The 55956-nt window shown below is 65.2% G+C and carries 57 protein-coding genes, 2 pseudogenes and 1 riboswitch (2 of these 60 only partly in view); of the genes and pseudogenes, 25 read left to right on the plus strand and 34 right to left on the minus strand.

Annotated features, from left to right (window positions below; genetic code table 11):
- Positions 1 to 176: the final stretch of a dihydropyrimidinase gene (hydA, locus tag B5D62_RS13185; protein ID WP_085934305.1), read on the plus strand. 1270 nt of this gene lie to the left of the window's left edge; the window shows 176 of its 1446 coding nt (coding positions 1271–1446); its start codon lies beyond the left edge, outside the window; it ends in the stop codon at positions 174 to 176.
- A 9-nt stretch (positions 177 to 185) separates the two neighbouring features.
- Here the strand turns inward: hydA and B5D62_RS13190 are convergent, their stop codons facing one another.
- Together B5D62_RS13190 and B5D62_RS13195 are read right to left on the minus strand one after the other, a co-directional pair.
- Positions 186 to 860 carry an isochorismatase family protein gene (locus B5D62_RS13190; protein WP_085934306.1) on the minus strand — a complete coding sequence of 225 codons (675 nt, stop codon included), beginning with the start codon at positions 858 to 860 and terminating at the stop codon, positions 186 to 188.
- Between the two features lie 10 nt (positions 861 to 870).
- Positions 871 to 3723 (minus strand): FAD-dependent oxidoreductase, encoded by a 2853-nt coding sequence (locus B5D62_RS13195; protein WP_170920918.1) that lies wholly within the window; start codon positions 3721 to 3723, stop codon positions 871 to 873.
- A gap of 56 nt (positions 3724 to 3779) precedes the next feature.
- Here B5D62_RS13195 and dapA point away from each other — a divergent pair, with 56 nt between their 5' ends.
- Positions 3780 to 4688 (plus strand): 4-hydroxy-tetrahydrodipicolinate synthase, encoded by a 909-nt coding sequence (gene dapA, locus B5D62_RS13200; RefSeq protein ID WP_085934308.1) that lies wholly within the window; start codon positions 3780 to 3782, stop codon positions 4686 to 4688.
- Positions 4689 to 4867: 179 nt separating this feature from the next.
- On the opposite strand, the gene B5D62_RS13205 is transcribed toward dapA, so the two are convergent.
- From B5D62_RS13205 to B5D62_RS13240, 8 genes are all read right to left on the minus strand, one after another.
- Positions 4868 to 5575: an amino acid ABC transporter permease gene (locus B5D62_RS13205; protein WP_085934309.1), complete on the minus strand. Its 708-nt coding sequence runs from the start codon at positions 5573 to 5575 to the stop codon at positions 4868 to 4870.
- An 85-nt stretch (positions 5576 to 5660) separates the two neighbouring features.
- Entirely contained in the window at positions 5661 to 6515 is an 855-nt protein-coding gene (locus tag B5D62_RS13210) for an ABC transporter substrate-binding protein (RefSeq protein WP_085934310.1), read from the minus strand.
- 115 nt (positions 6516 to 6630) lie between these two features.
- Positions 6631 to 7794: an LLM class flavin-dependent oxidoreductase gene (locus B5D62_RS13215; protein WP_170920919.1), complete on the minus strand. Its 1164-nt coding sequence runs from the start codon at positions 7792 to 7794 to the stop codon at positions 6631 to 6633.
- Between the two features lies 1 nt (position 7795).
- Complete coding sequence (locus tag B5D62_RS13220; protein ID WP_085934312.1) at positions 7796 to 8587, minus strand: SDR family NAD(P)-dependent oxidoreductase; 792 nt, start codon at positions 8585 to 8587, stop codon at positions 7796 to 7798.
- Between the two features lie 30 nt (positions 8588 to 8617).
- Positions 8618 to 10069: an amidase gene (locus B5D62_RS13225; RefSeq protein ID WP_085934313.1), complete on the minus strand. Its 1452-nt coding sequence runs from the start codon at positions 10067 to 10069 to the stop codon at positions 8618 to 8620.
- A gap of 352 nt (positions 10070 to 10421) precedes the next feature.
- Positions 10422 to 10886, minus strand: a complete 465-nt coding sequence (locus B5D62_RS13230) for a hypothetical protein (protein ID WP_085934314.1) — start codon at positions 10884 to 10886, stop codon at positions 10422 to 10424.
- Between the two features lie 69 nt (positions 10887 to 10955).
- Positions 10956 to 12992 (minus strand): response regulator, encoded by a 2037-nt coding sequence (locus tag B5D62_RS13235; protein ID WP_218191050.1) that lies wholly within the window; start codon positions 12990 to 12992, stop codon positions 10956 to 10958.
- 275 nt (positions 12993 to 13267) lie between these two features.
- Positions 13268 to 14233, minus strand: coding sequence for an OmpA family protein (locus tag B5D62_RS13240; RefSeq protein ID WP_085934316.1), 966 nt, complete (start codon positions 14231 to 14233; stop codon positions 13268 to 13270).
- Between the two features lie 458 nt (positions 14234 to 14691).
- Between B5D62_RS13240 and B5D62_RS13245 the strand changes: the two genes are divergently transcribed.
- From B5D62_RS13245 to B5D62_RS13265, 5 genes are all read left to right on the plus strand, one after another.
- The gene (locus tag B5D62_RS13245) at positions 14692 to 15417 is read left to right on the plus strand and encodes a PhoH family protein (RefSeq protein WP_085934317.1); all 726 of its coding nucleotides are present in this window, start codon (positions 14692 to 14694) and stop codon (positions 15415 to 15417) included.
- 235 nt (positions 15418 to 15652) lie between these two features.
- Entirely contained in the window at positions 15653 to 17539 is a 1887-nt protein-coding gene (gene uvrC / locus B5D62_RS13250; RefSeq protein WP_231714797.1) for an excinuclease ABC subunit UvrC, read from the plus strand.
- Positions 17540 to 17598: 59 nt separating this feature from the next.
- Positions 17599 to 18168 (plus strand): CDP-diacylglycerol--glycerol-3-phosphate 3-phosphatidyltransferase, encoded by a 570-nt coding sequence (gene pgsA, locus B5D62_RS13255; protein WP_085934318.1) that lies wholly within the window; start codon positions 17599 to 17601, stop codon positions 18166 to 18168.
- An 11-nt stretch (positions 18169 to 18179) separates the two neighbouring features.
- Entirely contained in the window at positions 18180 to 18431 is a 252-nt protein-coding gene (gene moaD, locus B5D62_RS13260; RefSeq protein WP_085934319.1) for a molybdopterin converting factor subunit 1, read from the plus strand.
- Positions 18432 to 18436: 5 nt separating this feature from the next.
- Complete coding sequence (locus B5D62_RS13265) at positions 18437 to 18910, plus strand: molybdenum cofactor biosynthesis protein MoaE (protein ID WP_085934764.1); 474 nt, start codon at positions 18437 to 18439, stop codon at positions 18908 to 18910.
- Positions 18911 to 18939: 29 nt separating this feature from the next.
- On the opposite strand, the gene B5D62_RS13270 is transcribed toward B5D62_RS13265, so the two are convergent.
- Positions 18940 to 19347: a hypothetical protein gene (locus B5D62_RS13270; protein ID WP_085934320.1), complete on the minus strand. Its 408-nt coding sequence runs from the start codon at positions 19345 to 19347 to the stop codon at positions 18940 to 18942.
- Between the two features lie 194 nt (positions 19348 to 19541).
- Between B5D62_RS13270 and B5D62_RS13275 the strand changes: the two genes are divergently transcribed.
- Entirely contained in the window at positions 19542 to 20285 is a 744-nt protein-coding gene (locus B5D62_RS13275) for a bestrophin-like domain (protein ID WP_085934321.1), read from the plus strand.
- A gap of 27 nt (positions 20286 to 20312) precedes the next feature.
- On the opposite strand, the gene B5D62_RS13280 is transcribed toward B5D62_RS13275, so the two are convergent.
- The 9 genes from B5D62_RS13280 to B5D62_RS13320 form a co-directional block, all read right to left on the minus strand.
- Positions 20313 to 20558 carry a DUF2630 family protein gene (locus tag B5D62_RS13280; RefSeq protein ID WP_085934322.1) on the minus strand — a complete coding sequence of 82 codons (246 nt, stop codon included), beginning with the start codon at positions 20556 to 20558 and terminating at the stop codon, positions 20313 to 20315.
- Between the two features lie 33 nt (positions 20559 to 20591).
- A complete protein-coding gene (locus B5D62_RS13285; protein WP_085934323.1) occupies positions 20592 to 21560 on the minus strand; it encodes a HesA/MoeB/ThiF family protein in 969 nt (322 codons plus the stop codon).
- Positions 21557 to 22159, minus strand: a complete 603-nt coding sequence (locus B5D62_RS13290) for a thiamine phosphate synthase (protein ID WP_085934324.1) — start codon at positions 22157 to 22159, stop codon at positions 21557 to 21559. The genes B5D62_RS13285 and B5D62_RS13290 overlap by 4 nt, the downstream gene beginning before the upstream one ends.
- Positions 22160 to 22161: 2 nt before the next feature.
- Positions 22162 to 22935, minus strand: coding sequence for a thiazole synthase (locus B5D62_RS13295; protein ID WP_085934325.1), 774 nt, complete (start codon positions 22933 to 22935; stop codon positions 22162 to 22164).
- Positions 22936 to 22938: 3 nt separating this feature from the next.
- On the minus strand, positions 22939 to 23136 hold the full coding sequence (gene thiS / locus B5D62_RS13300) for a sulfur carrier protein ThiS (RefSeq protein WP_085934326.1): 198 nt from the start codon (positions 23134 to 23136) through the stop codon (positions 22939 to 22941).
- Entirely contained in the window at positions 23105 to 24124 is a 1020-nt protein-coding gene (locus B5D62_RS13305) for an FAD-dependent oxidoreductase (protein ID WP_085934327.1), read from the minus strand. The genes thiS and B5D62_RS13305 overlap by 32 nt, the downstream gene beginning before the upstream one ends.
- Positions 24120 to 24238, minus strand: a riboswitch (TPP riboswitch). Its footprint overlaps the gene before it by 5 nt.
- Positions 24239 to 24336: 98 nt before the next feature.
- The gene (locus tag B5D62_RS13310; RefSeq protein WP_170920921.1) at positions 24337 to 25686 is read right to left on the minus strand and encodes an ATP-binding protein; all 1350 of its coding nucleotides are present in this window, start codon (positions 25684 to 25686) and stop codon (positions 24337 to 24339) included.
- 10 nt (positions 25687 to 25696) lie between these two features.
- Positions 25697 to 26359, minus strand: a complete 663-nt coding sequence (locus B5D62_RS13315; protein WP_269435099.1) for a response regulator — start codon at positions 26357 to 26359, stop codon at positions 25697 to 25699.
- Positions 26360 to 26403: 44 nt separating this feature from the next.
- Positions 26404 to 26904 (minus strand): MarR family winged helix-turn-helix transcriptional regulator, encoded by a 501-nt coding sequence (locus tag B5D62_RS13320; protein WP_085934329.1) that lies wholly within the window; start codon positions 26902 to 26904, stop codon positions 26404 to 26406.
- A 295-nt stretch (positions 26905 to 27199) separates the two neighbouring features.
- Between B5D62_RS13320 and B5D62_RS33750 the strand changes: the two are divergent.
- Positions 27200 to 28042: pseudogene (locus tag B5D62_RS33750) on the plus strand (branched-chain amino acid aminotransferase); the annotation flags it as partial.
- An 87-nt stretch (positions 28043 to 28129) separates the two neighbouring features.
- Entirely contained in the window at positions 28130 to 29224 is a 1095-nt protein-coding gene (locus tag B5D62_RS33755) for a branched-chain amino acid aminotransferase (RefSeq protein ID WP_170920957.1), read from the plus strand.
- Positions 29225 to 29245: 21 nt separating this feature from the next.
- Here the strand turns inward: B5D62_RS33755 and B5D62_RS13330 are convergent, their stop codons facing one another.
- The 5 genes from B5D62_RS13330 to B5D62_RS13350 all read right to left on the minus strand — a co-directional run bounded on the left by B5D62_RS13330 (position 29246) and on the right by B5D62_RS13350 (position 32399).
- Positions 29246 to 29584, minus strand: a complete 339-nt coding sequence (locus B5D62_RS13330) for a tRNA-binding protein (RefSeq protein ID WP_085934766.1) — start codon at positions 29582 to 29584, stop codon at positions 29246 to 29248.
- A gap of 85 nt (positions 29585 to 29669) precedes the next feature.
- Positions 29670 to 30104, minus strand: a complete 435-nt coding sequence (locus B5D62_RS13335) for a phasin family protein (RefSeq protein ID WP_085934331.1) — start codon at positions 30102 to 30104, stop codon at positions 29670 to 29672.
- 130 nt (positions 30105 to 30234) lie between these two features.
- On the minus strand, positions 30235 to 30846 hold the full coding sequence (locus B5D62_RS13340) for a helix-turn-helix domain-containing protein (RefSeq protein WP_085934332.1): 612 nt from the start codon (positions 30844 to 30846) through the stop codon (positions 30235 to 30237).
- Positions 30843 to 31640 (minus strand): pyrroline-5-carboxylate reductase, encoded by a 798-nt coding sequence (gene proC / locus B5D62_RS13345; protein WP_085934333.1) that lies wholly within the window; start codon positions 31638 to 31640, stop codon positions 30843 to 30845. The genes B5D62_RS13340 and proC overlap by 4 nt, the downstream gene beginning before the upstream one ends.
- Before the next feature lie 24 nt (positions 31641 to 31664).
- On the minus strand, positions 31665 to 32399 hold the full coding sequence (locus tag B5D62_RS13350) for an enoyl-CoA hydratase/isomerase family protein (RefSeq protein ID WP_170920922.1): 735 nt from the start codon (positions 32397 to 32399) through the stop codon (positions 31665 to 31667).
- A gap of 67 nt (positions 32400 to 32466) precedes the next feature.
- On the opposite strand from B5D62_RS13350, the gene B5D62_RS13355 reads away from it, so the two are divergent.
- From B5D62_RS13355 to B5D62_RS13370, 4 genes are all read left to right on the plus strand, one after another.
- A complete protein-coding gene (locus B5D62_RS13355; RefSeq protein ID WP_218191051.1) occupies positions 32467 to 32724 on the plus strand; it encodes an accessory factor UbiK family protein in 258 nt (85 codons plus the stop codon).
- Between the two features lie 86 nt (positions 32725 to 32810).
- Positions 32811 to 34826 carry a hydantoinase/oxoprolinase family protein gene (locus tag B5D62_RS13360; RefSeq protein WP_085934335.1) on the plus strand — a complete coding sequence of 672 codons (2016 nt, stop codon included), beginning with the start codon at positions 32811 to 32813 and terminating at the stop codon, positions 34824 to 34826.
- Positions 34823 to 36493 carry a hydantoinase B/oxoprolinase family protein gene (locus B5D62_RS13365; RefSeq protein WP_085934336.1) on the plus strand — a complete coding sequence of 557 codons (1671 nt, stop codon included), beginning with the start codon at positions 34823 to 34825 and terminating at the stop codon, positions 36491 to 36493. The genes B5D62_RS13360 and B5D62_RS13365 overlap by 4 nt, the downstream gene beginning before the upstream one ends.
- 349 nt (positions 36494 to 36842) lie before the next feature.
- Positions 36843 to 38288 carry an MFS transporter gene (locus B5D62_RS13370; RefSeq protein ID WP_085934337.1) on the plus strand — a complete coding sequence of 482 codons (1446 nt, stop codon included), beginning with the start codon at positions 36843 to 36845 and terminating at the stop codon, positions 38286 to 38288.
- A 53-nt stretch (positions 38289 to 38341) separates the two neighbouring features.
- Here the strand turns inward: B5D62_RS13370 and B5D62_RS13375 are convergent, their stop codons facing one another.
- Positions 38342 to 39427, minus strand: coding sequence for an autotransporter outer membrane beta-barrel domain-containing protein (locus tag B5D62_RS13375; protein ID WP_170920923.1), 1086 nt, complete (start codon positions 39425 to 39427; stop codon positions 38342 to 38344).
- Here B5D62_RS13375 and B5D62_RS33370 point away from each other — a divergent pair.
- Positions 39426 to 39851, plus strand: coding sequence for a hypothetical protein (locus tag B5D62_RS33370; protein ID WP_170920924.1), 426 nt, complete (start codon positions 39426 to 39428; stop codon positions 39849 to 39851). The two genes, B5D62_RS13375 and B5D62_RS33370, sit on opposite strands and share 2 nt — an antisense overlap.
- Here the strand turns inward: B5D62_RS33370 and B5D62_RS13380 are convergent.
- Together B5D62_RS13380 and B5D62_RS13385 are read right to left on the minus strand one after the other, a co-directional pair.
- Complete coding sequence (locus B5D62_RS13380) at positions 39832 to 40539, minus strand: NAD(P)H-dependent oxidoreductase (RefSeq protein WP_085934339.1); 708 nt, start codon at positions 40537 to 40539, stop codon at positions 39832 to 39834. The genes B5D62_RS33370 and B5D62_RS13380 overlap by 20 nt on opposite strands.
- A 57-nt stretch (positions 40540 to 40596) precedes the next feature.
- Positions 40597 to 41016: an MAPEG family protein gene (locus B5D62_RS13385; RefSeq protein ID WP_085934340.1), complete on the minus strand. Its 420-nt coding sequence runs from the start codon at positions 41014 to 41016 to the stop codon at positions 40597 to 40599.
- Between the two features lie 133 nt (positions 41017 to 41149).
- Between B5D62_RS13385 and B5D62_RS13390 the strand changes: the two are divergent.
- Positions 41150 to 41533, plus strand: a pseudogene (locus B5D62_RS13390) (winged helix-turn-helix transcriptional regulator); the annotation flags it as partial.
- Between the two features lie 52 nt (positions 41534 to 41585).
- Here B5D62_RS13390 and B5D62_RS13395 read toward each other — a convergent pair.
- From B5D62_RS13395 to B5D62_RS13420, 6 genes are all read right to left on the minus strand, one after another.
- Entirely contained in the window at positions 41586 to 42518 is a 933-nt protein-coding gene (locus B5D62_RS13395; RefSeq protein ID WP_085934341.1) for an aminotransferase class IV, read from the minus strand.
- A 12-nt stretch (positions 42519 to 42530) separates the two neighbouring features.
- Positions 42531 to 43271, minus strand: a complete 741-nt coding sequence (locus tag B5D62_RS13400) for an amino acid ABC transporter ATP-binding protein (protein ID WP_085934342.1) — start codon at positions 43269 to 43271, stop codon at positions 42531 to 42533.
- Positions 43268 to 43927, minus strand: a complete 660-nt coding sequence (locus tag B5D62_RS13405) for an amino acid ABC transporter permease (RefSeq protein WP_085934343.1) — start codon at positions 43925 to 43927, stop codon at positions 43268 to 43270. The genes B5D62_RS13400 and B5D62_RS13405 overlap by 4 nt, the downstream gene beginning before the upstream one ends.
- Positions 43927 to 44604, minus strand: a complete 678-nt coding sequence (locus B5D62_RS13410; RefSeq protein WP_085934344.1) for an amino acid ABC transporter permease — start codon at positions 44602 to 44604, stop codon at positions 43927 to 43929. The genes B5D62_RS13405 and B5D62_RS13410 overlap by 1 nt, the downstream gene beginning before the upstream one ends.
- Positions 44605 to 44665: 61 nt before the next feature.
- Positions 44666 to 45499 carry a transporter substrate-binding domain-containing protein gene (locus tag B5D62_RS13415; protein ID WP_085934345.1) on the minus strand — a complete coding sequence of 278 codons (834 nt, stop codon included), beginning with the start codon at positions 45497 to 45499 and terminating at the stop codon, positions 44666 to 44668.
- Positions 45496 to 46191: a GntR family transcriptional regulator gene (locus B5D62_RS13420; RefSeq protein WP_085934346.1), complete on the minus strand. Its 696-nt coding sequence runs from the start codon at positions 46189 to 46191 to the stop codon at positions 45496 to 45498. The genes B5D62_RS13415 and B5D62_RS13420 overlap by 4 nt, the downstream gene beginning before the upstream one ends.
- A 410-nt stretch (positions 46192 to 46601) precedes the next feature.
- Here B5D62_RS13420 and B5D62_RS13425 point away from each other — a divergent pair, with 410 nt between their 5' ends.
- The 9 genes from B5D62_RS13425 to B5D62_RS13465 form a co-directional block, all read left to right on the plus strand.
- The gene (locus tag B5D62_RS13425; RefSeq protein WP_085934347.1) at positions 46602 to 47111 is read left to right on the plus strand and encodes a type III secretion system chaperone family protein; all 510 of its coding nucleotides are present in this window, start codon (positions 46602 to 46604) and stop codon (positions 47109 to 47111) included.
- A gap of 138 nt (positions 47112 to 47249) precedes the next feature.
- On the plus strand, positions 47250 to 48062 hold the full coding sequence (gene lgt, locus B5D62_RS13430; protein WP_085934348.1) for a prolipoprotein diacylglyceryl transferase: 813 nt from the start codon (positions 47250 to 47252) through the stop codon (positions 48060 to 48062).
- Positions 48063 to 48069: 7 nt separating this feature from the next.
- Positions 48070 to 49170, plus strand: a complete 1101-nt coding sequence (locus B5D62_RS13435) for a class I SAM-dependent methyltransferase (RefSeq protein WP_231714798.1) — start codon at positions 48070 to 48072, stop codon at positions 49168 to 49170.
- Positions 49167 to 49946: a peptidoglycan editing factor PgeF gene (pgeF, locus tag B5D62_RS13440; protein ID WP_231714799.1), complete on the plus strand. Its 780-nt coding sequence runs from the start codon at positions 49167 to 49169 to the stop codon at positions 49944 to 49946. The genes B5D62_RS13435 and pgeF overlap by 4 nt, the downstream gene beginning before the upstream one ends.
- A gap of 54 nt (positions 49947 to 50000) precedes the next feature.
- On the plus strand, positions 50001 to 50999 hold the full coding sequence (locus B5D62_RS13445) for a hypothetical protein (RefSeq protein WP_085934349.1): 999 nt from the start codon (positions 50001 to 50003) through the stop codon (positions 50997 to 50999).
- A gap of 137 nt (positions 51000 to 51136) precedes the next feature.
- The gene (locus B5D62_RS13450) at positions 51137 to 52699 is read left to right on the plus strand and encodes an ABC transporter substrate-binding protein (protein ID WP_218191052.1); all 1563 of its coding nucleotides are present in this window, start codon (positions 51137 to 51139) and stop codon (positions 52697 to 52699) included.
- A gap of 104 nt (positions 52700 to 52803) precedes the next feature.
- The gene (locus B5D62_RS13455) at positions 52804 to 54393 is read left to right on the plus strand and encodes an ABC transporter substrate-binding protein (RefSeq protein ID WP_085934351.1); all 1590 of its coding nucleotides are present in this window, start codon (positions 52804 to 52806) and stop codon (positions 54391 to 54393) included.
- Positions 54394 to 54455: 62 nt separating this feature from the next.
- Positions 54456 to 55397, plus strand: a complete 942-nt coding sequence (locus B5D62_RS13460) for an ABC transporter permease (RefSeq protein ID WP_085934352.1) — start codon at positions 54456 to 54458, stop codon at positions 55395 to 55397.
- Positions 55398 to 55432: 35 nt separating this feature from the next.
- Positions 55433 to 55956, plus strand: partial view of an ABC transporter permease gene (locus B5D62_RS13465; RefSeq protein WP_419188783.1) — the 5' portion only. It continues 373 nt past the right edge of the window; only the first 524 of its 897 coding nucleotides appear in the window; its start codon is at positions 55433 to 55435; the stop codon falls past the right edge of the window.

Here is a 55956-nt window from a genome sequence, read left to right on the forward strand (position 1 = left end):
ACGAGGGCCGCGAGCTCACGGGCTATCCGGTCATGACGCTGTCGCGCGGCGAGATCGTCATGGAGGAAGGCCGCATGAGCGGGTCGGCCGGCCGCGGCCGCTTCCAGAAGTGCGATCGCCCCGAGCCAGCGCGCCCGCGCGGCAAGCCGCTGATCGATCCGTCGATCTTCACTTAGCACCGTTCCTCAATTGGCGGGCCGATAGCTCTCCATCCAGGCCAGCACTTCGGTCACCGGCAGCACATCGGCGTATTTCAGCGCCATGTCGTAGAGGTTGGCGAAGTGCGGGCTCTCGTGCTTGTCGGCGACGCACTCCTCCGGAACGATGGTGCGATAGCTGCGGGACAGGCTGTCGACCACGGTGGCGCGAACGCAGCCCGACGTCGAGCCGCCGGTCACGATCACCGTGTCGACGCCATGGAACGTGAACAGCGACGCGAGATTGGTCTCGAAGAAGGCCGACGCCATGCGCTTGTTGATGACGATATCGTGGCTCCTGTCGATCTCACAGCGATCGTCCAACGCCGCACGGCGCGATCCGGACTTGATGTTCTGCAGGGAGTCAGGCGTATCCGTCCGCGTGCCCCATACGCCGCAATCCTCACCCGAGTCGAGATAGGCGACATAGGTCCAGACCACCGGGCAGCGATGGCTGCGGAACAGGCGCGCCAGTTGATTCACATAATCGATCTGGTGCGGATCCGTCTCGTAGGCAGTGACGAATTCGGCTGGCCGCGTATAGGCATTCTGGAAATCGACATTGACCAGCGCCGGCTTGCGCCCGAAGCCGAAGCGCCGCCGACCGGTATCGGCCTTCACCGCTTCGAAGAGCTCACGGGCAGTCTTGTTGGAGCGTTCCATGCGGCTCTCCTCAGGTGAAACGATTGATCGAATAGGGCTCGACCGGCAGGCTGGTCGAGCGGCCACACAGCATCTCGGCCGTGAGGCGCGACAGGATCGGCGCCAGCGTGTAGCCGTTGGAACTCACGCAGTTGTAGAAGCCGGGCAGGCCCGGCACTTCGCCCAGGACGGGCGCGCGATCGATGTTCACGTTCATGCCGGCCCAGATGCGGATCGCGTGCAGATGGGCGAGCGCCGGGACCGCACGGCTGGCCACCCACAGATTGCCTTCGACGCTGGACCGCAAGGCCCGGGACAGCTTCTCCCGCTCGTCGAGCCCCGCCGTCCAGCCGCCCCCGATCATGAAGGCGCCAGAGCCCATCTGCTTCAAGGTGAGATGCCGTGCGGCATGAGCCACCAGCCGTGACAGGGTCGGCGCCGTGGGCTCGGTCACGATCATCTGCAAGGGCGCGCCGCGCACCGGAAGACTGATGCCCATCTTGCCAGCGATCTCGGCGGCCCACGGACCGGCGCAGTTGACGATCCGCTTGCAGCGGATCTCGCCCCGGCTGGTCGTGACGCGATAGCCGGTCCCGTCACGTTCGATGGCCTGCACATTACTGCCGCGCCGGAAGCGGGCGCCCATTGCCGTGGCGCGAGCCACCACGGCATAAGTCCCGCGCAACGGGTTGATCTTGCCCTCGGCCGGGCACCATTCGGCGGCGATGGCGGCTTCCCCGATCGCCGGTTCGAGTGCCCTCAGCTCGTTGGCGCTGATCAGCTCCGCCTCGATGCCACGGCTCTTCTCCAGTGCGATCTTGCCCTTGAGGAACGCGACGTCACGCGGCGTCTCGGCCAGCATCAACCCACCGCAGACCTTCACTTCGAGATCTTCGCCGGTGTCGCGCTGGATCTCCTGCCACAAGGCGATCGACGCCGGACCCAGTGGCAGGGTATCGGCCGCCCGGTTGCCGGCGGGCGTGGCGTCGAGCCCGAAGTCGAACGACAGAAGCTGCACATGCAGGCTGCCGGCATTGGCGCCGGAGGCTTGGAGGTTGATGTCGTCGCGCTCCACGACCAGCGTCTCGACGCCCTCGCGAGCGAGCCAGTAGGCCAGGCACGAGCCGGCAACGCCGCCGCCGATCACCAGCGTATCGACGATCTCGGTCGGCAGCGGCTCGGTCTCTCGCGGCCGGGCCATGTCCGGCGGCACGAAATCCTTGTGGCCGGTCCATTCTGGCTGTTCGACCGACAGGGCCCGGATGGGCACGGGCTTGGCCGGCGGGCGCGGTGCGAACAGGCCGAATTCGCCGACCTCGCGCCCGATCAGGCGCGAGACGAGTGCCGCGCAGTACCGACCCTGGCAGCGACCCATGCCGACACGGCAGGCGCGTTTCAGGGCGGCCGGTGAATCATGACCTTGGGCGATGAGCGCGCGCAGGTCGCCCGCCGTCACCTCCTCGCAGCGGCATACGATGGCCGCATCGTCGATTTCGGCCAGATCACGCGGGCCGGTATCGAACAGCCGCCATAACGCCGTCTGGAATCGCCGCGATCGCGCGAGCGTTCGCCGCGCTGCCTTGGGCTCGGCGAGGACACGGCCGAGATCGCGGGCAATCGCCGAGGCGGCGACCAGGCCCTGCGCCAGGGCCGCCTGCGCTCCGCCGAAGCGGGCGCCATCGCCGATCGCGAAGACCTCGGGAAGGCTGGTGCGTCCCTCCTCGTCCGTCAGCGTCTCCATCGATCCATTGCCGCGTGCCACGAAGCGATGCCGACATCCCAGCGACCGCGCCAGTTCGGACGAGGCGGCGAAACCGTAGCCGAGGGCGACGATATCGGCCTCGATGCTCAGCCCCTCGGCCTCCACCTGGCAGACACGGTCGTGGCCGAGCAGGCGCGTGATGCGGCGGTTCCACTGCAAGCGCCCGCCGAGCCGCGCCGTCAGCGCAAGTCCTTCGGCCAGCAGGCCGGGCTCTGCGGCCGCAGCGGCCACCAGATCGCGCCAACGCGCCAGGCCGGGACGCGGCGCGGCTTCGAGGACGGCGACGACATTGGCACCGCCCTCGATCAGTTCCATCGCCGTCTGCAGACACAGCGGCCCGTTGCCGGCAATGACGATCCGCTTCCCGGGCGCGACACGGTAGGACCGCGCCAGGGTCTGCAGGCCGCCGACCGTCATCACGCCCGGCAGTGTCCAACCCGGAACCGGCCAGGATTGTTCGTAGGCACCGGTCGCCAGCACGAGGCGCTTGGGCCGGAACAGAGTCGAGCGGCCGGCCACGAGCGCCGCGACTTCATGGGGCGCGAAGGCGGCCCAGACCGTCGTCTCGGTCAGGATCTTCACGCCCGCCAGCAGCGCCGACTGCCGCAACACGGCTCCGTCACGGAATTGACGATCGAGCGTCGCGATCTCCGCCGCCTGCGAGCTGGCCAACGGCTTGAAGTACTGCCCGCCGGCCTGCAGGCGCTCGTCCGCGACGACGACATCGGCCCCGGCAAGGGCAAGGCTGCGCGCCGCCGCCAGTCCTGCCGGCCCTGCGCCGACCACGAGAACATCGCAGGCGATCTCCTCCGGCAATGCCGCCGGTTCGGGCGGGACAGGCGACGCCTCGGGCATGGACCGGATATCCATGCCGGCTTCGACCTTGGTGAGGCAGGCGCGCTGGCTGGGGCGACCGTTCACCGTCACGAGGCAATCGAAGCAGACGCCCATGCCGCAGAATGGTCCACGCGGCGCGCCCGATCGTGCCTGGCGCACCGATACGATGTCGGACGCGGCCAGCGCCGCGGCAATGGTCTCGCCCGGCAAGGCCTCGAGCGAGCGGCCATCGAAGCGGATCTGGACCGGCTGGTTTGGCCGGATATGTGCATGCTTCAGCCGCATCGCCAATCGCCTAAACTGAGAGCGTTGCGCCGGCCCGTGTCCGGCTGGAGTCCAGGATGAAGAAGTTTCGCGGCACCTACACCGTGCTGATCACGCCCTTCACTGCCGACGGCAAGAAAGTCGACGAAGCCGCGCTCAAGCGGCTGGTCGACTTCCAGATCGAGCAGGGCATTCACGGCCTGATCCCGCTCGGCAGCACCGGCGAGTTCCTGAGCGTCACGCCGGACGAGCGCCGGCAGATCGTCGAGACCGTCGTCAAGCAGGCTGCCGGTCGCGTGCCGGTGCTGATCGGGACCGGCGCCGAATGGACCGACGAGGCCATCCGGACCAGCCGCGAGGCCGAGGCGATGGGCGCCGACGGGGTGATGATCATTCCACCCTTCTACAGCGTGCCGACCGACGACGAGCTCTACGTCCACTACAAGAGGATCTCGGACGCCATCTCGATTCCCATCATGGTCTACAACAATCCGGCGACTGCCAATGTCGACATGATGCCGGAGCTGATCGCGCGGCTGGCGCAGATTCCCAACTGCCAATATGTGAAGGAGTCCACGCTCGACCCGACCCGCGTCCGCGACATCATCCGGCTGGCGGGAGACAAGATGACGGTGTTCGCCGGCGTCATCGGCTACGAGTCCTTCTGGCTGGGGGCCGAAGGCTGGGTCGCCGTCTGCTCGAACGTGATTCCGCGCTGGTCGGCGCAATTGTTCGAACTGGTCGCCGACAAGCGCGACATGGATACGGCGCTGGCCCTCTACAAGAAGATCACGCCGCTGCTGTGGTGGGTCGGCGGCCCGCGCTACGTCTCGGGCACGAAGGCGGCGTTCGAACTGATGGACATGCCCATGGGGCCTCCGCGGGCGCCCCGCCTGCCGCTGCCCGAGGCCCAGAGGCCCGCCCTGCGCGAGGTGATGCGGCAGATGGGCATCCTGCCGGAGCACAAGGCCCGCGCGACCGCCTAGCGCCAAGCCCCCTCGGACGCCGCCGTTTCCATTAAATAAATGGAAATATAATGGGAGCCGGCGGCAAACCGGCTCGTGGCGCAATCCGAAGGACGGGACCGAGGCGGACATGGCAGCAGCTTATGTCCTCGTCCGGTCCGGACCTATTCCGGTCGCCAATCGAGCCATCGCGCCTGGCCTCAGCGATCGTCACGCGCCAGCTGCCGGTCGGCCTGCGCGCCATAGGCCTTGCCGTAATAGATCTCGATCTGACGCTGGACCAGATCCCAGCAGCTCGTCAGGACGAGATAAATCACGGCCACGACCATGAAGACTTCGAGGATCTGGAACTTCTGCTGCATCAGGATCTGGCCGCGCCGCAGCAGCTCTTCCATGGAGATCACCGAGGCGATCGAGGTGGTCTTCAGCAGCCCGTTCACCGAGTTGCCCAGCGGCGGGATGATGACCCGCAGCGCCTGCGGCAGCACGACGAGGCGGAAGATCTGGAAGGGCCGCAGCCCCAAGGCCCGCGCCGCCTCGCTCTGCCCGCGCGGCACCGACAGGATGCCGCCGCGCAGGATCTCGGAGAGATAGGCCGCCTCGTTCAGCGCCAGGCCCAGCACTGCCGCCTCCACCACCGAGAACCGGATCAAGCCGAGCTGGGGCAGGCCGGTATAAATGATGATGAGCTGCACCAGCAGCGGCGTGCCGCGAAACATCCAGACATAGGTCTGCGCCGTGTAGGACAGCCAGCGGCGCTTGTTCAGGCGCATGACGGCAAGGCCGAGGCCGAGCAGCGAGCCGAAGAACAGGGTCGTGATCGTCAGCCCGATCGTCCAGAGCGCCCCCTCCAGAAGATAAAGGTTCGTGAAGTAGCTCCAGAAGCCGTCCCAGTTCCAGACCTTCATTGACGGCCCCTAGATCGCATTCCGACATTTGCCCATGCACCGTCGCCGCCGGACGCGGTCTCGATGGGCGCCTCTCGCTCTGGTGCTAAGCCGGCCCGGGGCCGCTGATGGCGAAGGCCGGAGCGTCGATCTTCAGCACCCCGTACTGGTCGAGGAGCTTGTCGTAGAAGCCATCCTTCTTCAGCTCGTTCAGCGCGCCGACCACGGCCTCCGCCAGCACCTTGTTGGCGAAGGCGAAGCAGGCGGTTTGCGGAAAGACACCGCTGATGGCGCGCGTGAAGTCGCCACGCTGCTGCATGAACATGGCCGTGGCGTCGATCGACGTGGCGGCGTCCGACTGGCCGGCGCGCAGGGCCTGGAAGGCCTCGCCGAAATTGTTGAACGTCATCACCGTCACGGGCTTCAGCCCCTTCTTGGCGACGATGTCGGCCACTTCACGGGTGCGCTTCTCCTCGATACCGCCGAGCTCGACCGAGATCTTGCGACCCGCCAGGTCCTCGATGGTCTTGAATCCGAGCGGATTGCCCTTGGCGGCGAGGAAGCTGATGGCGGCCTGTTCGTAGGGCACCATGTACATCAGCTTCGACCGCTCCTCGGTGAAGAAGATTCCGGTGTTGATCATGTCCCAGCGCTTGGCGGCGAGGCCGGGAATCATGGTGGCGAATTCGGTCCGCACATATTCCGGCGTCAGGCCCAGCCGCTTGGCGCATTCGTTGGCGAGCTCGACGCGCATGCCCCGCAGCTGGCCCTTGTCGTCGACATACTGCAGCGGCGGCAGCGTCGGGTTGATGGACATCACGAGCGTGCCGGCCTTGATGATGTTGGGCGGCGCGATCTTCGCCTCGGCCTTCGCGCCAACCGGGACGCCCGCGAGCGCGGCAACTCCCGCCCCCGCCTTCAGAAACCCTCGACGTCCGATACCGTTGGCGATCCCTTGCATACCCAGTCCCCTTTCGCGACCCTGGGCAAGCAATTCCGATGCCGAATCGGGCGCGATCGGCCCGCGCGACGATACAGGCTACTATACGGGCCTCGATAAGGGCCTCGCGCACGGACTAATGGAAGCGCGACATCACGTCGGTCCAGAAGCGGTCGATCGACTTCATCAGCAGATCGTGCGGTACCAGACTGTTGTAGGTGTAGCAGAAGACCCAATCGACCGGCTGGCGCCGCTGCTGGGTTTCCATGGCGCGCAGCACGGTGTCGACCGTGCCGACGAAAGCATAGCCCTGGGCAATGATCTGCTCTGCCGTCGGAAACTCGCCGGTTTTCGGATCCTGCATCCCTTTGCGGAAGCCGAAGGGCTCGAACCAGGCGCGCCCGGAGAATTGGCCGGAGTCGCGCCAGAGCGCCATCGCCTGCTCGTCGGTGTCGGCGATGATGACGTCACGCAGCACGCCGACGCCCTGCCCTTTCGGCTTGCCGGAGACTTCCGAATAGACGCTGTAGAGCTTGTCTTCATGAAACGGATGCATCGGCGGCAGGATCGGCGTGATGCCCTCCCTGGCGCAGAAGCGGACTGTGTTCTCGGAGCTGGCGAAGGGCTGGAACAGCGGCGGGTGCGGTTTCTGCAGCGGCTTCGGCACCACACCCACCGCCTTGAGGATACCGTTCTCGACGCCCTTGCCCCACTTCTCCGTCGTGTCGAGCGTCCACGGTGTCGGGCCTGCGGGGATCTTCCAGAACTTGCCGTCGAAGGTCAGCATCTCCTCCGTCCAGCATTTCTTGACGATGCGGAAGTTCTCCTCGAAGGCGAGCCGATTGGCGTTGTCGATCTCGTCGTGCTGGTTGGGCAGCGCGCCATGGATGCCGTGGGTCTGCTGCGCCATGACATCGACCCAACGTCGCTGATAGCCGCGCGCGAAACCCGCGCAGGCGCGGCCGTTCGTCATGTGGTCGAGCATGGCGATGTCCTCGGCCACGCGGATCGGATTGGATGCCGGCAGGACGATACCGAGCTGGCCGACGCGGATGCGCTTGGTCTGCATCGCGAAGTAGAGATCGAGCAGCACCGGGTTGTTGGAGAGCTCGAAGCCTTCGATGTGGAAATGGTGTTCGGTGAAGCTCACCGAATCGTAGCCCAGCTCATCGCCGAGGCGGATCTGCTCCGACAGCTCCTTCAGCATGCGTTGATACAGGTCGGGCCGCATGCCGGCCATGCCGGCTTCGATCTCGGCGCGGCTGCCGATGCTGGGCAGGTAGAAAAGCGATGCCTTCATCTCATTTCCCCTTCTTCGCAAGCGGTGTGGCGGCGATGCCGGGAACATGATTGAGGATGGAACGCGTCAGCCCGCCATCTACGATCAAGGCCTGGCCGGTGATGTAACTGGCAGCGGGACTCAGCAGGAAGGCGATGGCGTCTGCGATATCGGCCGGTGACGCGACGCGGCCCAGCGGCACCAGCTTCGCCCGGCCGCGCGCCAGTTTGCGCTGGCGATAGATGGCGTCCGTCATGGAGGTATGGACGAAGCCCGGGCAGACCGAGTTGGCGCGAATGCCGTCGGAAGCCCATTCCATTGCCAGCATCTGCGTCAGCATGATCAGGGCGGCCTTCGCCGGACTGTAGGCGCCGGTCGGCAGCTGCGGCATCACGCCCGCCATCGACGCCAGCATCACCACCGCTCCCTTGCTCCGGCGCAGATGCGGATAGGCGGCCTTGGCCAGCAGCCAGTTGGCGCGAAGATCGACATCGAAGACCTTGTTCCAGGTCGCGAGATCGAGGTCGGCGAGCTTGGCCGGCGCCGTGATGCCGGCATTGCCCACGATGGCATCGATGCCGCCCATGGCCTTGACGCCCGCCGCGATGACCTGCGCCGGCGCGTTGGGTTTCGCCATGTCGGTCCTGAGCGTGCGCACGACGCAGCCCGAGCTGCGCAGTGATCCTGCCAGTGCCTCGAGCTCGTCGAGATAGGCGATGTCGCACAGGGTGAAAGCCTTGGCGCCGCTCTCGGCAAGCTTGAGCGCCGTCGCGCGACCGATGCCTCGGCTCGCGCCCGTGATCACAACCCGCATCGTTTCCTCCCGGCCCTTAAGGCCGCGTTCTTATGGGGAGGATGGTGGCACGGTTCCCGGCTTGGGGTCGATGGGCAGGAGCTTGTGCAGGCCCACCACGCTTTCGTACAGCGAAGCGGCCTGCAGCAGAGCCGCCTCGCCGCGCGGCTTGCCGACGAGCTGGAGCCCGACCGGCCGGCCATGGCTGTCGAAGCCGCAGGGCACGGCGATGGCCGGGCTGCCGGTGACGGTGATGGCCGAATTGAGCGTCGAGCCGGCCATGTAGTTTTCGAGCTTCTTGCCCGCGATCGTGGCCGGCGCCCGCAGATTGACATCGAAGGCGGCCGTCGGCGCTCCCGGCGTCACGAGCAGATCGTAGGTCCGAAAGAACTCGACCATGCGACGGTACAATGCTGCACGTTCGCGCTCGGCCCAGGCCAGCCGACTCGCCGTCTGCTTGAGACCGATCTCGGTGTTCCAGATGATGTCGGGCTTGATCTTGTCGCGATGCGCCTGGAGCTGAAGCTCGCGATCGACGACGAATTGCTGGCTCCGCAGGGCCATGAACACTTCGTCCACCGGACCGAAATCAGGCGACGCTTCCTCGACGATGCAGCCCATCTCCTCGAAGCGCCGCGCCATGCGCGTGCAGATCTCGCGAATTTCACTGTCGAGCTCGAACTTGGCGTTGAAGTCCGCGGTGAAGGCCACGCGTCGCGGCGCCACGGGACTGGCAACGGCGGCACTGAACGACCGCGCCGGCGCATCGAAGGTCATCGCATCCTCGGGACAGAAGCCGGCCATGGTGTCGAGGAACAGCGCAAGATCGGCCACGGTGCGTGCCATCGGTCCCTGCACGGACTGTGGCGACCAGAGATTGTTCGAGGTGCCGCGCGTCACGCGGCCCGGCGACGGCCGCAGGCCCACAACCGAGCAATAGGTCCCGGGCCGGCGCAGCGAGCCGCCGTGATCGGAGCCGTGGGCCAGCCACACTTCGCCGGTCGCCACCGAGACGGCGCCGCCGCCGGTCGACCCACCGCAGGTCAGCGACGTGTTCCAGGGATTGCGCGTGCGCCCGAACACCTCGTTGAAGGTGCTGCCGCCGGCGCCGAATTCGGGCGTGTTGGATTTCGCCACGACGATGCCGCCCTTGCGCTCGATGCGTTCGACAAGCGGATGCGACCGGGTCGGGACATGGTTGGCGAACAGGGGCGAGCCGTAGGTCGTCCTCACCCCTGCGACATCGGTGAGATCCTTGATCGAGACGGGAAGCCCGGCCAGCCAGCCCGCCTCTCCCTCCGCCTCGTTGGCCTCGCCCGTCATCAGGCGCTTGGCATGGGCACGCGCCCGATCGAGGCAGAGCGTCGGCAAGGCATTGACCGACGGTTCCACCTGCGCAATTCGCGTGGCCGACGCATCGATCAGGTCCAGCGGCGAGATTTCCCGCTTCTTCAGCCGGGACACCGCTTCGACCGCCGTCATCTTCCAGAGTTCGCTGCTCATACCCCAATCCTTCCGATCGCAAACTTGACGATTGCGGCGCCGATCTTGCCATCTTTCGGCGCTCGCCTGTGACCAAGCCGAGATCAAATTATCGCGGCGCGGAGCGATGCCCGAGACGCCGACAATTCGGGGCGAAGCGCGACCGGCTCCAGGCTCGAAGGGCGCAACGATTGCGGCGAGCTGACGTTGAATGACCAGCAGGCGCTGATTGCTCCTGTAGCCCTTTCCTGACGAAGGGCTTGGGCCCGTCCCGTCGCTCCCCCGCGGGACGGGCTTTCCATGTCCGGCGATGCCCACGGAGCGACTGCGCCGGGTATCGACTGCAATTGCCCGAGTCGGCTGGGCACCATGCTCACGGCGGAAGGAACGAAAAGCGCTCCTCGATCAAGCAGCCACGCGATTCCCGGCACGCGGGCAGGTTATCGGGATCGGTGCGCGGCGGGCGTCGTTTGCAGGCCAGCCAATTATCGCTGCCCCTGGTCATCTGACTGTAGGCAAGGGCTCGTTCGCGCGGGCCTTGGTCCTTCGAGGTAAAGATTTCCTTCGTGAGGTAGGCCCACAGCCGACGGTCCATGATCTGGGCACGGCCGAGTTCGTCCGCAGCCGTGACGCACTCCTTACGCTTGGATCCCGCACAGTCGATCTTGAGGAAGTCGTTGAGGTCGCGCAGCCGCGCTTCGGACACGCCGGTACAATAGCTGGCAAGCCGCTGCTGCTCGGTGAGGAATCCGACTCCCTGTGCGAGAGACGCGCCCCGGTCCCACAGCGCAAGCATCGTCACCATCACGGCGACACCGCGCACCGCTCCCTGCCCCATCGAACCGTTGTCTCCGTTTTCCCCAACGGGCGAAACGTGGCCGGCCGACGCCCCGTTGTAAAGATGCCGTCAGGCCATCCGCAGTCGGTCGATGGCCGACTTCAGGTCCTTCCCCGTGTAGGGTTTACGAACCAGGACAACGAACGGGTCAGCGGCGAAGCGGCGCGGCAGGCTGCCCGAATCGGGGCTAGTGAAGACGACAGGCAGGTGGGCATTCAGGGCCCGCAACTCGCTCAGCAGCGCATCGCCGCCGCGGCCGGGCGGGCTGATGTCGATGATCGCCAAGGCGATATCGTCTGCCATCAGACGAACCTTGCTGATCGCTTCGGCAGCGGATCCGGCAACCTCGACGCGATAACCGAGTTCCTTGACCTGCTCGGCCACTGCCATTTGCCTCATCGCATCGTCCTCCACGAGCAGCACCCGTGGCGGCGCGCTTGCCTCGTCAAGCATGTCGCCGAGCTTGCGGGCCAGATCGGAAAAAGTGAATGGCTTGGTCAGAAGCGAAACGCCAGGATCGAGGCGCCCTTCGTGCACGATCGCATTGCGCGCATAGCCCGTCGTGAACAGTACCTTGAGGTCGGGTCGGATGCTGCGGGCATGATCGGCGAGCTGGCGTCCGTTCATGCCGCCCGGCAGCCCGACATCCGTGAACATGAGGCGGATTTCAGGATGGCCATGAAGCAGTTGCAGTCCCGCCGCCGCCGTCGCTGCCTCCAGGACGTCATATCCCAGTTCGCGCAGGATGCCAGTGGAGTGGGCGCGCACATCCTCGTCGTCCTCCACCACCAGGATCGTTTCGCCATTTCGGCTGCGCGGCGTGTGATGGACCTGCTCGGGTTCGACGAGAACATCCTGCTCGGCCATCAGGCGCGGCAGATAGAGCTTCACCGTGGTGCCATATCCCTCCTCGCTATAGAGCTTCACATGCCCGCCCGACTGCTTGACGAAGCCGTACACCTGGCTGAGGCCGAGGCCGGTGCCCTGTCCGATATCCTTCGTGGTGTAGAACGGCTCGAAGGCGCGCGCCTGGACCTCGCGCGACATGCCGACGCCGGTATCGCTGATGGCCAGCACCACGTACTGCCCTGGCACCACCTCGGTCTGCGCTCTCGCATAGGCTTCGTCGAGATGCGCGTTCGCCGTCTCGATCGTGAGCTTGCCACCTCCCGGCATGGCGTCGCGCGCGTTCACCGCCAGGTTCAGGATGCTGACCTCGAGCTGATTGGGATCGACGAGCACGGGCCATAGACCGCCTGCCAGCACCGTCTCGATCGCGACCTGCTCGCCCAATGTCCGCCGCAGGAGTTCCGACATGCCGGCCACCAGCCGTCCGACATTGACCGGCTTGGGATCGAGCGGCTGTCGTCGGGAGAAGGCCAGGAGCCGCTGCGTCAGGGACGCGGCGCGCTCGGCACCGCGCATGGCATGGTCGATCGAGCGCCCGAGCCGCTCGTGATCGAGCGGCGTGGTGCCCAGTGTGCGGCGGATGGATTCGAGATTGCCGATGATGACGGTCAGCAGGTTGTTGAAGTCGTGCGCCACCCCGCCCGTGAGCTGGCCGATGCCTTCCATCTTCTGCGCCTGCGCCAACTGCTCCTGGGTGCGCTGGAGGGCCTCTTGCGCCCGGTGACGTTCGGTTACGTCCCGGGTGATCTTGGCGAACCCCAGCAGTTCGCCCTTGTCGTCCCGGATCGGATTGATCACGACGTTCGCCCAGAACGTAGTGCCGTCCTTGCGCACCCGCAGACCCTCGGCCTCGAACTTGCCTTCGCGGATGGCCGTCTGCAGCGCGCGCGCCGGCACGCCCGCGGCGCGATCCTCCGGCGTATAGAAGCGCTCGAAGTGACGGCCGATGATCTCCGACGCCGCGTAGCCCTTGATGCGTTGGGCACCCGTGTTCCAGTTGGTGACGATGCCGTTCGGGTCGAGCATGAAGAGAGCGTAGTCGACGACTCCCTCGACGAAATGCTGCAGGCGGCTTTCGATCCGCAGCCGTTCGGCAGCTTCCTGCACGAGGCTGGCATTTGCGGCCGCCAACTCGGTGGCACGCTCTTCGATCCTGCCTTGAATCGATTCGAGGATGAGGACGACTGTCTTCCGCAAATCCTCCGGCCACTTTTCCGGGGGTCCCAGCGGCGTCGACGACCAGTCGCGGCCTGATAGGATGTCGGACCATTCAGGCGTCTCTTGGAACGACGAGTTCACCCGGGGCGGCCTCCGCTCATCCACTCTACGAAGAAATTCCAACGTCGGCGGGATGCCGAAGTTGCGGATCCAGCCTTTCCGCGCGGCCACGCCGACCGAGATCTGATCGAGGCGGTGACAAAAAATAACGGCCGGGACGGGCCCGGCCGTTCATGAGTTCCAGGGACAGATTATTATTGTACGACGATTTCCACTCGGCGGTTCTGCGGCTCGCGCACGCCGTCCGGAGTCGGGACCAGCGGTTGGCTCTCGCCCCTGCCGACGACCGAGATCGCCGTGGCCGGCACGCCGTCACGCACCAGGGCGTCCTTGACCGCGTTGGCACGACGCAGCGACAGCGCCATGTTGTAGCTCTCCGGACCCGACGTATCGGTGTGGCCGGTCGCCGTAATGCGCGCATTGCCCTTGGTCTTGTAAGCGTCCGCCGCTTGCTGGATCGTCGCCAGCGCCTGCTGGGACAGGTTGGCGCGATCCCAGTCGAAGAACACCATGAAGGACGGTGCGGACGGTGCGGCCGCGGGCGGCGGCGGCGCGACCTGTTCAGGCTGGCCGAACTTGTAGCTTACGCCCAACAGCAGCGAGATGTTGTTGTTGTTGAACGTGTTGGGGTTGGTCGTGCCGTAGTAGCGGCCTTCCAGGTCGATGCGGATATTGGGCGTCGCCTTGAAACCGATACCGATCATGCCCTGGTAGGCGAACTGCGTATTGCACATGGTGCAGCCCGCAGAGACCGATGGGTCGAGGAAGGCAATGCCCAAGCCAGCGCCGATATACGGTGTGACGATGGCCCCGGGCAGGAAGTCGTACAGCGCATTGGCCATCACCGAGAGATCGTTGATCTGGCCGTTCACCCAAGCAGTGCCCCCTGGAAACAGGACATAACCCGATGATTGGTTGTTGCGGTAAATGCTCTCGAGTTCGAGACGCGGACCGACGAAGTCGTAACCGACCTTGCCGCCCACGGCATATCCTGTCTGCGACTGGTAGCTTCCGCTGGTCAGCAGCCAGTTAAGGCCACCTTCCGCGCCGATGTAGAAGCCGGGATTCGTCGGTCCCGGCGTGAACCAGTCGGATTGCGCGTTGGCTGCCGCCAACGGCAGGGCGATGAGGGCGGCCGCGCCCAGCAGTGCGTTCTTCATTCGGAACCTTCCTCCTCAGCTGGCATAGGTGACGTCACTGCAACGACACGATGAGAACGCACGTTGCCCAAAATGGCGGTCCAAGGCCGCTTTGGCGCCATAGCTGTGGCAGCCCAGCAACAGTTTGAGGCTCCAGGGCCGTTAGCCGGGCCGGCCCGGTACAGTTGCGTACGGCATGGACGCTTTACCTAGTGTGAAATTTCGGCGAAGGCGCATAAATCTGGTGGCCGGACCGCCACATTCGCGATACGCTTTTTCCCGGTAGCTAAGGGAGGTGCTTATCCGTTCGAGGACCTTGTGCCCCGACGGAACACAGATCACCGGTGGAACATCCACCGTGTGCCCTGTCGGCTCTACCCTTCGCCCTGCTGCCGATTGCCTTCGCCCCCGCTCGCGGGGGCGTTTTGCTGTTCGGGCACTCGGCTCCACTCTCCAGCCTCTGACCTCGGAGTTTGAATATGGCCAAACGCGCCGCCCGCCGTGCGAAGCTTCATGCCGTCGATAGCGCCCGTATTCACAATCTCGTCTTCGACCACGCCCCGGCCAATGACCGAGATCAGAGCTACATCCGCAAGATCCGCCCGCGCAGCGAGAACCAACGCCTCCTGATGGAGGCGATCGACTCCAAGCCACTGACCATCGCCGTCGGACCCGCCGGCACGGGCAAGACCTATCTCGCCATATCCGCCGCCGTCGAAGCGCTGGAAGCCGGGACCGTCTCGCGGATCATCCTGTCGCGGCCGGCCGTGGAAGCCGGCGAAAACCTTGGCTTCCTGCCGGGCGACATGCGCGAGAAGCTGGATCCGTATCTGCGTCCCTTGTGGGACGCGCTGAACGATCGCCTTGGCGCCAAGCGCCTGCGACAGAACCTCGACGATGGCACCATCGAGATCGCGCCCGTCGCCTTCATGCGCGGGCGCACGCTCAACAACAGCTTCGTCCTCATCGACGAGGCGCAGAACTGCACCTACGGCCAGATCAAGATGCTGCTGACCCGGCTTGGCTGGCATTCGACCATGGTCATGACCGGCGATCCGGACCAGACCGACCTGCTGCCCGAACTTTCCGGGCTGAGCGCCATCGCGCAGCGCCTGGAAGGATTGGACGATGTCGCCGTGGTTCGCCTGCTCGACAGCGACGTAGTTCGCCATCCGCTGGTGGGCCGGATGCTCTCGGTGCTCTAGAAATCACCAATTTTACCCACAGAACGAAGCGCCTCAGCCAATCGGATCAAACCGGGAACATTTGTCCTGTCCAGCGTCGACAAGGGGCAGGATCGAAGGAAATACGCAAAGTCTGACAATGCGTTAGCTCAGGGTGGCAAGCCGTTGCCACCCTGACTACATTGAGTCAATACGGTGACGCCGATGTAACAGCGGACAGCCGTCTGGCTTTTTCACAGACTTCCCCACACCCCTCGTGAACGACGAAATCGATACCGAGCAGCTTCCCAGCGAAGGCTCGCTTGCCGACGGCATCCGGGTGATCGCCGAGTTCGTGCATACGCTGCCGCGCAAGCCTGGCGTCTACCGCATGATCAGCGCCGACGGAGAGGTCCTCTATGTCGGCAAGGCGCGGTCGCTGCGCAGCCGGGTTGCCGCCTATACCCAGCCGACGCGCCTCGCGACCCGCCTCATCCGGATGGTGTCGGCAACGCGAACCATGGAGTTCGCCGTCACCGACAGCGAAGCAGAAGCGCTGCTGCTCGAGAACAACCTCATCAAGCGCTTCCGCCCGCGCTTCAACGTGCTGCTGCGGGACGACAAGTCGTTCCCCTACATCGTCATCCGCCGCGACACCGAATGGCCGCAGCTCGCCAAGCACCGCGGCAACCGCGATCCGGCCAACGAGTATTTCGGCCCGTTCGCATCGGCCACCGCCGTCAACCGCACGCTCTACGCGCTGCAACGCGCCTTTCCCTTGCGCTCCTGTTCGGATGGCGTGTTTTCGACGCGCACCCGGCCGTGCCTGCAGTATCAGATCAAGCGCTGCACGGCCCCGTGCGTCGGCCGCATCGGCAAGACCGACTATGACGCGATCGTCGACGAGGTGCGCGACTTCCTCGGTGGCAAGAACCGTGAGGTGCAACAGGCGCTGTCGCAGCGCATGGAGCAGGCTTCGGCCAATCTCGAATTCGAGCAGGCGGCCGTCCTGCGCGATCGCATCAAGGCGCTGGCGCATATCCAGTCGCATCAATCGATCAGCCTGCATTCGATCGACGAGGCCGATATCTTCGCGGCCCATGCCGAGGGCGGCCAGGTCTGCGTACAGGTCTTCTTCCTGCGCGCGGGACAGAATCTCGGCAACCGCGCCTACTTCCCGAGCCATGCCAGGGAACTCGACGAGGCGGCCGTGCTGTCGGCCTTCATCGGGCAGTTCTACGAGTCGCGATCCGCGCCGAAGCTCGTGTTGACCAGCCATGAGGTCGCGGAAGCGGAACTGTTGCAGAGCGCCCTGTCGCTGTCGGCCGGACACAAGGTCGAGATCCGCAATCCCAAGCGCGGAGATCAGAAGGACGCCCTCGACCAGGCTGTCACCAACGCCCGCGAGGCGCTGGCCCGTCGGATGGCCGAACGTGGCACGCAGCGGCAGCTGCTGGAGGGCGTGGCGCGCGTGTTCGGCCTGGATGCGCCGCCCGAACGGATAGAGGTCTACGACAACAGCCACATCCAGGGCGCGGCCCCGATCGGTGCCATGATCGTCGCCGGAGCGGATGGCTTCATCAAGAATTCATACCGCAAGTTCAACATCAAGTCGGAGGGGGCGGCCGGCGACGACTTTGCGATGATGCGCGAAGTCATGAGCCGTCGTTTCGGCCGAGCCTTGAAGGAAAATCCCGAACGCGACGAGGAGCATTGGCCCGATCTGGTGCTGATCGATGGCGGCCAGGGCCAGCTCGAGGTGACGCGTCAGGTGCTGACCGAACTCGGACTGGAAGACATCGCGATCGTCGGCATTGCCAAAGGACCGGATCGCGACGCGGGTCGCGAACGCTTCTTCGTGCCCGGCCGTCCGCCCTTCTCGCTCGAACATCGCGACCCCGTGCTCTACTTCCTGCAACGGCTGCGCGACGAAGCGCATCGATTCGCCATCGGAACTCATCGCACGCGCCGTGCAGCAGATATCACCCGCTCCGCTCTCGACGAAGTGCCGGGCATCGGCGCCGGCCGCAAGCGCGCCCTCCTGCATCATTTCGGCAGCGCCCGCGCCGTCGCCGTCGCGACGCTCGAGGACATCAAGTCGGTACCGGGAATCTCCGATGCCCTCGCCCGGAAGATCCACGATCATTTCCGCGGCAGCCATTAGCTTTGTTCGGGCCTTGAGTCGTGACAATCACTTAGGCCGCGCCGTATGGTCCGCCAGACATGTTGAATACCGCCAACCTTCTCACCCTGTCGCGCATCGTGGCGATACCGTTGGTCGTCATCGCCATGTGGCTCGACCGGCCCTGGTCGCCCTGGGTGTCGGTCTTCCTGTTCGCGGCGGCGGCGATCACCGACTGGTTCGACGGTTACTTCGCGCGGCGCTACCACCAGATTTCGCGCCTGGGACGCTTCCTCGATCCGATCGCCGACAAATTGCTGGTCGCGGCGGTATTGGTCATGCTGGTGCATCGCGGTCCCTTGCAGGGCGTCCATGTCTTCGCCGCGCTCATCATCCTGGCGCGCGAGATCCTGGTCTCCGGCCTACGCGAATTCCTCGCCGAGCTGCGTGTCGGCTTGCCCGTCAGCCAACTCGCCAAGTGGAAGACCACGGTACAGATGGCAGCGATCGCCTTCCTCCTGGTTGGCGATGCGGCGGCGCCGATCATCACCACCGTTGGCCTGTGGCTGATCTGGATCGCCGCTGGCCTGACCCTGATTACCGGCTACGACTATCTGCGTACCGGTCTGCGGCACATGGCGGAGGATGCATCGACGAGCAGCGCGGAATAGGACACGGCCGGATGAAAGTGAAATATTTCGCCTGGATGAAGCGCACCGTCGGCGTCGCTGAGGAACAAGTCGATGTTCCCGCCGACGTCCGCACCGTGGCCGACCTGGTCATGTGGCTGCGCGCGCGCAGTGCGGGCCATGCGGAGGCCTTGGCCGAAGGTGCTGCGTTCGGCGCCGCCGTCGATCACCGTACGGCGCCCTTCGACACGCCGCTTGCCGGTGCGCAGGAAGTGGCCTTCTTTCCTCCTTTCACGGGAGGCTGATGCCCATGTCGGTGCGCGTGCAGGAAGAGGATTTTGATGTCGGCGCCGAACTCGAGCGCCTGACGCGAGACAACAAGCGCATCGGCGGCTTGGCCGTGTTCGTCGGTCTGGTGCGCGAGATGCACGTCCGCGACGGCCTCCACCGCGACCGGATCGATGCGCTCACGCTCGAGCACTATCCGGGGATGACCGAAAAGGCCCTGGAAGAGATCGAAGACGAGGCCCAACGGCGCTGGCCGCTCGAGGCGACGTTGATCGTCCATCGCCATGGCAGACTGGCGGCCGGCGACCGGATCGTCCTTGTCGCGGTCGGATCGGCGCATCGCGAGGCCACCTTCGAGGCCTGCGAGTTCCTGGTCGACTGGCTCAAGACCAAGGCGCCGTTCTGGAAACTCGAAGACACGTCGGCGGGCGAGCAATGGGTCGGCGCGCACGAAGGCGACACCCAAGCTGCCGCGCGCTGGGAGAAGAAGGGCTAAGGCCAGTTGACCGGTATCTGGAGCCTGCGTCAGGCTCGACCCTGATCGACCCGCGCCGCCGCTCCCAAACGGCGTCGAGCAAGGTCGAGAATCTTCTGTTCGGACAGGTCGCTGCTCCGCTCGACGCCGACCAGCTTGGCCTGCAATGCCTCGGCGTGATCGTGAACGTACTTGCCGAACTCCGAAGCCGGCTTATCGCTGCCGACGATGACCCATCGCCCGGAGTCGTCGAGATCGCCCTCCACCGCCGCCAGCACCGCCTCGAAGAACTGCCGATCGTCGCGCAGATGCTCGTCCCTCACGTTGCCCGAATCCCGGGCGGCATGAGCACGGGCGTCATCAGCGGGAATGCGCTTCCGTTCCACCTTGTCGGCATCGAAGGCAAACAACTTGGCCTCGTGAGGTTGGATCCAGACCACCGCTCGACTATGCGCCATTTTGATCAACTCCCTGGTTCCCGAAGGGGAACGGCAGACGCCGGTCGGAGTTGCGAGCCGAGCACCCAGATTGGGCATGTGCCAACCGGCGAAAGCGTTGATCCGCTTTGTCGGCGATGTTAGAGAAAATTGCCGTGCACCTGCGGATTCTTGCGGGCGCTTCCCATGACCTTCGTGATTTGGCCAGTTCAAACGTGAGTCCCATCGCTTCGGCCGCAACGGCCTTCGGACTGATCCTCGCCAGTGCCCTGATCGGCATGTATCTCCGCTCTCGGCTTCCCGACCATCATCTGAATGGCGATTCAAAAGATGTCATAAAGCTCGCGACAGCACTCATCGCCACGATGTCGGCGCTGGTCCTGGCCTTGCTGTTCTCCGCCACCCGCACGTCCTTCGAACATAACAGCGCTTCCGTCAGTCGCATGACGGCCGACGTCGTCGAACTCGACCAGCTCCTGGACGAGTATGGCCCGGAGGCAAAATCGGTCCGCGCCGCGCTGCGTTCCGAGATCGAGCCGCTGATCGATTCGATCTGGAAGGACGATGCCGAGGCCCGCGGCGTGAAGCCGACGTCGAAGCCCCATAGCGAGACCACGCTCTACCTGATTCGCGGACTGACGCCCAAGAACGGCGTCCAGAGCTCGATTCAGGCCCGGGCCTTGCAGGTCAGCACCGATCTCTCGCAGACCTACATGTCATTGTTCGCCCAGCCCGCCGACTCGATATCCGCCACCTTCATGATCGTCCTGGTGATCTGGCTGATGTTCATCTTCGGCGTGTTCAGCATGTCGTCGGCACCGAACGCCACATTGGGCATCGTGCTTTTCGTTTGCATATTATCGGCGTCGGCCGCGCTTTATCTGATCATGGAGCTAGGCCTGCCGTTTGGCGGCCTGATGCAGGTCTCCAACGAAGGCTTGCGCAACGCGCTGCACTGATCAGGCGGCTGGCCCCAGCGCGGCGTGTCAGCCCTGGTAGTTCTCGACGGTCTTGGCGGACCGCACCTCGGCGTCATCCGGATTGCGGCCGAACTCCCGCAGGGCGCGGCGCTGCCGCAGCAGATCCCAGCAGCGATCCAGTTCGACATTGATCTTGCCGAGGCGCTGCTTGTCGGCATCGGAGATCTCGCCCTTCTCGTAGAGCTCCTTCTCTTCCGCCACCAATCCCTCGATGTGATGAAGGACGATCGTGTCGGTCGTGTGCTGGCCCATGGCGAACTCCTTCGTGAAAGAGGACGTATCTTGCTACCCTAGGGCGACCAAGGCCAGGTTGGCCAATCCCCGCTCCCGCAGCCGATCCGCGGCCATCAGCGCCCGCTGGCCGCTACGGCAACACAGCACAATGCGCGCGGACGGCAGAGGTTGCGTGACGAGTTCGTCGATGTGATCGACATCGAGCCGCCGCGCCGCCGAAAAAGGAGAAACCGGCGCTTCATCGAGGCCACGCAGATCGACCACCAGATCGTCGTCCCTCACGCCGGAAGGAGCGATGAACGGCACGGTCGCCTCCGCCTCCGGACTGCCTTCGAAACCGAACCCGCCGAAGACCAGCCGCTTGGCATCGAAGGTCACGACCCGTCCCAGCGGCGAGGGCTCCATGCCGAGCAGCAGGTTCAACACGATGTGGGCCTGCAGGCTGCCCAGAACCGCGACGGCCGTGCCGAGGACTCCGACAGTGGCGCAGGTGCCCCCATCGATCGAGACCTCCGGAAAGACGGCACGATAGCTGGGGCTGCCGCCACAGAAAGCGCCGACATAGCCCGTCAGACCGATCACCGAGGCACTCACCAGAGGCTTGTTCGCGACGTGACAGGCATCGCTCAGGATGTAGGTCGCGGCAAAGCTGTCGGCGGCATCGACGACGATATCGGCTGCCGCCACCAGTCGCTCGACATTCTGCGGCGTCAGGCGCTCGACCACGGCCTCCACGACGATACCGGGATTGAAGCGCTGCAAGACAGCACGCGCCGCTTCTGCCTTCGGTCGGCCGATATCGAACATCGCATAAAGCGGCTGGCGATGAAGATTGGTTTCCTCGACCGTGTCGTGATCGACGATCGTCAGATGGCCGATCCCCGCTCCCGCAAGATACTGGAGCACCGGGCAGCCGAGCCCACCCGCGCCGACGACCAGCACCGACGCCGCGGCAAGCTTCGCCTGGCCGGCAACGCCGACCTCGCCCAGGATGGTCTGGCGGGCATAACGATCGGTCATGCGGCTACTCTCGTCGCGGCGATCCAGGCCCTGGTCTGCCCCAGCGGATCGGCGTGATTGACGATGTCACCGACGACGGCCGCCGAATCGGCGCCGGCCGCCAGGCAGAGCCTGGCGCGCTCCACGGTCAGACCGCCGATGGCGACCAGCGGCTTGTTGCCGATCATTTTCTTCCACTCGGCGATCCGCTCCAGTCCCTGCGGCGCCCAGGGCATCTTCTTGAGCAGCGTCGGATAGATCGGTCCCAGCGCCACGTAGTCGGGATCGGCCGCCAGGCCCTTCTCGAGCTCGGCATGATCGTGTGTGCTGACGCCCAGCAGCAGGCCGGCACGGCGGATCGCCCTCACGTCAGCATCGACCAGATCCTCCTGGCCGAGATGGACCCAGCGACATTTCTCGTCGATCGCGATTCGCCAGTAATCGTTGACGATCAAATCGGCGCCGTGCGCCTCGCACACCGCCTTGGCCTCGCGCACCTGCCGGCGCAGCTCATCCTCAGGCTGGTCCTTGATTCGCAGCTGGATGAATCGGGCGCCGGCCGGAACCAGGCGTGCCACCCAACCCGCATCCGGAACGACAGGATAGAACGGATCGATCATCTTCAATCCCCAAGTGCGGCGCGGCCGATCGTCGGCGTCGACGGTACCGCCATATCGCGCGGCTCCATGGGCTGTGCCTTGAAGGCCATATGGCCCGCCTCGATCGCCAGCGCAAAGGCCTTGGCCATGGCAACGGGATCGCCGGCCTCGGCCACCGCGGTGTTGAGCAAGACCGCGTCGTAGCCGAGTTCCATGGCGGCGGCCGCGTGTGACGGCACGCCCAGCCCGGCATCGACCACCAGCGGAATGTCCGGGAAATGGGCCCGCAGCGCCTTGAGGCCATAGACGTTGTTCAACCCGCGGGCCGAACCGATCGGCGCTCCCCACGGCATCAGCACACGACTGCCAGCCTCTACCAGGCGATCGGCAACCGAGAGATCCTCCGTCGTGTAGGGGAACACTTCGAACCCTTCCTCCGTCAGGATGCGGGCGGCCTCGACCAGGCCAAAGACATCGGGTTGCAACGTGTCGTCGTCACGGATGACTTCGAGCTTGATCCAGGGCGTGTCGAACAGCTCGCGCGCCATATGGGCGGTGGTGACCGCCTCCTTTACCGAATGGCAGCCGGCCGTGTTGGGAAGCACGCGCACACCCATGGACCGCACCAGAGCCCAGAAGCTTTGACCACTGCGCTCCGGCCCCGACTCGCGGCGCAGCGACACCGTCACGACCTCCGCGCCCGAGGACTGGATCGCATCGGCCAGGATCTTCGGCGACGGATAGCGCGCCGTACCGAGCAGCAAGCGCGACTTCAGGTCGACACCATAGAAGGCCATGGCTCAGCCTCCCTGCATGGGCGCCACGACCTCGATCTTGTCGCCCTCGTTGACTGGCATTGCAGAGCGGGCAGTGGCCGCAACGAAGCGGCCATTCACCGCCGTCGCAATCTTGCGCCCGCCATAGCCCAGCGCGTCCAGGGTCACGGCGAGCGTGCCCGGCTCGACCTCACGCTGGTCGCCGTTGACGTAGATCCGCATCGATCATCTCCAAAGGAGGAAGCAGTTCGGCCGCGCTGTCGGCGACCTGTCGCGCCAGATCCGGCGCCAGCAGAAATCCGTGGCGATAGAGTCCATTCGGATGCAGCGTCCGGCCGATGCGGCGGACGGCCGGAATGTTGTCGGGGAAGGCGGGCCGCACATCGGCATTGATCTCGAGAATCTCGGCTTCGGCGAACGCCGGATGCAGCGCATAGGCCGCATTCAACAGCTCGAGTGTCGAGCGCACCGTCGGACCGCTGCGCGTGTCGCTCTCGATCATGGTGGCGCCCACCATGAAGACACCGTCGCCACGTGGCACGATGTAGAGCGGAATGCGCGGATGCAACAGCCGCACCGGCCGCGAGAACCGCACGTCGCGCGAGCGGATCACCAGCATCTCGCCCCGCACACCCCGCAGGTCCGTCAGCGCTTCACGCGCAGCAAGACCGCGGCAGTCGACCACCAGGGGCGCCTGGATCCCGGTCGGCGAGGCTTCCGTGCCAAAGCGGATCGGCACGCCCCGTCGGCGCAGCGCTTCCGCCAGGGCCATCAGGGCCCGACGCGGATCGACGTGCGCCTCTTCGGCGAAGAAAAGCCCCTGTCGGAATCGGCCGGCGAGATCGGGTTCGAGTTCGGCGATTCGCGCGCCATCGATACGCTCGTAGCGTTCGGTGCGATCGGCAAAGCGCGTCAGCTCGACAGTGTCGCGCGGATGGGCCACCACAAGGGTGCCCTCATGCACCGTGCCCGGATAATGCCGCGTCCACCAGGCAATGGAGGGTGCGCCCCGCGCGGCGATCACCGGATCGGTACCGGCCCGTTCGCACCACGGGGCGAGCATACCGCCCGCCATCCATGAACAGCAGCCGTCGCCCAGCGTGCGGCCCCGCTCGACCACTTCGACCGAGTACCCGCGCTCGCTCAATTCGAGGGCGCAGCAAAGACCTGCGACGCCCGCTCCCACGACAATGATTCTGGACTGACTCACCTGAAACTCCCGTTCCTTCGCCGGCATGACCCGGATCAGGTTCAAAGGGTTCAGCCGCAACCGGCTGTCTCAGACCGGGCTCCTGACGGAGACCGGACACCCCTCGGACGTCCCCTAAACAGACTGCGAGCGGCAGCGCCTGTCAAGACGGCAGGCTATGCCGCTTTCGCAGGAGCAGGCTGTCGGAGCTGCAAGCTTCCGGGTGGCTTAGTCTAGACGGGAAGCCGCACGATCACGCGCAGGCCGCCCAGAGGCGACGGCGCGAGTGACACGTCGCCACCATGGCTGCGCGCCACGTCGCGGGCGATGGTGAGGCCCAGGCCGACACCGCCTGTGTCGACATTGCGGGATTCGTCGAGCCGGTAGAACGGCCGGAACACATCCTCGTACCGTTCGGGTGGAATGCCCGGGCCGTCGTCATCGACCGTGATCTCGACGGAGGTCTTCGCCCGGACCGCCCGGATCTCGGCTCGCTTGCCGTGTCGCAAGGCATTGGCGACGAGATTGGTCAGGCAGCGCTTGACCGCCAGCGGCCTCAGTTCGACCAGCATGTCGCCCTGCCAGTTCACCTCGACCTTGGCATTGTCGCGGCGCGCGCCGGCCGCGACGTCTTCTAGGATATCCGAGAGATCGACCGGCTCGGTTTCCTCGTCGCCCTCGCCGCGCGCGAAGGCCAGGTAACCTTCGATCATGCGCTCCATGTCGGCGACGTCGGCGCCGAGTTCCTTGGTCTCGGGCGACTCGGGCAGCAGCGCCAGGGAGAGCTTCATGCGCGTGAGCGGCGTGCGCAGGTCGTGGCTGACGCCCGCCAGCATCTCGGTGCGCTGCTGGATCGAGCGGCTGAGCCTGATACGCATGGTCTGGAAAGCGGTGGCCGCATTACGGACCTCGCGCGTGCCGCCGGAGAAGGCGAAGTCGGGAATGTCACGTCCCTTGCCCAGCGCATCGGCGGCCACCCCGAGATGTTCGATGGGCACGAGTTCGCGCCGCATGAACCAGATCGCCAGCCCGAACAGGACCAATGCCAGGCCGAGCTGGGCCAGCACATACGCGAAGCTGGAGCCGAAGGTGAGGCGCACATGCGGCACCAGCACTTCCATCACATCGCCGTCGTTGAGCTGGATCTGCAGCAGCAGCTGGTCGCCTCCGACGTCGTTGTCGATGAAGTAGGGCCGCTTGAGATCCGCATCGAGCGCGCCCTGCACCTCGCGGGCGACGATGTCGAAATAGGCCGGCGGTTTGAATTCCTGGACGATGCCCTTGTAGAAGCGGACATAGAGCAGCAGATCCTGGGCGGCGTGGCTCGTGATCCAGGCGCGATGAACGTCGTCTGGAAAATCGGAGCGCATGGCGATCAGCATGCGCAGGTCGCGCACCAGCAGGAACGCCAGCCGGTTGGTCACGTTGTCGCCGCGCTGGCTGTAGAACCACCAGGCGCTCAAGGCCTGCAGCAACAGCATCGGCACGACAATGATGATCAGCGCGCGGGCAAACAGCGTCTGTGGAGAGTGACGATCCGCCCATTCGGCGATCGCCTCGAAACGGTCGCGGAGCCACTTCATCGGCCGGCGCTCATGCATCTACCAACCGGTAGCCCTGGCCACGAACCGTGCGCAGGTAGCGGGGAAAGCCGGGATCCGGTTCGATCTTGCGGCGCAGCCGGGTGACCTGCACGTCGATGGCGCGTTCGGTCATGCCGCCGCCCACGCTCTTGCACAGCGCCTCGCGGCTCAATGCCTCGCCCATGCGGGCGCTCAGCGCGCGCAATAGGGCAATTTCCGCTTCGGTCAGCGGCACGCGCTTGCCCTTCTGCGTGAGCTCGCCCAGCGCCAGATTGAACTGCATCGGCCCGAACGTGACGTTGCCCGGTTCCGCGGCGACCTCGGCTGGCCGCCCGCGCCGCAGCACGCTCTGGATTCGCAGCAGGAGTTCGCGCGGTTCGAACGGCTTGCTGAGATAGTCGTCCACACCCACTTCCAGGCCGGCGATTCGGTCCTTCGCTTCGCCCATCGCGGTCAACATCAGGATCGGCACGTCGTTCGTGCGGCGCAGTTCCGTCGCGAAGTCGAGGCCGTTCTGCCCCGGCATCATGACGTCGAGCACGATCAGGTCGAAATCAAGGACGCCCAATCGCTCGCGCGCTTCGGCCGCACTGCCGGCCACGGTGACGCGAAAGCCGCTGCGCGACAGGAACGACTTCAGCAGATCGCGCAGGCGGGTATCGTCGTCGACCACCAGGATATGCGGCAGATGCTTGCCAGGGGCGGACTCGATCTCGGTCAGCGGCCGCCTCCACGGACACGCCGGTCGACTTCGATCCGCTCCACCGGATCGAGGAGACCGAGCATCACCTTGCGAAAGCCTTCCACTGCATCCGCACCGGTCTCGCGATAGGCTCGAGCAAAGCGCTGGCTCTGGCGCTCCGTCAGCTCGCGCTCCAAGGCCTGGCCCCTTTCGGTGAGCCACAGCCGCCGCTCGCGTCGATCGCGTGGTCCACTCTTCTGCTCGACATAGCCCTGCTCCAGGAGATCCTTCAGCACGCGGCTGATCGATTGCTTGGTCACCTTCAGGATGGACAGCAGATGGCCCACCGTCTGGCCCGGATGACGGCCGATGAAATAGAGCGCGCGATGATGGGCGCGGCCGAGCTGGTAACTCTTGAGCAGCTGATCGATCTCGAAGGTGAAATCGCGATAGGCGTAGAACATCAGCTCGATGCCCTGTCGCAGCTCTTCGTCACGCAGAAACAGCGGGTTAGCGGGGGATCTCGTTTCGACCATGACTGACACGTCGGCTGCGTTGGCGCCCCTTATAGAGGCTGGGGCGCTGCGTTGATACCCATGAAGCCGAGGTTACAGACCGGCCTTCGTTCGGGACAGCCGGTCGTCACCGTCTTCGCGCAAGCATCTCCGTCCAGGAAAGGTTCAGCCTCCTTCCGCTAGCAAGAGAGGGTTGCTGACAGCGATATTGACATAGTCAGTGATGCTGACCTATTTAGACCAAAGATTGCGTATAGGTCGTCCCATTAGACCGATTAAGAATCTTCGGCGGAGATAAACGGCAATGTCATTATCGATGGCGGACCGCGACGGGTGGATCTGGCTGGACGGTGAATTGACGCCTTGGCGGGAAGCCAAGACACATGTCCTGACCCACGCCCTGCACTACGGATCGGCGGTCTTCGAAGGCGAGCGCATCTACGAGGGGCGCGTGTTCCGCCTCTCCGCCCACAGCGCGCGACTGGTCAATTCGGCTCGGCTGCTCGATTACGACCTGCCTTGGACGCGCGAGCAGATCGACGACGCCACGCGGGAGGTGGTGAAGGCCAACGGTTTGGCCTTTGGCTACATCCGGCCCATTGCCTGGCGCGGTTCGGAGGTGATGGGAGTCTCGGCCGTCGGCACCAAGGTGCATCTGGCCATCGCGCCGTGGGCGCAGGAAGGCCGATTGTCGGTTCAGGTGAAGCCGGGCGGCATCAGGGTCACGATGGCGAAGTATCGGCGGCCGTCACCCGAGGTAGCGCCCGGCGCCGCCAAGGCGGCGGGCCTCTATATCATCTGCGGCATCGAGAAGGACCGCGCGTTGAAGGCAGGCTTCGACGATGCCCTGATGCTCGACTGGCAGGGCCGATTGGCCGAGTCGACGGGAGCCAATGTGTTCCTGGTGCTTGGCGGGAAGCTCGTGACACCCAAGGTGGAGAACTTTCTCGACGGCATCACCCGGCGTGCGGTGATCGGCCTGGCCCGCAAGCGCGGCTGGGAGGTCGAGGAGCGCGCCGTGATGCCGCAGGAACTCGACGACGCCAGCGAAGTGTTCCTGTGCGGCACGGCGGCGGAGATCGTCCCCGTCGGTGCCATCGATCATCGGCATTATCAGGTCGGGCCGATGACCCGTACGCTGATGGCGGACTATGCCGAGCTCGTGCGCCAGCCCGATTGCGAAGGGTTCGGCGAATCTGTTCATTTCGCGACCTGTGCTACAGTTGAAAGAAACATCGAGAGAAAAATGCCCAATACGCAATCCGTGAAATTTGCGCGTGTCCCGCATCCGTCGCCGCTTCCAGCCGCCAAGCGGGCCGAACTCCTCAAGAATCCCGGCTTCGGTCGCGTCTTCACCGATCACATGGTGACGATCCATTACAGCGACGCCGAGGGCTGGCACGACGCCAAGATCGAACCGCGCGCCCCGATCCCGATGGATCCCGCCGCTGCCGTTCTGCACTACGCCCAGGAGATCTTCGAAGGCTTGAAGGCGTATCGCACCGCGGACGGCGGCGCGACGCTGTTCCGTCCGGAGGAGAATGCACGCCGCTTCCAGCAATCGGCCAAGCGCCTGGCCATGCCGATCCTGCCCGAGTCGGTGTTCCTCGAAGCCTGCGATCTGCTCGTCAGCACCGATCGCGCGTGGATTCCCGACGGAGATGGCAGCCTCTATCTGCGGCCTTTCATGTTCGCCAACGAGAACTTCCTCGGCGTGAAGCCCTCGTCCGGCTACCTGTTCATGGTCATCGCCTCGTCGGTCGGCTCCTACTTCAAGACCGATGCGCCGGCGGTCTCGGTGTGGGTCTCGACCGAGTACACCCGCGCCGCGCCGGGCGGCACCGGAGCCGCCAAGTGCGGCGGCAACTACGCTGCCAGCCTGCTGGCCCAGGCTGAAGCTACCAAGCATGGCTGCGACCAGGTCGTGTTTCTCGATGCCGTCGAGCAGCGCTGGATCGAGGAACTGGGCGGCATGAACGTCTTCTTCGTGTTCGATGACGGCTCGCTCTCGACCCCGCCGCTGGGGGGCACGATCCTGCCGGGCATCACCCGTTCGTCGCTGATCACCTTGGCCAAAGACAAGGGCATCAAGGTCCGCGAGGAACGTTACTCGATCGACCAGTGGCGAACCGACGCCGGGACCGGACGGCTGCGGGAGGCCTTCGCCTGCGGCACCGCGGCGGTCGTGACTCCGATCGGCACCGTCCGCAGCAAGGACGGCGAGTTCAAGATCGGCAATGGTGGCTCGGGCGCCAAGACCGAGGAACTCAAGGCCGCCCTCGTCGGCATCCAGCGTAGCCGCGCGCCCGATCCGCACGGCTGGATCCACAAGGTGTTCTAACCGCGGCGTTCCGTCGAGGCGCTAGAACAGCTTGCCGCCGTTGGGCACCGGCTTGTCGGGCGCGATCAACACGACCGCGCCATCCTGGTCGGGAAAGCCGAGGGTGAGCACCTCGGACATGAACTTGCCGATCTGCCGCGGCGGAAAGTTGACGACCGCCGCGACCTGCCGGCCGATCAGGCTTTCCGGCGTGTAGTGCACCGTGATCTGCGCCGACGACTTCTTGATGCCGATCTCGGGACCGAAATCGATCTCCAGTATGAGGGCAGGCTTGCGGGCGCCGTCGAGCGGACGCGCAGCTCGCACGGTGCCGACACGGATATCGACCTTGCTGAAGTCGTCGTAGGCGATCGTCGTCATGGTGCGCACCCTAGAGGCGCGCGCCCGAAAGAAAAGGCCATTCCTCGCAGAATGGCCTTCCCACAATCGACGCTTGTCGATGGACTTACTTCTTGGCGATCGCCGCCTTGACCTCGTCCGTCAGCTGGGCAATGCGCTCGTTCAGCGCATTGAACGCCTCGGTCTGACCCTTGGTGTAGAGGTCGCCAATCTCCTTGGCGTTGGCGAGCGCGGCGTCATACGACTTCTTGGCGAAGTCGATCTGCTTGGCGGCCTTCTCCTCGAAAGTGGCGGCGGCGAGCACTTCGCTGCCGTGCTTGGAGAAGTCTTCCATGGCCGCGCGGATCATGTCGCCCTGACGCTGCGCGATCGACTTCAGCGACTCGACGGCCGAGGTGCTGGCCGTGGTCACGGCGGCGAGGTTCTTGCGATTGGCCTCGACGATCGACTCGACGTTGAAGGCGGGGAACTTGAACTCACCGGCGATCTTGGTGAAATCGAAGTCGGTGAAGGGGTTCTTGAAGGCACCGTTGGCGTACATGGTTATCTCCTAGGGACTAGCAGCTTGACGAGACAGAAATCCGGCACCGTCATGTTGCGGTGCACAACGATGTGAAATCTATGTGTCGCCGGCCCGAAGTCAAGGCACTTTTGTGCATTGCACAAAATATTCACGGCGCAAGCGGCCGCCGATCGTCCCTCTGTGCCGAACTTGCAAATCTTTCAAAGGGTTGGGCCCACCGCTCCGCCGTCTTGAGGCGATTGTCCAGGGCCGCCATCGTCTTGGAGAGGTCCATGGTGTCGTCCTGGTCGAATACCCGGGACACGTCGTAATGGATGGCCAGCAGCCCGTGCTGGCGGACCAGACCGGCCAAGCCCTCGCTCGGCAACGCCGCCGCCTCGAGCATGGCCGCCATCGACCGCGCGAAAACCGGGCCGAGCGCCAGCGCCAGTATCGGGTCCCGTCGGGCTGCGCGCCGGATCGCCCGCACGGCCTCGCGATGAGGGCGCAGGGAGTCGTAGCGGCGCATCATGACGTCGAACAACCGATCACGCGCGGTCTCCTCCGGATCGCGCTGTTTTGGCGCCCCGCCCAGAACCTCCGCATCGATCCGAGCCATGAAAGCCCGGATCAGCGAGACCTTGTCGGGATGGACGCGATGGAGCTCCGCCAGGCCGAGACCGGAGGCCTCCGCCACGTCGCGCAACGTCGCCGCTTCGAAGCCCTTTTCGCCAATCAGCCGGAGAAAGGCTTCGAGCGCCCTGTCGCTTTCAACCGTCATCCCGCGAGTTCCTTCGACCGACGCGACGCGGCCGCCAATGCCTTGTCGAAAACCGGCTGAAGCCCATCGTCGGCCATCAGCACCTTGAGGGCCTCGGCCGTGGTGCCCCCGGGACTGGTCACGTTAACGCGCAGTTGGGCCGCAGGTTCAGCGGATTGCCGCAACAATTCACCGCTGCCGACCACCGTCGCCCGGGCCAGTTGCATCGCCATCTCGGGCGCGAGCCCGAGCTTCGTGCCTGCGGCAGCCATCGCCTCGACCAGCAGGAAGACGTAGGCCGGCCCGCTGCCGGACAAGGCCGTGACCGGATCCATCAACGCCTCGTCCTCGATCCAGACCGCCTGGCCCACGGCCTCCAGAAGCTCCTGGCACTTCTTCTTCTGCGCCTCGGAGACGCCGCCGCCAGCGGTCGCGACGGTGATGCCCTGGCGCACGGCGGCGGGGGTATTGGGCATGGCGCGCACGATCTTGGCCGACGGCCCGAGATGGCTTCTGAAGTATTTCAGAGTCTTGCCGGCGGCGATCGACAGGAAGACGGCGCCCTCCTCGGCGAAGCGCCGCAGATCGGACAGCACCAGATCCATGGACTGCGGCTTCACCGCCAGCACCACGATCTCCGGGGTCTCCCGCACCTCGGCCGAGGAGGCGACCGCGCACAGACCGGGCTTGTTCGGTCGCAAGGCCTCTGCCGGTTCGGCAACGATCACCTCCGACGCTGGCAATCCGCGCGACAACCAGCCATCGAGCATGGCGCCGCCCATCTTGCCGCAGCCGACCAGCAGAAGCTTACCCATCGATCTCTCTCCCTCCTGCCGCGTTCACCGGCCCTTGAATTGAGCCGGCCGCTTCTCGCGGAAGGCCGCCGCGCCTTCCTTCCGGTCCTCGCTGTTGGCGATCTGCTCGAGCTTGTAACGCTCGGGCACGAAGATCTCCGCTGGCCCCTTGGGAAGCGTCTGGTTCGCGAAATCACGCAGCGTGCGAATGACCAGCGGCGCCGAATTGGCGATGACGCTCGCCATGCGTCGCGCTTCTTTGCGCTCCTCGCCCTGCGGCACGATCTTGTTGACGAAACCGACATCGTAGGCGCGCTTGGCCGGAATCTCCTCGCCGAGCAGCAGCAACTCCATCGCCACCTTGTGCGGCATGCGCGAGACGATGCCGGGCATTAGGCCGCCGAACACGCCCACCTTGGCTTCCGGATACATGAACTTGGTCGTATCGGCCGAGACCATGAGATCACAGGTCATGACCATGCAGATTCCGCCGCCGATCACCCAGCCCTGCGTGGCGGCAATGACCGGCTTGCTGAGCTTGTGGCTGACATCCGGCACCGCTTTCCACATGGCGGGCGGCGGATTGTGGAGGTCGGCACCGACACAGAAAGAGGATCCGTCGGCCTGCAGGATCGCGACCTTGTCCTGTCCCGCCTCGAACGCGCGGTAGGCTTCGTACAACCCGTCGCAAAGCTCCTGGGTCAGGGCATTGCGTTTTTCGGCACGGGTCATGGTGATGGTAGTGATCCCTTCACTCGATTCGACTTTCACAAGGCTCACGGCGTCCTCCGGGTTCTTGCGCGGGATGCTAGCAGCCGACCATACTGACCGCATCAGGAGTCCCATCATGCAGACCCGCAATCCATTTATCGATGACCTCACCAAGCTCGCCAACGGCGCCATGGGCGCCCTGAGCGGCATGAAGGACGAGGTCGAAGCCCGCGTGCGCGACCAGATCGCCCGCATCCTCGACGGTATGGATATTCCGCGCCGCGAAGAGTTCGAGGTGGTCAAGGCCATGGCCGCCAAGGCTCGCGAGGAGAACGAAGAGCTGAAGAAGCAGATCGCCGACCTTCAGGCGAAGCTGGGTGCAAGCGGAAGCTGACGGCCAACGCTGTCTCATCGCTTGCTCAAGACCGGACTGATGCAGATGTCGTGATCAAACACATGCCGTGACCGGAAGGAAGACGCATGCGCGTGGGAGTCGAAGTCGGCGGAACATTCACCGATCTGGTTGCCGTTGAAGACGGCAAGGTGATCGTGACCAAGGTGCAGAGCACGCCGCGATCGCCCGACGTCGGCGCCTTCGCCGCCTTGACCGCCTCGGGCATCGACCTGGCCGGCATCGAGGATCTCGGACACGGCTCGACGGTGGCGACCAACGCCGTCCTCGAACGTAAGGGCGCGCCTGTCGCCTTCGTCGCCACGGCGGGCTTCCGCGACCTGCTCTTCATGCAGCGCCACGACCGGCGCAACATCTACGACCTGTTCTATGCCAAGCCGGCGCCGCCGGTGCGGCGCAAGGACTGTTTCGAGGCGGTCGAGCGGATGCGTGCCGACGGCGCGATCGAGACGGCGCTCGACGAGGCCGCTGTCCGTAGCGCATTGATCCCGGCCCTGCAGGCGGGAGGTTATCGCGCCGTCGCCATCTGCCTTCTCAACGCCTATGCCAATCCCGTCCACGAAAAGCGGTTGGCGGCGCTGATCACGGAAGCGCTCCCCGATCTGCTCGTCACCTGCAGCCACCAGGTTGCGCGCGAATTCCGGGAGTTCGAGCGCGCCTCGACCACGGTGCTGTCCGCCTATGTCCAGCCCGTGATCGATGGCTATCTTCTGCGCTTCGAGAACAAGCTCGCCGAAGCAGGCTTCAGCGGTCGCTTCACCGTCATGCAGTCCAATGGCGGTCGCTTGCCGGCCGAGGCCATGCGTCAGAGCGCCATCACCGCACTCTATTCCGGTCCCGCCGCTGGCGTGGTGGGCGCGACGCGCCAGGCGGCACGATCCGGTTTCAAGGACCTGATCACCTTCGACATGGGCGGCACCTCGACCGATGTCTGCCTGGTGCAGGATGGCCGGCCGTCGCTCGCCTCGGAGAGCGAGATCGACGGGCTGCCGATCCGCACGCCGGTGCTCGACATCGTGTCGGTCGGCGCCGGCGGCGGTTCGATCGCCTGGGTCGACGATGGCGGCATGCTGCGCGTCGGTCCGCAGAGCGCAGGTGCCGATCCCGGCCCAGCCTGCTACGGCCGCGGCGGGACCAGCGCCACCACGACCGATGCTCATGTCGTCACCGGTACCATCCGGCCGGCTGCCTTCCTGGGCGGCCGAATGAGGCTCGATGACACGGCAGCGCACAAGGCCTTCGAGCCGCTGGCGCAGCGCTTCGGACTCGGCGTCGAGCAGGCGGCATCCTCGGCGCTGCAGCTTGCCGATGCCAACATCGTCCGCGCCATCCAGCTGGTCTCGACCGAGCGTGGCCGCGATCCGCGCGACTATGCGCTGGTGCCGTTCGGCGGCGCAGGACCGCTCCACGCGGCGCGCATCGCCGAGGAGCTCGGCATCGCCACCATCGTCGTGCCGCCCAATGCCGGCGTGATCTCGGCCTATGGCCTCGTCGCCTCGGATTACACCAAGTTCGATGCCGTCACGCGCAAGATGAAGCTCGACGAGCAGGCGGCCCACGAAGCGGCCAGGCTGTTTGCCGAGATGCGAGCGCGGCTGGCGGCGCAGTTCGCCGACATGAAGCTGCCGGGCGATCTGGTCTACACCCACACGCTCGACATGCGTTTCGTCGGCCAGGCGTTCGAGGTTGCGGTGGAGATCCCGGCCGATCGGCTGGAGGCACTCGACGCCGGCTATATCTCGGAGCTGTTCGCCGAAGCTCATCATCGCACCTTCCTGCACGGCGCCACGCTCGACCGCCCGGTCGAGATCGTGACGCTGCGCGTGGGCGCCACACTGCCCATCGGGCTGCCGCCGCGGCTGGATCGCGAGGCGCTGGCCACGAAGCCGCCCGAGCGCACGCGCATCTTCCATGGCGAGCAGTGGATCGAGTGCGCACGCCATACGGCTGAGGCGCTGACCAAGGACGAACGCATCGAGGGGCCGGCCGTCGTCGAGGGCCATACCGCCACGACCTGGGTCCCGGCCGGCTGGATCGCCACGCTCGATGCCGCCGACAATCTCATCCTGCGGAGGGCCGCGTGAACACGACGCTCAATCCCATCGATTACGCCGTCATCAGCCAGGCCCTGATCGCGGCGGCCCGCGAGATGGGCGTGAAGCTGATCCGCTCCGCCTACTCCACCATCCTGCGCGAGGCGCGCGACGGCTCGGCGGGATTGATGGACCGTCACGGCAACACCGTCGCCCAGGCCGAGCTCATTCCCATGCAGCTCGGCCCGATCGGCGAAACGCTGCGCGCCTGCCTCAAGCGACATCCGGTCGACTCGCTCCGGGAAGGAGACTTCCTGATCAACAACGACCCCTTCGAGGGCGGGCAGCACATTCCGGACGTCTTCATCTTCACGCCGATCTTCGTTGCCGGCCGGGTGGTCGGTTTCGGCGCCTCGGTGGCGCATCATCTCGATCTCGGCGGCGGCGCGCCGGGTCTCAATATCCATGCCTCCGACGTCTATCAGGAAGGGCTGCGCTTCCCGCCCAGCAAGTACAGCTTCCCGCACGACTGGAACGGCGGCTCCTTCGAGCGGCTGGTGACCGCCAACGTGCGCGTGCCGGATCTCACCATCGGCGACTTCAATGCCCAGTTCGCCGCCAATGCGATCGGCGTGCTGCGCGTGAAGCAGCTCTGCGAGCGCTACGGCATCGACAAGGTCGAAACGGCGATGAAGGAGATGCAGGACTATTCCGAGCGACGTGTGCGCGCGGCCATCGCCCAGGCGCCCAAGGGCACCTTCTACGGCGAGGACGCGATCGACGACGACGGCCTCAGCGACGATCCGCTGCCGATCAAGGCCAAGGTGACGATCGCCGACGACTCGGTCGAGATCGATTTCGAGGGCACCTGCGCGCAGGTGAAGCGCAACCTCAACTGCCCCTACTCGAGCACCTTGTCGGCCACCCTCTCGTGCGTGAAGTCGGTGCTGACCAGCCCCGACATTCCCTACAACGAGGGCATGGCGCGGCCGATCCGGATCAAGGTGCCCTACGGCTCGCTCCTCAATCCGCGCCCGCCGGCCCCGGTCCGCGCCCGCATGATCCCGGCCTATCGCGTCTTCAATGCAGTGATGAAGGCGTTGGCGCAGGCGCTGCCGGACAAGGTCATCGCCGCCGGCTTCGACTGCACCACCGCCTTCTGCCTCAGTCATCTCGGCGAGAAGGGCTATAGTGTCTATCTCGAGATCTTCGGCGGCGGCTATGGCGCCTCCAGGAACGCCGATGGCTGCGACGCCGTCGATTCACCTCTCAGCAACTGCTCCAACGCGCCGGTCGAATCGCTCGACATCGATTACGACTTCTTCCGCATCGTCGGCTACGAACTGGCGCCCGATTCCTTCGGTCTCGGCGCGCGCCGCGGTGGCGCCGGGTTCCTGCGTCGCTGCGAGATCCTCAAGGACGACGTGCAGCTGGCGATCTACTCCGACCGCTTCCGCCTCGCCCCCGAGGGCCTGTTCGGCGGCGAGCCCGGCCAGCGTGGCTATTGCCGCATCTTCCGCGCCAACGGCACGGTCGAGGAATTGCGCAGCAAGGCCGCCGTCGATCTCGGCAAGGGCGACATCGTCGAAATGTTCGTCGGCGGCGGTGCCGGCTTCGGCCGTGCCAGCGAGCGCCCCGACTCGCTGATCGAGCGCGATCTCGCCGACGGCCTGCTCACCCGCGATCCGCGCGCAGCCGCAAAACTGGCCGCCGAATGAATGGCTGGTTACCGTCCGGTAATGCTTTAACAAAGGGAAAATCAAAAGGTCGCCCCTCCCGTCGCAACGGCGTCGGGACAGCTTATGCCTTGAGAAGCCATGATACCGATTCTGGTCTTCAACCACCGGCGGCCATAGGCTCGCACGACACTGTCTTCCGTTCAGGACGCCAGCGCGTGCGTAGGGGGAGCCATCGACTGTCCGAACCAGGGCGGGCCACGGCCCGGCTCTTCACGACGCTGCAATCTCGCCAGCCGACTATTCGGGCCGTCGCGCGGTCAATCCTGCAACCGGGCTCGCTTCTCCGCCAGGCGTTGCTCGAAATCAAATCGACGGAAGGCGCTATTGCATGACCGAACTCCGGCGCACCGTGCAGAGCTACATCGACGAGACTCCGGTGTGGCGCGACGGCACCGCGACCGGGCAGGTCCAGATGACGGCGATGCAGTGGCGGATCTGGCTGCTGGCTTCGGCGGGCAAGTTCTTCGAGGGCATGATCGTCTTCATGACCGGCGTCGCCCTGCCGCTGATGGTCAAGGAATTCGGCCTGTCGGCAACGGAGAAGGGCGTGGTCAGCGCGGCGCCGCTGGCCGGCATCATGCTGGGGACGCTCATGCTCGGCGGCATGGCCGATACGCACGGCCGCCGGCCGGTGTTCGTGATCGAGATCGCGGCCCTGGCACTGTTCCTCGTCGGCCTGGCGCTCAGTCCCAACCTTCCGCTGGTGGTGGTCTGCCTGTTCGGTGTCGGGATCGCGCTCGGCTGTGACTATCCGACCGCGCATCTCGTGATCTCGGAGAGCATCGCCAGCCAGAACCGCGGCAAGCTCGTGCTGGGAGCCTTCGCCTTCCAGGCCGTCGGCGCGCTGGCCGGCACGGCGCTGGGCTATCTCATCCTGGCCAACCTTGCCGATGTCGGCGCGTGGCGCTGGATGTATGCGACGGCGATCGTCCCGGCCCTCGCCGTCCTGGTCGGGCGGCTCACGATCTGCGAAAGCGGCCAATGGCTGGCCAGCAAGGGCCGCCGGGCCGAAGCGGAAGCCGCGATCGCGAGCCTGCTGGAGCGCGAGCCTCCCTATCCCCGCCACATCAGGCTCAAGGAACACGCGGCGCGCGCTCATGCTGGCCGCAACGACGGCTGGGGCTCATTGCTGACGCTGCCGACACGGCGCGCCATGATCCTGGCCTCGGTGCCGTGGTTCCTGCAGGACCTCGGCACCTACGGCATCGGCCTGTTCACGCCGACGATCCTCGCCAAGACGGTCGGCCACGAATACGATTTCGCGCGCAACATCAGCGCCGTCATCCAGCGCGACATGCTGGCGGCCAAGGGCGCGGCACTGATCGACGTGCTGCTGATCGTCGGCATCGTGGCCGCGGTCTTCCTTGCCGACCGCGTCGGCCGCATCAAACTTCAGGTGATCGGCTTCATCGGCTGCGCCGCCGGGCTCGCCCTCGCGATGCTGTCGCAGCAGACCGCCGAGCCGTGGCGCACGCTCATCCTGTTCGGCGGCTTCATGCTGTTCAACTTCATGACCAACGTCGGCCCCAACGCCCAGACCTACCTGCTGGCCGGCGAGGTCTTCCCGACCCATCTGCGCGGCAAGGGCGCGGGCTTTGCCGCCGCCGCCGGCAAGGTCGGCGCCGTGCTGACGGCCTTCCTGTTCCCGCTGCTGCTGGCGGGCTTCGGCGTGAATGTCCTGCTCGCGATGCTGATCGGCACGTCGCTGCTCGGCGCCGCGCTGACCTGGCGCTTCAGGATCGAGACGGCCGGGATCGACCTGGAACAGATCTGAGCCGGCACCGGGCGGCGCAAGGCTCCCTCACCTCGCGCCGCGATCGCCTGGGCTCACCACGTCATCCGCACGCCGGCCGAGAAGATGTGGCTGGTCGTGCCGCCGTTGAGTTCGCCATCGTAGCGGGCATAGAGGCGGGTGGCCTCGGCGATCTTCGTGGCAACGGCAAGGCCGAGAACAGCGCCGTCGCGCGGCGTGGTAACGGCACTGGAGGTCGTGAACCCGACTGCCGGCGCGCCGACAAAACTCACCGTCACAGGCGGGCTCGTGTCCGCGAATTCATGGCTCCAGCCGGCCTCGATACGCACATCCACCTTGGCGATGTTCCAGCCAACTTGTGTACCCAGCACGGTGCGCAGCGAGTTGGCCGTCTGCGCCGCGACGTTGAAGGCGAGCGGGCTGTTGCCGGACTCGGTGTAGGCGCTTTGCGTCACCGTGGAGCCTTCGAGGCGCGTGAACGGCGTCACGTAGGCATTGGTGACGTAGGTATCGGTGACAGCGGCATCGGTCACGGCGCCGAGGCTCACTTTGTAGCCGGTCTCGACGAAGCCGAAGAACTGATTGGATGCCGGACTGCCTTGCGCAACAACTGTGCCGCTCGGCAGCAGGATCTGACGCGTCGTGAGGTTCTGCCCATGGCCGTAGCCCACCGCGCCGCCGACGGAGAAGGCATTCTGCTGGAACCGGCCGTAGAGACCGACCTGCGCCGTGTTGCTGGTGCTCTGGCTCAACGCGGCCGAACTCCAGACGGTCGAATTCGAGTAGCCGATCATCACACCCGCCGTGAAGCGCGGGTCGAAGGCATAGTCGAGGCCCGCCATGAGCCCGCCGAGATTGTAGCTGGAGCCGGAGCCGCCATTGCTGGAATCGCCGGCGATGGTGCCGAACCCGCCTTGCCCGCTCAGCCATGCGCCAAGACGGCGCTCGCCATCACAGGAGAAGTCGCAGGCATCATCGGGCGCACCGTCGATGGCTGCCCGAGTGGCCCTGGCCAACAAGAAGACGGCGTCGACCACCTCCTTCAGCTGCTTCATCTGCTGAGTGGCCTGCTGCACAGTGGCTGACACCTGCTGACCGATCGCATAGATTGCCGCAGCCTGCTGCTGGGTCAAAGTTTGAGACGCCTGGCCGGTCAGCATGGCGATCTCGTTTTGGATTGCGGTCAAGTTGATGGCGCCGTTCGTCGGGGCCGACGTTGTCGTGCCACCGCTGTTCGTTGGGGTGTCGTTCGCCAGGGCCGGCGTTGCCGGCACGAGGCAAGCCATGGCCAACAATCCAAGAGCGAGCCGCCTCGGCGCTCGCCAACAATTCACGACTCTCCCCACGCGACTCTACTCCCCCGTCCTCACTGCAATCATAGTGGGCGAGAACAACTCCTGCGAGCACGCCTTCTGCGGCCGAATGACTTTTCAACCCGCGCCGTTAAAGAAACGGAAAAATAACGGTTACCAGATGCAACCATGCGCGAATGCCTCGACCTTCATCGGGCCCGAAGGATACGGCAAGCTGCCCCGAAACGACGATTCCGGCCGCCAACGCCACGCTAATCGCGGGCGGCTGTGAGAACGCCGTTCTCGTACAGCGCGGTCGCCAAGGGCTGGATGATGCGGGCCCGGTCGAGGTCCAGCAGACGTTCGTGGTAGCGGTCGAGATATCGGCGCCGTTCGTCTGTCTCGATGCGGCCGGGCGCATAGACGACGAAGGGCTCGATCACGGTGAAACCGGTAAAGCCGAATATGCCGCGATGGACCGGATACAGAATGTCCTCGACCTCGGCATAGACTCCTCGCTCGGAATAGGCCGCCCGGAAGCCGCCGACAGTCACGGCGCACATCGCTCGCTTGCCCTGAAAGACGCCGCGATCGAAATACCGTCCACCGCCATAGGCCCGACCGACCGCAAACACGCGATCGACCCAGCCCTTCAGGATAGCAGGCAAGCCGAGCCACCAGATCGGGAACTGGAAGATCAGCAGGTCGCAGCGCGCGAGCTTGTCCATTTCCGCCTGCAGTTCCGGCACGAAGCCGTCATGCGTGCTGGCATGCGCCTCCTCCGTCTGCAAGCGAAGCGTTCGCGAATCGGCGACGGTCATGAAATTGTGGCGGTTCGACACCGGATTGAAGCCCATCGCATAGAGATCCGAGACGACAACCTCATGGCCCGCCCCAGCGAGGGTTGCCTCGGCTTGCCGCGTCATCGCGGCGTTGAAACTACCAGTCTCTGGATGGGCATGGACAATCAAGACATTCATTACACACCTTGAAACGGCCACTCGCTTCGAGACAATCTGTCGGTTCGCACCGCCGGCTCAACTCCGCATCGTCACATCGGCGACGACAGTAACCGCGAGCATCACGACGAGGGCCGCGGTGCTGATCGCCGTTCCCAGAGCCCCGACGACTCGCGGCACGCTTGGCCCGTCCGTTCGTGCCAAGCCGATCACATGCGCGATCCTCGCAAGGACGAAGATCGTGGCGATCGCCGGCACAACGCGGCGCCACTCGCCAGCGACCTCGACCAGCACGAGCAGAATCAGAAATATCGGCAGGTTCTCGGCCAGATTTCCATGCATGCGAATGCGCCGGAGGAGACCGTTGTCGCCGCCGTCGCCCAACCCCGTCGAGAGTTGCGCCCGGCCAACCGAGGTCCAGAGCATCAGGGCGACCTGCAAAAAAGCAAGGATGACAGCCGTCGTCGCCGTGACGATGGGAAAGTTTGGCGGATTCATCGATACTCCTCTACCATTCACCAATGGTGGTGCATCGACTTCGATGCGTCCCGTTCCTTCCAGCGCTGTGGCACCCAATGGCGGTCGGAGACTACAGACCAATTTGTGCAATACGCACCTGATGGTAAGTGTGATGAAGCCCTTGAAGCATTTGCCGCCCCTTCCCGCCGAACGTGCACTCAAGGTCATTTCCGGCCGCTGGAAGGCCGTCATCCTCTATCACTTGCTCAGCGGCCCTCGTCGGCTATCCGACCTCACCCGCCTGATGCCGGCGATCAGCCAGAAAGTGCTGATCCAGCAATTGCGGGAGATGGAGGCGCATCGGATCGTCACCCGTGACATCTTTCGTGAGGTGCCACCCCGCGTCGAATATGAGGCGACAGCGCTCGGACGAAGCCTGGAATCCGTTCTCCTCGCCCTGTGCGAGTGGGGACGACTCCATGCCGCCGAACTGGACGAACTCGACCGGTTGGCGGATTGCGCGATCGCTTCGCTCCCCCGGACGGCCGGCGACCGAAACGACACGTCCATCGCCCGGGCCGCGACGGCTCCGCGCAAGCTGAAAAGCCCTAGAGTGCCCCGACGGATCGCAGATAGAGGTCGCTCGCTTCCTTCGTGACGGTGCCCGGGTTGCCGGTCCCGATAATGCGGCCGTCGACCTTCGTCACCGCGGTGACGCCGCCCAGCGTGCCCGTGACGAACGCCTCATCGGCGGAATAGACCTGGGCCAGGGTGAAGTCGCATTCGCGCGCGATGCCGCCGGCGGCCCGCCAGGCATCGATGACGTTGCGCTGGGTGATGCCCTTGAAGCTGTAGAGGCCGGTCGAGGTCCACAGTTCGCCGCGGCGGACGATGAAGAAGTTGGTCGAATTGCACGAAGCTACGAAGCCGCGCGGATCCAGCATCAGCGCCTCGTCGGCGCCGGCCTTGATGGCCTGGATCAAGGCCTGGATCAGGTTGAGCCGGCTGTGCGAGTTGAGATGCAAGTCGAACTGGTCCGGCCCGGTGGTGCGAAAGGTCGAGGTGAAGAGCGAATAGCCGCGCGCCTTGGCTTCGGGACGCGGCGTCTTGTACTCGGCCACGATCACGATGGTGGCCTTGCCGATGACGAAGCGCGGATCCTGATTGGGCGTGCGCTTGAGCCCGCGCGTCACCATCAGCCGGATGTGGGCGCCGTCGGTCATGCCGTTGGCGTCGAGCGTGTCCTGCACCGCCTTGACCACGCCGGCCCGATCGAGCCCGATATCGAGATCGATCGAACGCGCGCCCTCGAACAACCGATCCATGTGGGCCTCGAGGCTGATCAGCCGGCCCTTGACCAGCCGCAGCCCTTCCCACACGCCATCGCCGAGCGCGAAGCCCGCATCGAACACCGATACACGCGCCTCGTTGCGCGGCACGAAGGCGCCATTCACATAGACCAGCACCCGCTCGTTGCGCGGATCGTCGACATAGGCCTGAGCGCTTTCCTGATGGGCGGACGGAGGCTGGGGCGCGTTCATTGTTCCCTTTTCCTAGAAGCTGAATTGGCGATGGCTGGCGAGGAAGGCGCGGGTGCGTTCCATCCTCGGATGCTTGAGGACCTCGTCCGGCGTGCCCTGCTCGTGGATGCGCCCGTCGGCGAGGAAAATCACCCGTGTCGCGACGTGATAGGCGAAGCCGAGTTCGTGGGTGACCAGCAGCATGGTGCGACCTTCATCGGCGAGGCTGCGGATCACGTTCAGCACCTCGCCCACCAGCTCCGGATCGAGCGCCGAGGTCGGCTCGTCGAACAGCAGCAGCTCCGGATCCATGGCCAGCGCCCGCGCGATCGCCACGCGCTGCTTCTGTCCGCCCGAGAGATGGGCCGGGTAGGTCTGCGCCTTGTCGGCCAGCCCGACGCGCGCCAGTTCCTTCTCGGCACGGGCGCGCGCCTCGGCCGCCGACCAACGCCGCACCGTCCTCAGCCCCTCCATGACGTTCCCGAGAGCGGTCATGTGCGGGAACAGGTTGAACTGCTGGAACACCATGCCGACGCGCTGGCGCACGGCGATCAGGTCGCGCTCGCGCCGGCCGACGGCCTTGTCGTCGAGCACGATCTCGCCGGCGGTCGGCATCTCCATGAAGTTGAGACAGCGCAGCAGGGTGCTCTTGCCAGACCCCGAGGCGCCGAGGATGGCGATGCGCTCGCCGCGTTCGACGTCGAGATCGATGCCGTGCAGCACTTCGACCGTGCCGTAGCGCTTGATGAGGCCGCGGACGTGCAGGATGGTCATTCGTCCCTCTTGAGGCGGCGTTCCATCCAGTATGTGAACTGCACCAGCGGCCACAGCAGGACGAAGAAGATCACCGCGACAGTCGTGTAGGCCTCGATCGGGTTGAAGTTCAGCGAGGCGATCAGCTTGCCCTGCTGCAGCAGTTCAACGTAGGCAACAGCCGACGCGAGCGTCGACATCTTGAAGATCTCGATGGCGCGGTTGGTCAAAGCCGGCAGCATGCGCTTGATCGCCTGCGGCAGGATGATGCGGCGCATCGCCTGCCCCCAGCGCATGCCGAGCGCGCGTGCCGCGTCCCATTGGCCGCGTTCGATCGACTGGATGCCGGCGCGATAGATCTCGGCCGAGAAGGCCGCCGAGTTGAGCGAGATGCCGAGCGAGGCGGCCGCCAGCGGGCTGATCTCGAACGGCACGAGGATGGGCAGCGCGAAGTAGAACCACAGGATCTGGACCAGCACCGGCGTGTTGCGGAAGAACTCGACGAAGGCGGTGGCGGGCAGATAGAGCCACTTGCGGCGCGCATAGCGACCGAGACCGACCACCAGCCCGAGCCCGAGGCCAAGGACGAGGCAGATCGCGAACAGGCGCAGCGTGCCCACGAGGCCGACCAGCAGCGCGTCGCTGTTGGCCAAGACCGAGGAGAAATCCCAGCGCATCAGTGGACCGTCGCCTCGCCCCCGACCGCGAGCCGCCGCTCCAGGCGGCGGGCCAGCAGGCTGAAGCCGAAAATGACGACGAAATAGATCAGCGCCACGACGGTGAAGGTCTCGAGCGGCCGGAACGTCTTCTGCGCGATGTCGTTGGCGGCGAAGAGGAGATCGGCGTAGGCGATGGTGGCGACCAGGGTTGTGGTCTTCATCAGCTCGATCGCGCGCTCGAGGAAGGCCGGGATCATGCGCGTTACCGCCTGCGGCAGGACGATGCGGCGCAGTGCCTGTCGGTGCGACATGCCGATCGCCAGCGCCCCTTCCCACTGGCCGCGTTCGATCGAAACGATGCCGGCACGGAACACCTCGGCGAAGAACGCCGCCGACTGGATCGAGAAGGTGACGACCGCGGCCAGCAGCGGCGTCATCTCGACGCCGACGATCAGCGGCAGCGCGAAGAAGAACCAGAACAGCTGGACCAGCGGCGGCGTGGTGCGGAAGACCTCGATCACGAAGCCGGCCGGCCACGACAGCCAGCGCCGCGGGGACAGGCGCAGCAGCGCCAGCATCAGGCCGAGGACCAGCCCGCACGACAGGGATAGCGCCGTCACCTTGAGGGTGTTGACGAGCCCCTGCGCCAGCAGTGGCCAGTGCGCGAAGACCGGTGCGAAGTCCCACTGGTACATCAGGCGGGACTCGTCATGCCGGCCTGCGCCGATCCGGGTCGCGTGACGACACGGCCACCGTCTACTTGATCAGTTCCTTCATCACCGGCGGCGCCAGCTTGGGATCGAGACCGAAGTCGGCCAGCGCCTGCTCGTACCACTTCTCGGTCTGGCCGCTCTGGTAGTAGGAGGCGAATTGCTTATCGACCCAGGCCGCGAAGGCCGCATCGCCCTTGCGCAAGGCAGCGCTCGACGGCTGCGATTCGGCGGGGAGCGGCACCACGATCTTGCCCTTGCCGAGCTTCTGGCGCGCCGCCAGCAGCGGCGGATGGAACAGGCAGACGGCATCGACGCGGCCGGACTGGAAAGCGGCGATCGCCTCGGCATTGCCCGGGAAACGCTGGATGTCGGCCTTCGGCGTGTGGGCGGTCGCCCACCGGTCCATGGTCGTGGCCTGAGGCACGGCGATGCGTACGCCTGCTTTGTCGAGATCGTCCCACGCCTTCACCGGTAGGTCGTCGCGCGCCAGGACGGCGAGCGAGTACCAGAGCAGTGGCGTCTCGGGAAAATCGACGGCTTGCTTCCGCTCCGGCGTGGCGTCGAGCATGAACATGATGTCGATCTTGTTGCCCTGCAGGGCGGCGATCGCATTGCCCCAGGTGACCTCGACGGGTTCGAACTTCACGCCCAGCGCCTGGGCCATGGCCTTGCCCATGAAGATGCCGACACCCGACATCCATTCTCCCGTCTTGGGGTCCTTGGAGTACCAGGGCGGCGCCTGGGTGACGCCGACGCGCAGGGTGCCGCGCTTCTTCACGTCATCGAGCGTGCCTTCGGCGCGCGCCACCAGCGGGATGGCCAGCAAGCCCGCTCCCGCGGCCAACACGGCGATGATCGAACGACGATCAATGCTCATTTCTTGTCTCCCCTCTTCGACTTCCCCGACAAATCCGGCCGCGTGCGCAGGAAGCGCTCGGTGGTTTCGGCGCCGCGACGCATGTGATCGACGATCTCCGCGCGCATCGCTCCGAGATCGTCGCCGAGCGCCGCGGCGATATAGCTATCGTGGCTGTCGCGCTTGGGACCGCGCCGTCCATGGGCACGATGGTGGGCCGCCCAATAGAGCTGGAGCCGCCCCCGCAGACCGTGCCAGCTCCGCTGCAGCAGGCGATGGCCGCTCGCTTCGTAGACGAGACCATGGAAAGCGAGCTCGTTATCGATGCTGGCGCGGTCGTCGGCGGCGTCGATCGTTGCGATCAAGGCCTCATTGCGCCGGACCAGTTCGGAACGGAAGCGTGCGTCGCGGCGATCCCACATCTGCTCGAACGCGAAGGTCTCGAGCGCCGTGCGCAGCGAATAGATCTCGCGCACGTCCTCCACCGACAGCGACGCCACGTGCGTGCCCGTGTAGGGCACCGTTATCACCAGCCCCTCTTCGATCAGCTGGCGCAGCGCCTCGCGCAGGGGACCGCGGCTGACGTCGAACCGTTCCGAGAGGCCGACCTCGACCAGCGGCGCGCCCGGAGGGATGTCGCCGCTCAGGATCGCCGCCCGCAATCGCTCCGCCACCTGCGCGCGCAGCGTGTGCCTGGGAATCCGGTCCAGCATGGACAGGGAAGGATCAGAGTTTGCGTCGGCAAAAGCCAAGGCGGTCCTCAGATAGTTGATTGTCAACAATGTCGAATACGCATCGACTCCGCAACAGGACTTGAAGCGGTTTGGGGCAAACCGAGGTCCGAGCTCAAAAAACAGGCGGCGCTGACTGCCTGCAAAACCGGCAGAGGCGACCGATTCACTCTGCGGAATCGGCGGATTCGAGTCTGAACGCTGGGGATTAAATTTTTGGAATCCCTGACTCTTTTCCCGAATCTCGGCCCGATTTCTTATTGCCTGAAGACTCCTCGTTATGGCAGGCTACTGCTTGTGGGTTCTTGGGGGCCCACCACGATATATCGGCCACCCGCCTCAAGAACCGGCTTCGACGGGCCGCATGGCGGAATGGTTTGGGGAGTGGGTCGATGGCGTTATCGCGACACGAGCGGACAAGGCAGAAGATCGATCTGAACCCGTTGGAAATGATCGAAAGCGTTGTGGCCGCCAACGACTGGCCGTTCGATCGGACCTCGGACCGCGAGATCGCTGTCGAAGTCGCCGGCCGCTGGTGCGACTACCGCATGTTCTTCAGCTGGCGCGACGATGTCGAGGCGCTGCATTTCACCTGCGCCTACGACGTCCGCATCCCGACCGAACGGCATCCCGAAATCCACGGCCTGCTGGCGCTGATCAACGAAAAGATGTGGCTGGGCCACTTCGACCTGTGGAGCGAGGAAGGCCTGCCCATGTTCCGGCATGCCATCCCGTTGCGCGGCACCGAAGGGCTCAAGCCCGAGCAGCTGAACGACCTGGTGGAAGTGGCCATCAGCGAAAGCGAACGTTTCTATCCCGCCTTTCAGTATGTCGTCTGGGCCGGCAAGACGCCCTCCGACGCGCTTACCGCCTCGATCCTCGAGACGGTCGGCGAAGCCTGACCGAATAAGGACCTCCGACGCCCCCTCTCTCAAAAAAACAAAACCGTTACGTTGGATAGTCCCAAGCGGCGCCGGTCTCCCGACCGGCGCCGCGACCTTTCTGCGGTCACGATTGCCCGGCTATAAGGGACGCCCCGCATGACCCCGCTTCTCATCCCCTACCCCGATATCGATCCGATTCTGATTCAGATCGGACCCTTTGCCATCCGCTGGTACGCGCTCGCCTACATCGCCGGGCTGGTGATCGGCTGGCGCATCATGCGCCGCGTGTGCCAGCAACCCCCGGCGATCCTGTCGCCGGAGAAGATCGACGACTTTCTCCTGTGGGCGGCACTGGGCGTGATCGTCGGCGGCCGGCTCGGCTATGTGCTGTTCTACAAGCCGAGCTTCTTCTTCCAGAACCCCGTCGCGATCCTGACGCTGTGGGAAGGCGGCATGTCCTTCCATGGCGGCCTGCTGGGCGTGGTGACGGCGATCCTCGCCTTCTCCTGGCGCAACGGCATCAATCCTTTCATGCTGTCGGACCTCGTGGCCTTGGTCGCGCCGATCGGCCTGTTCTTCGGCCGCCTCGCCAACTTCATCAACGGCGAGCTGTGGGGCCGTCCGACCGACGTGCCGTGGGCGATGATCTTCCCGCGCGGCGGTCCGATTCCGCGCCATCCCAGCCAGCTCTATCAGGCGTTCTTCGAGGGCGTGCTGCTGTTCCTGCTGGTGCTCGCGGTCTGGAAGCTGACAGACGGGCGACGCCGGCCGGCGCTGATCACCGGCGTGTTCTGCATGGGGTACGGCGCAGCGCGCATCGTTGGCGAGGTCTTCCGCGAGCCGGATTCGTTCCTCGGCTTCCTGTGGGGGCCGATCACCATGGGCATGCTGCTCTCGGTACCGGTGTTCCTGTTCGGTCTCGTCCTGGTCGTCCTCGCCAGCAGCCGACCGCCCCTACCGCAACAGTAGGGCCCACGTGACCAGCGAGCTCGGCCGCCGTCTGGCGAGGCGTCTTGCCGTTACCGGCCCGATCTCGGTCGCAGACTTCATGGCCGAGGCACTGGGCCACCCGACGCTGGGCTATTACCGCCGCGCCATGCCGTTGGGCGCCGCCGGCGACTTCACGACGGCGCCGGAGATCTCGCAGATGTTCGGCGAACTGCTGGGCGCTTGGCTCGCCGAGCGCTGGTATGCGATCGGACGGCCGGCGCCGGTCCGGCTGATCGAACTCGGGCCCGGCCGCGGGACCCTGATGGCGGATGCGCTGCGCGCGACGCGGGGCGTGCCCGGCTTCCATGCCGCCGTGGATCTTCACCTGGTCGACATCAACCAGCCGCTGCGGGCTGCGCAGGAGGCGGCGCTCGGCGCCTATCGGCCACACTGGCACGACCGCATCGATACGATACCCGTCGGACCGACCCTGCTGGTCGCCAACGAATTCTTCGATGCGCTGCCGGTGCGCCAGTTCGAAAAGACCCGCTTCGGCTGGAGCGAACGCATGGTCGGCCTGGCGCCCGACGGCGAAACGCTGGTCTTCGCCGCGGCACCGGGTCCATCGCCTTTCGCGCGACTGCTGCCGGACGTCGTGCGCGAGGCCGATCTTCCGTTGGGCACGATCGCCGAGACGTGTCCCGGCGCGATCGACGTCATCACCCAGATCGCGACCCGTCTTGTCACGGAGAGCGGCTGGGCCTTGATCATCGATTATGGGCGCGACCACTCCGAGGCCATCGCCACCCTTCAGGCCGTTCGCGGCCATCGAAGCGTCGATCCGCTCGATCGCCCGGGCGAAACCGATCTTACTGCCCATGTCGACTTCGCGGTGCTCGCCGCAACGGCACGCGCAGCCGGCGCGCAGGTTTTCGGACCGACCGGCCAGGGCGATTTCCTGCGCCGCCTCGGTCTCGAACAACGTACCGCCGCCTTGAAGGCGCGCGCGACACCTGCGCAACGCAGCGACATCGACGCGGCATCGCTGCGCTTGATTGCGCCGGACCAAATGGGCACCTTGTTCCGCGTCTTGGCCGTGGGCGATACTCGAAGCCCTGCACCGGCCGGCTTTTCGGACGAGACATGATGCAGGCCCAGATCAAGGTGCCGACGCTTGCCGAGCTCGACGGCGTCCAGCACAGCTTCTTCACGCGCCGCGGCGGCGTCAGCAGCGGTCTCTATTCTTCGCTGAATTGCGGTTACGGGTCGGGCGACAGTCCCGACAATGTGCGCGAGAACAGGCGTCGCGTCGCCGCGACCTTCGCGCTTGGCGAGCCCGACCTGCTCACGGTGCATCAGATCCACTCCACCGATGTGCTGACCGTGGCCGACGAGCGCTGGACCTCGCCCGGCGCGCCGAAGGCCGACGCGCTGGTGACCGACCGGCCCGGCGTCGTCCTGGGCGTGCTGGCAGCCGACTGTGCACCGGTGCTCCTGGCCGATCCGCAGGCGCAAGTCATCGGCGCCGCACATGCCGGCTGGAAGGGCGCGCTGAACGGGGTCGTCGACACGACCATTGCAGCGATGGAACGGCTGGGGGCGCGACGCGACCGGCTGCGCATCGTGATCGGTCCGTGCATCGGCCGCGACTCCTACGAGGTCGGACCGGAATTTCCCGCGCCGTTTCTGGCGCAGGACGAAGCCAACCGGGCTTTCTTCCGACCGGCGTCCCGCACCGGCCATTTCATGTTCGATCTGGCAGGCTACCTGACCCACCGTATCGCCCGGACCGGCGCCGCCGTGACCGCGACCGGTCATGACACGCTGGCCGGCGATGAGGATTTCTTCAGCTATCGCCGCAACACCTTGAACGGCGTGCGCGATTATGGACGGGGCCTGTCCGCCATCGCGCTCGAGGCGTGACTTGCCCTATTTCGTCTTTCTCGTCTTCTGCTGCCTGCTCGGGCTGATCGCGACATGCGCTATGTTGTGATCGTGCTGGCCCTGCTGGCGCTGGCGGGATGCGTGCCGACACCCAAGCCGTTCGCCCATGACGGTGCCGACGATCAGGCCTACCGCCCCAAGGACGACAAGGTCGAGGTGTCGATCGCGCCCCCCAAGAACATGCCGCCGCAGCTCGGTGGCCGCGTCGCGGCAGCCTTGGCCATCGAACTCCAGTCCTACGGCATCGTCGCCACCGTGGCCCCGGCGAAGGCGCCCGCTCTCGTGACCGGCGTGATGAGCACGCGCGATGCGCCGACCGGTGGCGGCATCCAGGTCGAAGTCGAGTGGTCTCTGAGCAGCGGCAAGGGGACGGAAGGACCGTTGAGCAGCAAGACCTTCGTACGCGGCGAAGACTACGTGAATGCGACCGACCGGCTGGTGTCGCGCATTGCCCAGCAGGCCGCGCCGCAGGTGTCGACGCTGATGGGACGTCCTCCTGATTACGAGGCGCGTTCGCTGGGCCAGGTCGCGGCCGGCCTCAGCATTCCGCCCGCGCCGCCGTCGCCCACGGATGCCGACGCCGTCAATCCCGGCGCGACCACGGCCTCGGCCGCGACGAGCGCCGCGGCAGCCAAACCGACAGCGCCGTCCGCCGCCTCGCCGCCGCAGGTCAAGGTCATGGTCGCCGCGGTCACAGGCGCGCCTTCCGATGGCAATCGCCAGCTTTTCTCCGGCATGCGCCGCGCACTGGGCTCGAGCAAGATCGTCATCATGGACAAGGGCGGCGAGGACGTCTTCACCGTCACGGGGACGGTAAGCCTGACGCCAATCGACGATCGCTCCGCGCAACTCTCCGTAACCTGGCGGCTCAAGGATCCGAGCGGCAAGGACGTGGGCAAGGTCGAGCAGTCCAATCCGGTGCCGGTTGCGGCGACGCGAGGCACCTGGGCCGGGTTTGGCGACATTGTCGCAGATGCCGCCGTCGAGGGCATCCTGGAGCTGCTGGACAAGGCTTTGTCCAAGCCGCGCTGAAGCGCAGGCAGCCTGAATCAGCTTGTCAGAGGGGGGCTTTCGACTGTTACTGTCCGTTGAAGCGGCTCGATTCTTGCAATGCGCATGGCCGCGAGAAGGTGAGGGGATAGTTAATGTTTGAATTTCGAAGGTCAGCCGTGGCTCTGATCGCCGCGGCGGGCGTTGCTGGCCTGTTCGGCATGCCGGCAGCCGAGGCGCAGACCATCAAGGCCGTGATGCACTCGGACGTGAAGATTCTCGATCCGATCTGGACCACCGCCTACATCCAGAGAAACTTCGGCTACATGGTGTGGGACACGCTGTTCGCCATGGACGAGAAGTTCCAGGTGAAGCCGCAGATGGTCGACAAGTGGGAGGTTTCTCCCGACAAGCTGACCTGGACTTTCACCCTGCGTGATGGGCTCGTCTGGAGCAATGGCCAGCCGGTTACCAGCGAGGACTGCATCGCCTCGATCAAGCGCTGGGCCGCCAAGGACTCGATGGGCCAGAAGATGATGGCCTCGATCTCCGGCTTCGAGGCCGTCAGCCCGACCACCTTCTCCATCAAGTTCAAGGAGCCCTACGGCCTGGTGCTCGAGTCGCTGGGCAAGCCGTCCTCGAACGTGCCGTTCATGATGCCGAAGAAGACGGCCGACACGGACCCCAATACGCAGATCAAGGTCGAGGACGTGATCGGCTCGGGCCCGTTCATCTTCAAGGCCGACGAATGGAAGCCCGGCGAGAAGCTCGTCTTCCTCAAGAACACCAAGTACAAGCCGCGCGCCGAACCGGCGTCGGGACTGGCCGGAGGCAAGGTCGCCAAGGTCGATCGCGTCGAGTGGATCGCCATGCCGGACGTCCAGACCCAGATCGGGGCGCTGCAGAACGGCGAGATCGACATGATCGAGGCGCCCGGCATCGACCTGCTGCCGATCCTGGCCAAGGACAAGAACATCAAGCTGTTCGACGCCAATCCGCTCGGCAATCAGTATGCCTTCCGCTTCAATACGTTGTTCAAGCCATTCGACAATCCGAAGATCCGGCATGCCGTGATGGTCGCTTTCGGCCAGGAAGATTTCCTCAAGGCCACGATCGGCGATCCGAAATACTACAAGGTGTGCAAGGCGCCGTTCGTCTGCGGCACGCCGCTCGGCTCCGACGAGGGCATGGCCGACGTGCTGAACCAGAACGCAGCCAAGGCCAAGGAACTCCTGAAGGAAGCCGGTTATGACGGCACGCCGGTCGTGCTGATGCAGTCGACCGACCTCGCCGTGCTGACCAACCTCGCCCCCGTCGCCAAGGCGCAGATGGAAGCGGCCGGCTTCAAGGTCGAGATGCAGTCGATGGATTGGCAGACGCTGGTGGGCCGCCGCGCCAAGAAAGATCCGCCGGACAAGGGTGGCTGGAGCGCCTTCCTCACCTCCTGGGTCTCCGCCGACATCATCAATCCGGTGATGGCAGGCTTCTTCAACGCCTCGTGCGACAAGGCCATGTTCGGCTGGCCGTGCGACGCCGAGATCGAGAAGCTGCGCGATGCCTTCTCGAAGGAGACCGATCCGGTCAAACAGAAGGAAATCGCGATGGCGCTGCAGAAGCGCTGGGTCGAGGCGCCGACGCACATCAATGTCGGCCAGTGGTATCAGCCAGTGGCCCTGCGCACCAACATCGACGGCATGCTGGTCGCCCCGGTGCCGGTGTTCTGGAACATGACGAAGAAATAACAATCGTCGACAGGCACGCGGGGACGCCGGTCCTCGCGTGCCCATCGACGAGCGCAGGCGAAGATCTGCGCTCATCGATGGGAGAAAACGGAGGGGCTTCAGTAATGACAAAGACGACCATCAACAGGCGTGCATTCGGCATTCTGACGACCGGCGCCATCGTGGCGGCCGCGACGTCCGCGCGCGCCCAGGACAAGAAGGTCCTGCGCTTCGTGCAGAACGGCAACATGTCGATCCTCGACCCGATCTGGACGACGGCCTATGTGACGCGCACGCACGGCTATTTCATCTACGACACGCTGTTCGCGATGGACGCCAACAACGCGATCAAGCCGCAGATGGTCGACAAGTGGGAAGTGTCCCCCGACAAGACCGAGTGGACCTTCACGCTGCGCGACGGGCTGGAATGGCACGACGGCAAGCCGGTCACGTCGGAGGACTGCATCCCCTCGATCAAGCGCTGGGGTGCGCGCGATGCGATGGGCCTGAAGCTGATGGAGTTCGTGAAGGACTTCAAGGCGGTGGACGCCAAGACCTTCAAGATGATCCTTAAGGAACCCTACGGGCTTGTGCTCGAGTCGCTGGGCAAGCCGTCCTCGAACGTGCCCTTCATGATGCCCAAGCGCATCGCCGAGACCGATCCCTTCAAGCAGATCGACAGCCAGATCGGCTCCGGGCCTTTCGTCTACGTCAATGCCGAGTCCAAGCCCGGCGAGAAGCACGTCTACGTCAAGAACCCGAAATACAAGCCGCGCAGCGAGGCGCCGTCCGGCTTGTCGGGCGGAAAGGTCGTGAAGATCGAGCGGGTCGAGATCATCGAGATGCCGGATCCGCAGCAGCAGGTGAACGCGATCATTGCCGGCGAAATCGATCTGATCGAACAGCCGCCGCACGATCTGCTGCCGATCATGAAGGCCGACAAGAGCGTACAGCTGGTCGACTGGAATCCGCTCGGCCAGCAGTTCATCTATCGCATGAACCACCTGCAGCCGCCGTTCAACAATCCCAAGATTCGGCAGGCGGCGCTCCTCACCATCCGCCAGGAGGACTACCTCAAGGCCACGGTCGGCGCGCCCGAGTACTACAAGGTGAGTTCGGCCGCCTTCATCAGCGGCACGCCCAACGCCTTCGATACGCCGAACGACCTCCTCATCAAGCCCAACTTCGAGAAGTCGAAGCAGCTTCTCAAGGAAGCCGGCTACGACGGCACGCCGATCGTGCTGATGCAGTCGACCACTCTGCCGGTTCTTACCAACACAGCACCCGTCACCAAGGCGCTGCTCGAGCAGGGCGGCTTCAAGGTCGACATGCAGTCGATGGACTGGCAGACGCTGGTGACACGCCGCACCAAGAAGGATCCGCCGAGCCAGGGTGGCTGGAACCTGTTCCACACCTTCACCGTGGCGGCCGACATCCTCAATCCGATCTCCAACACCTACATGGTGGCGCAGGGAGACAAGTCGTGGTTCGGCTGGCCGACCGATCCCGAGATGGAGAAGCTGCGCGACGCCTATTCGAAGGAAACGGATCCGGCGAAGGCGAAGGAGTTGGCACATTCCGTGCAGAACCGTGCCGTAGAGACCGCGCAATATGCCTGGATCGGCCAATGGTACGGGCCCGGCGCCGCACGCAAGAACATCACGGGCTGGCTCAAGGCGCCTGTCCCGGTTATGTGGAACATCGAAAAAGCGTGAACCAGCGTCGTCGCGCTCGTCCGGATCTGGCCGGACGCGCGCGGCGGCTCGAGTAAGGATAAATGATCGACTTCATAGCCCGTCGTCTCGTCTCCATCGTGCCTGTGTTGGCGGTGGTGGCGATCTTCGTCTTCCTGATGCTGCGACTTACGCCCGGCGATCCCGCCGCGGTGATCGCCGGCGACAACGCCACGTCTGACCAGATTGCCGATATCCGTGCCAAGCTTGGTCTCGACCTGCCGATCTGGCAGCAATTCGCGATCTGGGCCGGCGACATGCTGCGCGGCAATTTCGGCGAGAGCTTCTTCTTCAAGAAGACCGTCGCCGAACTGATCGCGCAGCGCATCGAACCGACCCTTTCGCTCGCCATCTGCACGCTGATCCTGGCTGTCGTCGTCGCCGTGCCGCTCGGCGTCATCGCCGCTTATCGCCATGGCTCGTGGGTCGATCGGCTCGTGATGGGCTTCTCGGTACTGGGCTTCTCGGTGCCGGTGTTCGTGATCGGCTATTGCCTCATCTATGTCTTCGCCATCGATCTCGGCTGGCTGCCGGTGCAGGGTTACACGCGAATCGGCGTCGATTTCGGCTCCTTCCTCGAGCACATGGTATTGCCGTCCGTCAGTCTTGCCGTGGTCTATATCGCGCTGATCGCGCGCATCACCCGCGCCTCGGTGCTCGAGGTGCTGAACGAGGACTATATCCGCACCGCCCGCGCCAAGGGTCTCAGCAACCGCGTCGTGCTGATGCGCCATGCGCTGCGTAACGCCGCCGTTCCGATCCTCACCGTGATCGGCATCGGCATCGCCCTGCTGATCGGCGGCGCCGTGGTGACCGAAAGCGTCTACGGCCTGCCCGGCCTCGGCCGCCTCACCATCGAAGCCGTGCTGAGCCGCGACTTCCCGACCATCCAGGCGGTCATCCTGCTGTTCTCCGTCGTGTATGTCCTGATCAACCTGCTGATCGACATCGCCTACACCCTGTTCGACCCGAGGATCCGCTATTGAGCGCGATTGCCGAAGAAGTCGTCGACTCCGCCGCGATCGCGTCGGCCTCGACCAAACGCAAGCCGCTGTGGCAGCTTGCCATCCGCAACCCCGCAGTCATTTTCGGCGGCGTGATCCTGCTGATCATGGTGGCGATCGCCATCCTGGCGCCGTTCCTCGGTACCGTCGACCCGACGCGGATCGATCCCGCCAGCCGCAACAAGCGGCCGGGCACCGAGCTCACGGTCCGGCACGATGACGGTACCACCACCAAGCGCATCGCCTACATGGGCACCGACAGCCTGGGCCGAGACGTCTACAGCCGCGTCCTGTACGGCACGCGCGTGTCGTTGATCGTCGGCATCTCGGTGGCGGTGCTTGCGGTCGCACTGGGCCTGATGATCGGCATGGTGTCGGGCTACATCCGATGGGCCGACGGCTTCATCATGCGCATCATGGACGGGCTGATGGCGATTCCGGGCATCCTGCTCGCCATCGCCCTGGTGTCGATCTGGCGGGCCGGCGTCGTCACCGTGATCTTCGCGATCGTCGTGCCGGAAGTGCCGCGCGTCGTGCGCCT

Source organism: Enhydrobacter aerosaccus (assembly GCF_900167455.1).
GTDB classification, from domain to species: Bacteria; Pseudomonadota; Alphaproteobacteria; order Reyranellales; family Reyranellaceae; genus Reyranella; species Reyranella aerosaccus.

Bases quoted from the DNA above. Each gene is read 5' to 3' on its own strand.
- B5D62_RS13225 (WP_085934313.1), bottom strand. From the start codon at position 10,069: ATGAGCAGCGAACTCTGGAAGATGACGGCGGTCGAAGCGGTGTCCCGG.
- B5D62_RS13335 (WP_085934331.1), bottom strand. From the start codon at position 30,104: ATGTACGCCAACGGTGCCTTCAAGAACCCCTTCACCGACTTCGATTTC.
- lgt (WP_085934348.1), top strand. From the start codon at position 47,250: ATGACCCCGCTTCTCATCCCCTACCCCGATATCGATCCGATTCTGATT.
- B5D62_RS13195 (WP_170920918.1), bottom strand. From the start codon at position 3,723: ATGCGGCTGAAGCATGCACATATCCGGCCAAACCAGCCGGTCCAGATC.
- B5D62_RS13425 (WP_085934347.1), top strand. From the start codon at position 46,602: ATGGCGTTATCGCGACACGAGCGGACAAGGCAGAAGATCGATCTGAAC.
- B5D62_RS13360 (WP_085934335.1), top strand. From the start codon at position 32,811: ATGCGCGTGGGAGTCGAAGTCGGCGGAACATTCACCGATCTGGTTGCC.
- moaD (WP_085934319.1), top strand. From the start codon at position 18,180: ATGAAAGTGAAATATTTCGCCTGGATGAAGCGCACCGTCGGCGTCGCT.
- B5D62_RS13245 (WP_085934317.1), top strand. From the start codon at position 14,692: ATGGCCAAACGCGCCGCCCGCCGTGCGAAGCTTCATGCCGTCGATAGC.
- B5D62_RS13375 (WP_170920923.1), bottom strand. From the start codon at position 39,427: ATGCTGACCGGCCAGGCGTCTCAAACTTTGACCCAGCAGCAGGCTGCG.
- B5D62_RS13330 (WP_085934766.1), bottom strand. From the start codon at position 29,584: ATGACGACGATCGCCTACGACGACTTCAGCAAGGTCGATATCCGTGTC.
- thiS (WP_085934326.1), bottom strand. From the start codon at position 23,136: ATGCGGATCTACGTCAACGGCGACCAGCGTGAGGTCGAGCCGGGCACG.
- B5D62_RS13445 (WP_085934349.1), top strand. From the start codon at position 50,001: ATGCGCTATGTTGTGATCGTGCTGGCCCTGCTGGCGCTGGCGGGATGC.
- B5D62_RS13340 (WP_085934332.1), bottom strand. From the start codon at position 30,846: ATGACGGTTGAAAGCGACAGGGCGCTCGAAGCCTTTCTCCGGCTGATT.
- B5D62_RS13310 (WP_170920921.1), bottom strand. From the start codon at position 25,686: ATGAAGTGGCTCCGCGACCGTTTCGAGGCGATCGCCGAATGGGCGGAT.
- pgsA (WP_085934318.1), top strand. From the start codon at position 17,599: ATGTTGAATACCGCCAACCTTCTCACCCTGTCGCGCATCGTGGCGATA.
- B5D62_RS13320 (WP_085934329.1), bottom strand. From the start codon at position 26,904: ATGGTCGAAACGAGATCCCCCGCTAACCCGCTGTTTCTGCGTGACGAA.
- B5D62_RS13380 (WP_085934339.1), bottom strand. From the start codon at position 40,539: ATGAATGTCTTGATTGTCCATGCCCATCCAGAGACTGGTAGTTTCAAC.
- B5D62_RS13190 (WP_085934306.1), bottom strand. From the start codon at position 860: ATGGAACGCTCCAACAAGACTGCCCGTGAGCTCTTCGAAGCGGTGAAG.
- B5D62_RS13455 (WP_085934351.1), top strand. From the start codon at position 52,804: ATGACAAAGACGACCATCAACAGGCGTGCATTCGGCATTCTGACGACC.
- proC (WP_085934333.1), bottom strand. From the start codon at position 31,640: ATGGGTAAGCTTCTGCTGGTCGGCTGCGGCAAGATGGGCGGCGCCATG.
- B5D62_RS33755 (WP_170920957.1), top strand. From the start codon at position 28,130: ATGCCCAATACGCAATCCGTGAAATTTGCGCGTGTCCCGCATCCGTCG.
- B5D62_RS13215 (WP_170920919.1), bottom strand. From the start codon at position 7,794: ATGAAGGCATCGCTTTTCTACCTGCCCAGCATCGGCAGCCGCGCCGAG.
- B5D62_RS13415 (WP_085934345.1), bottom strand. From the start codon at position 45,499: ATGAGCATTGATCGTCGTTCGATCATCGCCGTGTTGGCCGCGGGAGCG.
- B5D62_RS13400 (WP_085934342.1), bottom strand. From the start codon at position 43,271: ATGACCATCCTGCACGTCCGCGGCCTCATCAAGCGCTACGGCACGGTC.
- B5D62_RS13395 (WP_085934341.1), bottom strand. From the start codon at position 42,518: ATGAACGCGCCCCAGCCTCCGTCCGCCCATCAGGAAAGCGCTCAGGCC.
- B5D62_RS13285 (WP_085934323.1), bottom strand. From the start codon at position 21,560: ATGACCGATCGTTATGCCCGCCAGACCATCCTGGGCGAGGTCGGCGTT.
- B5D62_RS13385 (WP_085934340.1), bottom strand. From the start codon at position 41,016: ATGAATCCGCCAAACTTTCCCATCGTCACGGCGACGACGGCTGTCATC.
- B5D62_RS13295 (WP_085934325.1), bottom strand. From the start codon at position 22,935: ATGGCCTTCTATGGTGTCGACCTGAAGTCGCGCTTGCTGCTCGGTACG.
- B5D62_RS13405 (WP_085934343.1), bottom strand. From the start codon at position 43,927: ATGCGCTGGGATTTCTCCTCGGTCTTGGCCAACAGCGACGCGCTGCTG.
- B5D62_RS13205 (WP_085934309.1), bottom strand. From the start codon at position 5,575: ATGAAGGTCTGGAACTGGGACGGCTTCTGGAGCTACTTCACGAACCTT.
- pgeF (WP_231714799.1), top strand. From the start codon at position 49,167: ATGATGCAGGCCCAGATCAAGGTGCCGACGCTTGCCGAGCTCGACGGC.
- B5D62_RS33370 (WP_170920924.1), top strand. From the start codon at position 39,426: ATGGCGATCTCGTTTTGGATTGCGGTCAAGTTGATGGCGCCGTTCGTC.
- B5D62_RS13355 (WP_218191051.1), top strand. From the start codon at position 32,467: ATGCAGACCCGCAATCCATTTATCGATGACCTCACCAAGCTCGCCAAC.
- B5D62_RS13460 (WP_085934352.1), top strand. From the start codon at position 54,456: ATGATCGACTTCATAGCCCGTCGTCTCGTCTCCATCGTGCCTGTGTTG.
- dapA (WP_085934308.1), top strand. From the start codon at position 3,780: ATGAAGAAGTTTCGCGGCACCTACACCGTGCTGATCACGCCCTTCACT.
- B5D62_RS13270 (WP_085934320.1), bottom strand. From the start codon at position 19,347: ATGGCGCATAGTCGAGCGGTGGTCTGGATCCAACCTCACGAGGCCAAG.
- B5D62_RS13240 (WP_085934316.1), bottom strand. From the start codon at position 14,233: ATGAAGAACGCACTGCTGGGCGCGGCCGCCCTCATCGCCCTGCCGTTG.
- B5D62_RS13230 (WP_085934314.1), bottom strand. From the start codon at position 10,886: ATGGGGCAGGGAGCGGTGCGCGGTGTCGCCGTGATGGTGACGATGCTT.
- B5D62_RS13265 (WP_085934764.1), top strand. From the start codon at position 18,437: ATGTCGGTGCGCGTGCAGGAAGAGGATTTTGATGTCGGCGCCGAACTC.
- B5D62_RS13290 (WP_085934324.1), bottom strand. From the start codon at position 22,159: ATGATCGATCCGTTCTATCCTGTCGTTCCGGATGCGGGTTGGGTGGCA.
- B5D62_RS13280 (WP_085934322.1), bottom strand. From the start codon at position 20,558: ATGGGCCAGCACACGACCGACACGATCGTCCTTCATCACATCGAGGGA.
- B5D62_RS13220 (WP_085934312.1), bottom strand. From the start codon at position 8,587: ATGCGGGTTGTGATCACGGGCGCGAGCCGAGGCATCGGTCGCGCGACG.
- B5D62_RS13420 (WP_085934346.1), bottom strand. From the start codon at position 46,191: ATGCTGGACCGGATTCCCAGGCACACGCTGCGCGCGCAGGTGGCGGAG.
- B5D62_RS13370 (WP_085934337.1), top strand. From the start codon at position 36,843: ATGACCGAACTCCGGCGCACCGTGCAGAGCTACATCGACGAGACTCCG.
- B5D62_RS13410 (WP_085934344.1), bottom strand. From the start codon at position 44,604: ATGTACCAGTGGGACTTCGCACCGGTCTTCGCGCACTGGCCACTGCTG.
- B5D62_RS13210 (WP_085934310.1), bottom strand. From the start codon at position 6,515: ATGCAAGGGATCGCCAACGGTATCGGACGTCGAGGGTTTCTGAAGGCG.